The sequence below is a fragment of the Chryseolinea soli genome, assembly GCF_003589925.1.
Taxonomy (GTDB): domain Bacteria; phylum Bacteroidota; class Bacteroidia; order Cytophagales; family Cyclobacteriaceae; genus Chryseolinea; species Chryseolinea soli.
Genome location: NZ_CP032382.1, coordinates 2,129,944 through 2,187,614 on the forward strand (window position 1 = coordinate 2,129,944; position 57,671 = coordinate 2,187,614).

Annotated in this window: 53 protein-coding genes (2 of these 53 only partly in view); 28 read left to right on the forward strand and 25 right to left on the reverse strand. The window is 51.6% G+C overall.

The genetic code is table 11. The features are described 5' to 3' along the window. Positions 1-857, forward strand: partial view of a hypothetical protein gene (locus D4L85_RS09245; RefSeq protein ID WP_119754056.1) — the 3' portion only. 16 nt of this gene lie to the left of the window's left edge; only the last 857 of its 873 coding nucleotides appear in the window; the start codon falls outside the window, past its left edge; it ends in the stop codon at positions 855-857. Between the two features lie 28 nt (positions 858-885). Here D4L85_RS09245 and D4L85_RS09250 read toward each other — a convergent pair whose 3' ends face one another. The 3 genes from D4L85_RS09250 to D4L85_RS09260 form a co-directional block, all read right to left on the reverse strand. Continuing rightward, positions 886-2,223 carry an MATE family efflux transporter gene (locus D4L85_RS09250; protein WP_119754057.1) on the reverse strand — a complete coding sequence of 446 codons (1,338 nt, stop codon included), beginning with the start codon at positions 2,221-2,223 and terminating at the stop codon, positions 886-888. Positions 2,224-2,321: 98 nt separating this feature from the next. Continuing rightward, a complete protein-coding gene (locus tag D4L85_RS09255; RefSeq protein WP_119754058.1) occupies positions 2,322-2,732 on the reverse strand; it encodes a DUF6691 family protein in 411 nt (136 codons plus the stop codon). Beyond that, on the reverse strand, positions 2,729-3,289 hold the full coding sequence (locus D4L85_RS09260) for a YeeE/YedE family protein (protein WP_119754059.1): 561 nt from the start codon (positions 3,287-3,289) through the stop codon (positions 2,729-2,731). The genes D4L85_RS09255 and D4L85_RS09260 overlap by 4 nt, the downstream gene beginning before the upstream one ends. Positions 3,290-3,417: 128 nt before the next feature. Here D4L85_RS09260 and proC point away from each other — a divergent pair, with 128 nt between their 5' ends. From proC to D4L85_RS09285, 5 genes are all read left to right on the forward strand, one after another. Continuing rightward, complete coding sequence (gene proC, locus D4L85_RS09265; protein ID WP_119758715.1) at positions 3,418-4,215, forward strand: pyrroline-5-carboxylate reductase; 798 nt, start codon at positions 3,418-3,420, stop codon at positions 4,213-4,215. Positions 4,216-4,280: 65 nt separating this feature from the next. Further along, the gene (locus D4L85_RS09270) at positions 4,281-5,594 is read left to right on the forward strand and encodes a sensor histidine kinase (RefSeq protein WP_119754060.1); all 1,314 of its coding nucleotides are present in this window, start codon (positions 4,281-4,283) and stop codon (positions 5,592-5,594) included. Further along, complete coding sequence (locus D4L85_RS09275; RefSeq protein WP_119754061.1) at positions 5,591-5,959, forward strand: response regulator; 369 nt, start codon at positions 5,591-5,593, stop codon at positions 5,957-5,959. Before D4L85_RS09270 ends, D4L85_RS09275 begins: the two co-directional genes overlap by 4 nt. 147 nt (positions 5,960-6,106) lie before the next feature. After that, entirely contained in the window at positions 6,107-7,375 is a 1,269-nt protein-coding gene (locus tag D4L85_RS09280) for a replication-associated recombination protein A (RefSeq protein WP_119754062.1), read from the forward strand. Between the two features lie 16 nt (positions 7,376-7,391). Continuing rightward, entirely contained in the window at positions 7,392-9,476 is a 2,085-nt protein-coding gene (locus tag D4L85_RS09285) for a vWA domain-containing protein (protein ID WP_119754063.1), read from the forward strand. A 103-nt stretch (positions 9,477-9,579) separates the two neighbouring features. Here D4L85_RS09285 and D4L85_RS09290 read toward each other — a convergent pair whose 3' ends face one another. Then, positions 9,580-12,120: an ATP-dependent Clp protease ATP-binding subunit gene (locus D4L85_RS09290; RefSeq protein ID WP_119754064.1), complete on the reverse strand. Its 2,541-nt coding sequence runs from the start codon at positions 12,118-12,120 to the stop codon at positions 9,580-9,582. A gap of 105 nt (positions 12,121-12,225) precedes the next feature. Continuing rightward, on the reverse strand, positions 12,226-12,852 hold the full coding sequence (locus tag D4L85_RS09295) for a WbqC family protein (protein WP_160143627.1): 627 nt from the start codon (positions 12,850-12,852) through the stop codon (positions 12,226-12,228). Between the two features lie 300 nt (positions 12,853-13,152). Here D4L85_RS09295 and D4L85_RS09300 point away from each other — a divergent pair, with 300 nt between their 5' ends. Next, a complete protein-coding gene (locus D4L85_RS09300) occupies positions 13,153-14,400 on the forward strand; it encodes a N,N-dimethylformamidase beta subunit family domain-containing protein (RefSeq protein ID WP_160143628.1) in 1,248 nt (415 codons plus the stop codon). A gap of 3 nt (positions 14,401-14,403) precedes the next feature. Here D4L85_RS09300 and D4L85_RS09305 read toward each other — a convergent pair whose 3' ends face one another. Further along, the gene (locus D4L85_RS09305) at positions 14,404-15,033 is read right to left on the reverse strand and encodes an L-threonylcarbamoyladenylate synthase (protein WP_119758716.1); all 630 of its coding nucleotides are present in this window, start codon (positions 15,031-15,033) and stop codon (positions 14,404-14,406) included. A gap of 139 nt (positions 15,034-15,172) precedes the next feature. Here D4L85_RS09305 and mltG point away from each other — a divergent pair, with 139 nt between their 5' ends. The 3 genes from mltG to D4L85_RS09320 are packed head-to-tail and all read left to right on the forward strand — an operon-like array spanning position 15,173 to position 17,618. Next, positions 15,173-16,231, forward strand: coding sequence for an endolytic transglycosylase MltG (mltG, locus tag D4L85_RS09310; protein ID WP_119754067.1), 1,059 nt, complete (start codon positions 15,173-15,175; stop codon positions 16,229-16,231). 2 nt (positions 16,232-16,233) lie between these two features. Continuing rightward, positions 16,234-16,641 (forward strand): acyl-CoA thioesterase, encoded by a 408-nt coding sequence (locus tag D4L85_RS09315; protein ID WP_119754068.1) that lies wholly within the window; start codon positions 16,234-16,236, stop codon positions 16,639-16,641. Continuing rightward, on the forward strand, positions 16,638-17,618 hold the full coding sequence (locus D4L85_RS09320) for a YihY/virulence factor BrkB family protein (RefSeq protein WP_119754069.1): 981 nt from the start codon (positions 16,638-16,640) through the stop codon (positions 17,616-17,618). The genes D4L85_RS09315 and D4L85_RS09320 overlap by 4 nt, the downstream gene beginning before the upstream one ends. 59 nt (positions 17,619-17,677) lie before the next feature. On the opposite strand, the gene D4L85_RS09325 is transcribed toward D4L85_RS09320, so the two are convergent. Continuing rightward, positions 17,678-18,226, reverse strand: a complete 549-nt coding sequence (locus tag D4L85_RS09325; protein WP_160143629.1) for a hypothetical protein — start codon at positions 18,224-18,226, stop codon at positions 17,678-17,680. A 22-nt stretch (positions 18,227-18,248) separates the two neighbouring features. On the opposite strand from D4L85_RS09325, the gene D4L85_RS09330 reads away from it, so the two are divergent. The 3 genes from D4L85_RS09330 to D4L85_RS09340 all read left to right on the forward strand — a co-directional run bounded on the left by D4L85_RS09330 (position 18,249) and on the right by D4L85_RS09340 (position 20,384). Further along, positions 18,249-18,860: a 2OG-Fe(II) oxygenase gene (locus tag D4L85_RS09330; RefSeq protein WP_119754071.1), complete on the forward strand. Its 612-nt coding sequence runs from the start codon at positions 18,249-18,251 to the stop codon at positions 18,858-18,860. Between the two features lie 153 nt (positions 18,861-19,013). Then, positions 19,014-19,487 carry a DinB family protein gene (locus tag D4L85_RS09335; protein WP_119754072.1) on the forward strand — a complete coding sequence of 158 codons (474 nt, stop codon included), beginning with the start codon at positions 19,014-19,016 and terminating at the stop codon, positions 19,485-19,487. Positions 19,488-19,538: 51 nt separating this feature from the next. After that, complete coding sequence (locus tag D4L85_RS09340) at positions 19,539-20,384, forward strand: dienelactone hydrolase family protein (RefSeq protein ID WP_119754073.1); 846 nt, start codon at positions 19,539-19,541, stop codon at positions 20,382-20,384. Positions 20,385-20,461: 77 nt separating this feature from the next. Here D4L85_RS09340 and D4L85_RS09345 read toward each other — a convergent pair whose 3' ends face one another. Beyond that, a complete protein-coding gene (locus D4L85_RS09345) occupies positions 20,462-22,096 on the reverse strand; it encodes an AMP-binding protein (protein WP_160143630.1) in 1,635 nt (544 codons plus the stop codon). Positions 22,097-22,350: 254 nt separating this feature from the next. On the opposite strand from D4L85_RS09345, the gene D4L85_RS09350 reads away from it, so the two are divergent. Further along, positions 22,351-22,830, forward strand: coding sequence for a hypothetical protein (locus D4L85_RS09350; RefSeq protein WP_119754075.1), 480 nt, complete (start codon positions 22,351-22,353; stop codon positions 22,828-22,830). Between the two features lie 82 nt (positions 22,831-22,912). Here the strand turns inward: D4L85_RS09350 and D4L85_RS09355 are convergent, their stop codons facing one another. Further along, positions 22,913-23,677, reverse strand: coding sequence for a Uma2 family endonuclease (locus D4L85_RS09355; RefSeq protein ID WP_228450832.1), 765 nt, complete (start codon positions 23,675-23,677; stop codon positions 22,913-22,915). Between D4L85_RS09355 and polA the strand changes: the two genes are divergently transcribed. Further along, positions 23,570-26,251 (forward strand): DNA polymerase I, encoded by a 2,682-nt coding sequence (gene polA, locus D4L85_RS09360; protein WP_236849108.1) that lies wholly within the window; start codon positions 23,570-23,572, stop codon positions 26,249-26,251. The two genes, D4L85_RS09355 and polA, sit on opposite strands and share 108 nt — an antisense overlap. A gap of 13 nt (positions 26,252-26,264) precedes the next feature. On the opposite strand, the gene D4L85_RS09365 is transcribed toward polA, so the two are convergent. Beyond that, positions 26,265-26,615, reverse strand: coding sequence for a YraN family protein (locus D4L85_RS09365; protein ID WP_119754077.1), 351 nt, complete (start codon positions 26,613-26,615; stop codon positions 26,265-26,267). 140 nt (positions 26,616-26,755) lie between these two features. On the opposite strand from D4L85_RS09365, the gene D4L85_RS09370 reads away from it, so the two are divergent. The 6 genes from D4L85_RS09370 to D4L85_RS09395 all read left to right on the forward strand — a co-directional run bounded on the left by D4L85_RS09370 (position 26,756) and on the right by D4L85_RS09395 (position 33,000). Then, entirely contained in the window at positions 26,756-27,574 is an 819-nt protein-coding gene (locus D4L85_RS09370) for a metallophosphoesterase family protein (RefSeq protein ID WP_160143632.1), read from the forward strand. 1 nt (position 27,575) lies between these two features. Beyond that, positions 27,576-28,310 carry a lipoyl(octanoyl) transferase LipB gene (gene lipB, locus D4L85_RS09375; RefSeq protein ID WP_119754079.1) on the forward strand — a complete coding sequence of 245 codons (735 nt, stop codon included), beginning with the start codon at positions 27,576-27,578 and terminating at the stop codon, positions 28,308-28,310. 15 nt (positions 28,311-28,325) lie between these two features. After that, entirely contained in the window at positions 28,326-28,730 is a 405-nt protein-coding gene (locus D4L85_RS09380; protein WP_119754080.1) for a hypothetical protein, read from the forward strand. 57 nt (positions 28,731-28,787) lie between these two features. Next, positions 28,788-29,507, forward strand: a complete 720-nt coding sequence (locus tag D4L85_RS09385) for a 3'-5' exonuclease (protein ID WP_119754081.1) — start codon at positions 28,788-28,790, stop codon at positions 29,505-29,507. Positions 29,508-29,850: 343 nt separating this feature from the next. Then, positions 29,851-32,013, forward strand: coding sequence for a ribonuclease R (gene rnr, locus D4L85_RS09390; protein WP_119754082.1), 2,163 nt, complete (start codon positions 29,851-29,853; stop codon positions 32,011-32,013). Between the two features lie 9 nt (positions 32,014-32,022). Then, the gene (locus D4L85_RS09395) at positions 32,023-33,000 is read left to right on the forward strand and encodes a polyprenyl synthetase family protein (protein ID WP_119754083.1); all 978 of its coding nucleotides are present in this window, start codon (positions 32,023-32,025) and stop codon (positions 32,998-33,000) included. Between the two features lie 13 nt (positions 33,001-33,013). Here the strand turns inward: D4L85_RS09395 and uvrA are convergent, their stop codons facing one another. After that, a complete protein-coding gene (gene uvrA / locus D4L85_RS09400; protein ID WP_119754084.1) occupies positions 33,014-35,863 on the reverse strand; it encodes an excinuclease ABC subunit UvrA in 2,850 nt (949 codons plus the stop codon). 179 nt (positions 35,864-36,042) lie between these two features. Continuing rightward, a complete protein-coding gene (locus D4L85_RS09405) occupies positions 36,043-36,435 on the reverse strand; it encodes a hypothetical protein (protein ID WP_119754085.1) in 393 nt (130 codons plus the stop codon). Positions 36,436-36,612: 177 nt separating this feature from the next. Here D4L85_RS09405 and D4L85_RS09410 point away from each other — a divergent pair, with 177 nt between their 5' ends. Continuing rightward, entirely contained in the window at positions 36,613-37,263 is a 651-nt protein-coding gene (locus tag D4L85_RS09410) for an RNA polymerase sigma factor (protein ID WP_073143351.1), read from the forward strand. A 187-nt stretch (positions 37,264-37,450) separates the two neighbouring features. Here the strand turns inward: D4L85_RS09410 and D4L85_RS09415 are convergent, their stop codons facing one another. After that, entirely contained in the window at positions 37,451-38,044 is a 594-nt protein-coding gene (locus tag D4L85_RS09415) for a 3-keto-disaccharide hydrolase (protein WP_119758718.1), read from the reverse strand. 167 nt (positions 38,045-38,211) lie between these two features. Here D4L85_RS09415 and D4L85_RS09420 point away from each other — a divergent pair, with 167 nt between their 5' ends. Continuing rightward, entirely contained in the window at positions 38,212-39,384 is a 1,173-nt protein-coding gene (locus D4L85_RS09420) for a glycosyltransferase family 4 protein (protein ID WP_119754086.1), read from the forward strand. A 5-nt stretch (positions 39,385-39,389) separates the two neighbouring features. Here the strand turns inward: D4L85_RS09420 and D4L85_RS09425 are convergent, their stop codons facing one another. The 6 genes from D4L85_RS09425 to D4L85_RS09450 form a co-directional block, all read right to left on the reverse strand. Beyond that, a complete protein-coding gene (locus D4L85_RS09425; protein ID WP_119754087.1) occupies positions 39,390-40,577 on the reverse strand; it encodes a Gfo/Idh/MocA family protein in 1,188 nt (395 codons plus the stop codon). Between the two features lie 79 nt (positions 40,578-40,656). Further along, positions 40,657-41,853 carry a nucleoside permease gene (locus D4L85_RS09430; RefSeq protein ID WP_119754088.1) on the reverse strand — a complete coding sequence of 399 codons (1,197 nt, stop codon included), beginning with the start codon at positions 41,851-41,853 and terminating at the stop codon, positions 40,657-40,659. A gap of 229 nt (positions 41,854-42,082) precedes the next feature. Further along, positions 42,083-42,916 carry a 50S ribosomal protein L11 methyltransferase gene (gene prmA, locus D4L85_RS09435; RefSeq protein WP_119754089.1) on the reverse strand — a complete coding sequence of 278 codons (834 nt, stop codon included), beginning with the start codon at positions 42,914-42,916 and terminating at the stop codon, positions 42,083-42,085. 86 nt (positions 42,917-43,002) lie between these two features. Further along, positions 43,003-43,764 (reverse strand): triose-phosphate isomerase, encoded by a 762-nt coding sequence (gene tpiA / locus D4L85_RS09440; protein WP_073143364.1) that lies wholly within the window; start codon positions 43,762-43,764, stop codon positions 43,003-43,005. Positions 43,765-43,831: 67 nt separating this feature from the next. Continuing rightward, on the reverse strand, positions 43,832-44,839 hold the full coding sequence (gldB, locus tag D4L85_RS09445) for a gliding motility lipoprotein GldB (protein ID WP_119754090.1): 1,008 nt from the start codon (positions 44,837-44,839) through the stop codon (positions 43,832-43,834). 68 nt (positions 44,840-44,907) lie between these two features. Then, positions 44,908-45,441 carry a DUF6702 family protein gene (locus D4L85_RS09450; protein WP_160143633.1) on the reverse strand — a complete coding sequence of 178 codons (534 nt, stop codon included), beginning with the start codon at positions 45,439-45,441 and terminating at the stop codon, positions 44,908-44,910. A 163-nt stretch (positions 45,442-45,604) separates the two neighbouring features. Here D4L85_RS09450 and D4L85_RS09455 point away from each other — a divergent pair, with 163 nt between their 5' ends. From D4L85_RS09455 to D4L85_RS09465, 3 genes are all read left to right on the forward strand, one after another. Then, on the forward strand, positions 45,605-46,201 hold the full coding sequence (locus D4L85_RS09455; RefSeq protein ID WP_119754092.1) for a HupE/UreJ family protein: 597 nt from the start codon (positions 45,605-45,607) through the stop codon (positions 46,199-46,201). 27 nt (positions 46,202-46,228) lie between these two features. Beyond that, a complete protein-coding gene (locus D4L85_RS09460) occupies positions 46,229-48,451 on the forward strand; it encodes a M1 family metallopeptidase (protein ID WP_119754093.1) in 2,223 nt (740 codons plus the stop codon). Between the two features lie 114 nt (positions 48,452-48,565). Beyond that, on the forward strand, positions 48,566-50,794 hold the full coding sequence (locus D4L85_RS09465; protein WP_119754094.1) for a M1 family metallopeptidase: 2,229 nt from the start codon (positions 48,566-48,568) through the stop codon (positions 50,792-50,794). Positions 50,795-50,827: 33 nt separating this feature from the next. Here D4L85_RS09465 and D4L85_RS09470 read toward each other — a convergent pair whose 3' ends face one another. From D4L85_RS09470 to D4L85_RS09495, 6 genes are all read right to left on the reverse strand, one after another. Then, positions 50,828-51,220, reverse strand: a complete 393-nt coding sequence (locus tag D4L85_RS09470; protein ID WP_119754095.1) for a hypothetical protein — start codon at positions 51,218-51,220, stop codon at positions 50,828-50,830. Position 51,221: 1 nt separating this feature from the next. After that, a complete protein-coding gene (locus tag D4L85_RS09475; RefSeq protein WP_119754096.1) occupies positions 51,222-52,175 on the reverse strand; it encodes a pyridoxal-phosphate dependent enzyme in 954 nt (317 codons plus the stop codon). A gap of 84 nt (positions 52,176-52,259) precedes the next feature. Continuing rightward, positions 52,260-52,772, reverse strand: a complete 513-nt coding sequence (locus tag D4L85_RS09480; protein ID WP_228450833.1) for an endonuclease V — start codon at positions 52,770-52,772, stop codon at positions 52,260-52,262. Between the two features lie 88 nt (positions 52,773-52,860). After that, complete coding sequence (locus D4L85_RS09485) at positions 52,861-53,691, reverse strand: toxin-antitoxin system YwqK family antitoxin (RefSeq protein WP_228450834.1); 831 nt, start codon at positions 53,689-53,691, stop codon at positions 52,861-52,863. A 103-nt stretch (positions 53,692-53,794) separates the two neighbouring features. Next, entirely contained in the window at positions 53,795-55,702 is a 1,908-nt protein-coding gene (gene htpG / locus D4L85_RS09490) for a molecular chaperone HtpG (RefSeq protein ID WP_119754097.1), read from the reverse strand. A 114-nt stretch (positions 55,703-55,816) separates the two neighbouring features. Continuing rightward, complete coding sequence (locus D4L85_RS09495; RefSeq protein WP_119754098.1) at positions 55,817-56,269, reverse strand: DUF4293 domain-containing protein; 453 nt, start codon at positions 56,267-56,269, stop codon at positions 55,817-55,819. Between the two features lie 88 nt (positions 56,270-56,357). On the opposite strand from D4L85_RS09495, the gene D4L85_RS09500 reads away from it, so the two are divergent. Both D4L85_RS09500 and truA read left to right on the forward strand, forming a co-directional pair. Beyond that, a complete protein-coding gene (locus tag D4L85_RS09500; protein WP_119754099.1) occupies positions 56,358-57,560 on the forward strand; it encodes a thiolase family protein in 1,203 nt (400 codons plus the stop codon). Between the two features lie 85 nt (positions 57,561-57,645). Continuing rightward, positions 57,646-57,671: the start of a tRNA pseudouridine(38-40) synthase TruA gene (gene truA, locus D4L85_RS09505; RefSeq protein ID WP_119754100.1), read on the forward strand. Its footprint extends 730 nt past the window's final position; 26 of the gene's 756 nt are visible here — the first part of the coding sequence; it begins with the start codon at positions 57,646-57,648; the stop codon falls past the right edge of the window.

The window sequence follows — 57,671 nt, forward strand, 5'->3', positions numbered from 1 at the left end:
TTGTGTTGATGATCCTGGTGATCTCCTGCCACAGCCGCACCCCTACTCAAAATGCTACCTACGATTTTATGCCGCCCAAGCGCCTGGCCGAACTCACCCACGCCAAACTGAGTGAGCTATCGGGCCTCGTGGCCAGCCATAAACATCCCGGCTTGCTCTGGACCCACAACGACAGCGGCAACGGAGCCGAGATCTTTCTGGTCGATACAACCCTGAACCTGAAGCTCACCTGCATCCTGCCGGCCTACAACCGCGACTGGGAAGACATTGCCGTGGGCCCCGGACCAGACCCGGCAAAGTCCTATGTCTATGTGGGTGACATTGGCGACAACGATGCCATCTATCCCCTCAAATACATCTATCGTTTTGAAGAACCCGATCTGACGCCAAACAAAATCGCGAAGATCGCTTCGCTCGACACCATCACGTTCCGCCTGGCCGATGGGAAGAAAGATTCCGAAGCGCTGATGATCGACCCCAAGAGCAAGAGCCTGTACGTAGTGTCCAAACGCGAGAAACCGGTGTATGTATATGAGCTACCCTTCCCACAGTCGACAACGGATACGCTGGTTGCGCAGAAAAAAATTTCGCTGCCCATCACACAGATCGTCTCTGCGAGCATCTCCTCCAAAGGCGACGAGATCCTGATGAAGAACTACGAACACATCTACTACTGGAAAGCAAAACAAGGCGAGGCCATCGAGAAAGCGCTGGCCAGAATTCCCAATGAAGTAGATTACGATCCTGAACCTCAGGGCGAGGCCATCACCTGGGCGGCCAATGGCTCTGGATTCTATACGATCAGCGAGCGCACACTGGGTAAAAAAGTGTATTTGTATTTTTACAAACGGAAATAAATACGCCTTTCTGTGCTCGTCGAAGCGGTTAAATCTTTTTCCCTTTCCACTTCCCCGACCTCATATAGAGGAACGACATGCTGAAAAGACATGCCCAATACACCCACTCCGAAGCCCAGCCGTAGGTAATCGGCAAATTCAAATACTCTAGCACCACAAAAATGTAGATGCAATACACCACGATAGTGATAAACTCAATCGAAAGATTGATCACCGTATTCCCCGTTCCTGTCACCGCATTTAGCCATACCGTTGAAAAGCCCATCATGATCACCGCCACCGAAACCACGCGCACCACCGGCAAAGCATGCTGCACAAAAACATCGCCCTGGTTGTAGAACGACAAGAACCACTCGGGGAACAGGTTCAGCAAGAGGCTGATCACTACCGCAAAGCAAGTGCTGATCCCCATGATGCGCCGGATCAATCCCAATACTTCATCCTGCCGTCCCTGCCCGATGATGTTGCTCACCATCGTATTGGTGGTGGAAGCAAACGCCCAGGCAAAAGTGCCCGACAATCCGAAAATATTCCGCATGGTGTTGGAGATGGCCAGCGCTTCGGGACCGTGGTGTTCAATAAGGACATAAAAGAACTCCCAGCTGATGATGCTGATGGCGTATTGCAAAATAAGCGGCGAAGATTGCACCAGGATCAGTTTGATAACGCGCATGTCGAACGCGGTCTGCGCACTGAAGGCAAACGCCCGGTGAATGCCCCTGAAATGAATGACGGCATAGATCACCAGCAGCCCCGTGCCCTCGGCAATGATGGAAGCATAGGCCGCGCCATTAAAGCCCAGCCTCGGCAATCCGAAATGGCCGTAGATGAACCCATAGTCCAGGAAGATGTTAGTGACGGTCTCCGCCAACGTGCCCCACACCAGCAACCGTGTTTGATTGGTGCCCACCAGCAAGGCGTTGCGCATCACGTAGAGATAAAGCAAAGGCAACCCCCAGATGCGTTTCAGCAGAAAATCGATAGACATGGACGAAATGTCGGCGTCGTGGATCACCGCGGTGAGAATGATCGGAGCAAACAAATAGGTGATCGCGATGCCTGCCGCTGCAAAAGACAACGCCAGCCACACGCCGTGAAAGAACAAACGCCCGATCTCTTCCGGCAAGTTTTGTCCGGCGCGACGCGCAATGAGCGCTTGCAGTCCATTGTTGAGTCCGTTGCCGATCACGGCAAAGATGAGATAGAACACACCTGTGATGCCGGCCGCCGCCAATTCCTTTTCACCCAAGCCACTCAGAAAAATGTTGTTGGTGATGAAGTTGATCTGAGGCACAAAGATGGCCAGCGAGATGGGCAACGCCATCCCTAGAATTTGCCGGTATCCGGTTTGTAGCTTCAGTTCCATGAGAAAGGGTGTGGTGAAGTGAGTGGTCTACCTCTTACGACAAAAGCCGCGTGAAGGTTTAAGACTTTTTGAATTCGCTTTCGCGGATAAAGTCGCTTTTAGCTCGGGAGATACGGTTGCAACCGGGCATAGACCCAGGTGCCTGCCAACGCGGAGACGAACGTGACGATCGTCACCAGGTAGCCTGCTCCCACTTGTGCGTACAACGGTCCCGGGCACGCCCCCGTAAACGCCCATCCAAAACCAAAGATCAGTCCGCCGGGAATGATCCCGCGGTGATACGGCTTCACGGGCGCGTCGATCAGCTGGCCGTCGGCGCTGCGTAGCTCGAGCTTCCGGATGATCCACAGCGACAGCGCCCCCACGGGCACGGCTGTCATGAAGATGCCATACATGTGAAAGCTCTGAAAATGAAACATCTCCTGGATCCGGTACCACGAAATCGCTTCTCCCTTCGTAAGCGCCAGACCGAAGACAATCCCCACCAACATATATTTCAAATTCTTCATAGCGCCAGGACGTAGGGTAACACAAAATAGCTGAACAAGATGCCCCCCACGAAGAACGACACCGTTGCCAACAACGACGGCCATTGCAACGCCGCCAGCCCCATGATGCCGTGGCCCGACGTGCAACCCCGTGCGTAGCGTGTTCCAAAGCCGACCATGAAGCCGCCCACTACCATGAGCACGAAACCTTTTACGGAAACCAACGTGTGCCAGTTAAAAAGCTCAACAGGCATTAACCCATTAAGATTTTCGATCCCTTGCCGATGCAACAGGTCAACCGTGGCGGGCGACAGGTGGGTGGGTTCAGGGTTGGCAAACAGTGTTCCACCCACAAAGCCTCCGATCAGGATGCCGGCCACGAGGAAGAGATTCCAGCTGTCTTTCTTCCAGTCGTAGTGCAGGAACGGAACATTGGCCGGGTAGCATGCCGCGCAGATCTGCCGCAACGTCGACGAAACACCCAGCTTTTTGTTGCCCATGAGCAGCAGTGCGGGAACAGAGAGCCCGATGATGGGGCCGGCTACGTACCAGGGCCAGGGTTTATAAAGGAAATCCATGCGGTTTGAATTTAAATCCGGGAGAAAGTTACGATAGCAAGTTAAAGTATTTTAATTTTCATGCCCTCTCGCCGTCGCATGAGACGAAGGCGGGGATCAACAGGCAGATATGTAACGTAGAAGAGGAAATGAAAAATTCAAAGATCGCCATCATCGGAGGTGGAAATTTAGGAGCAGCCATTGCTGAGGGGCTCATCAAAAGCAAGTTTGTCGCTGCCGGGAACATTACCGTGACCCGTCGGAACGTCGAAGCGCTGCAACCCCTGAAGACGCTGGGCGTGAACGTCACCAGCGACAATGCTGCGGCCATCCGCAACAGCGACGTGATCATCGTGGCCTTGAAGCCCTACAATGTTCGCGAGGTATTGGGCGGACTGAAAGAAAATTTCAAACCGGCGAAACACATCGTCATCAGCGTGGTGACGGGTGTGCTCATCAAAGACCTGGCCGAGATCATCGACAACGGCGTGCCCTTGTTCCGGGCCATGCCCAACACGGCCATCGCCATACAAGAGTCGGTGACCTGTCTTTGCCAGCAGGGCGCGTCAGACGAACAGGTGGAGTATGTCACTGACCTGTTCAGCCAACTGGGTGTTTCCATCAGCATCGATGAAAAATTGATGGATGCGGCCACCGTGCTGGGTGCCTGCGGCATTGCCTATGCCTTGCGATTTATCCGCGCCTCCACACAGGGCGGCATCCAGATCGGGTTCGATGCGAAGACCGCCAACCTGATCGCCGCGCAAACCGTGAAGGGCGCCGCAGAACTTTTACTAAAACTTAACAGACACCCGGAAGAAGAGATCGATAAAGTGACCACACCCAAAGGCTGTACGATCGCGGGGTTGAATGAAATGGAGCACCAGGGTTTCAGCTCCTCGCTCATCAAGGGCATCGTCGTCTCCTACGACAAGATCGGGAAGTAGAGAGGATGTGCCATTCCACTCTACCCATCGAACGTGCGGGACACATCAGTGTGTTATAGACAGGCATGAACTTTCTTCGTGAATATTTTATCGGGGACTATCTCCGATCCGAGCCGGACGTGCTGAAACAGGCCAGCATCCGGCTGGTGTTCAACATTGTCTTTCTTTCCGTGCTCTGCATGGTGATCGTCTTTTTTGTCTACCTGGCAGAAGGCTTTCACTACCAGCTCATCAAAACCATTGTGCTGATCGTCCTTTTCACGTCGGCATTATTTTATATCCGTGCCGTCCGCTCCATCACGATCATTTCCCACGTGTTGGTGCTCGTCTCTTGGGCCAATGACGTCATCAATATTTACCTGTTTGATGACTTCACATTTTTCATTGCGATGATCGCCATCTGCAATATCATTTTTGCATTTCACACGCTGGGGAGTAAAGCCGGCATCTTTTATTCATTGTTACATTTCATTCCCATCTTTATCCACCAGTTCGGAAAATACAGTGGCTACCAAATGGGTTCGCGCACGCCCCAGCAGTTGGCCTTTCTGGAGGTGATGGTCACCTTGTTCATCGTTTCCCTGATCATTTGCTATATGGTGTACCACTACCACCGCGCATTCGAAGTGGCCAAGAGCAGCATCCGCCGGTCCGTGGAGGATCTGCAAAAAGCAAAGGAACTGGCCGAGGAAATGAATCGTCTGAAAACGAATTTTCTCTCCAACATGTCGCATGAGATCCGCACGCCCATCAATGGCATACTCGGCATCAGCCAGGTGATCGAAATGGAAACGGACAACGAGGAGATCCGTCACTATGTGCAGTTGCAACAGCAAAGTGGTCGCCGCCTGTTGAACACCATCACCAGCATTCTGGAGCTTTCGCGCATCGAAGCCGAGCGAAGACAGCTTGCGCTGAACGTGATCGACGTAAACAAACTGGTACGCGATTGCATGAACTCGCTGGAATCTCTGGCGAAGAACAAGGGATTGCAATTTACGTTCTATCCCTACCACGAATTATTACAATGTCTCTCCGACGAGACCATGCTGTACCAGGTGGTCAACAACGTGGTGGGCAACGCCATCAAGTTTACAAACAAAGGCAAAGTCCAGGTCTACACCGAACGCATCAAAACGAAGATCCACATCCGCGTCAGCGATACGGGCATCGGGATCTCGGAGGAATTTTTGCCGCGTGTTTTTAACTCTTTTGAACAGGAAAGCTCCGGTCGCAGCCGTCATTTTGAAGGCTCGGGGTTGGGTCTTTCCATCTCGCGCAAGTACATCGAACTGCTGGGGGGCGAGATCCTCGTGCAATCGGTAAAAGACCAGGGCAGCCAGTTCGAGATCGTTTTACCATCCTATAAAAAATCATGAGAAAAAAGGTCCTGTATGTCGAGGATGACGCCATCAATGCCCTGGTGATGAAAAAATTGCTGGGCACGCACTACGATGTGAGTCACACGCCCGACGGCGAGACCTGCCTGGCCTTGCTCGCTGCCGAGCCCTTCGATATGATCCTGATGGACATCAACCTGGGCCATGGACAAATGAACGGCGTGGAGATCCTCCATGCCATAAAAGGCAATCCCTCCACCGCTGGCATAACCGTCATCGCCGTCACCTCCTACGCCCTACCCGAAGACGAGGCGCGATTCCTGCAGGAAGGGTTTAGCGACTATTTGGCCAAGCCCGTGGATCGGAAATTGTTGCTCGATACCCTTCATCAATATTTGGGATAGGCCCTCGTTTTCTCTCTCCACTTTTCCGTAATTTCAAAACTTTAAAAAAGGCCCTTCCGGGTAAATTTTCCGGCGAAGTGTTCGTTTCCAGGAAGGCGCATACACCACGGAAACTGTTATTACGTTCAATCCAAAAAATAGCCAGCCATGCTAACGTCCACACGACCGCCCCTTGCCGAGCGCATGCGCCCCAGGAAACTGGATGAGCTGGTGGGACAGGAACATCTCACGGGCCCCACGGGAGTGATCCGCAGGGCCATCCAAACCGGGAGCATCCCTTCCATGATCCTTTGGGGACCGCCAGGGGTGGGCAAAACCACCATCGCCAACATCATTGCCAACGAGGTAAAAAAACCTTTCCATACCCTGAGCGCCATCAACTCGGGTGTGAAAGATATCCGCGAAGTCATCGAGAAAGCCAAGTTGTCGCCGCGTTCCATTTTATTTATCGATGAAATTCACCGCTTCAATAAAAGCCAGCAAGACGCTTTGCTGGGCGCCGTGGAGAAAGGAACCATAACCCTGATTGGCGCCACCACCGAGAACCCATCGTTTGAGGTGAACTCGGCATTGCTTTCGCGGTGCCAGGTCTACACGCTTCGCCCCTTGGGGGAAGACCAACTCATGGAGCTGGTGAACCAGGCCTTGCAGCGCGACGAAGAATTGAAGCATCGCAAAGTTGAGATCCGCGAACACCAGGCCCTGCTGAATATTTCGGGTGGCGATGGCCGCAAATTATTGAACCTCGTAGAATTGATCTGCGACTCCGTTCCCGGCGACGTGGTCATCACCGACGACCTGGTGATGGAGCTTGCACAAAAACATATCGCCATCTACGACAAAAGTGGCGAGCAGCACTACGATATCATTTCAGCGTTCATCAAATCCATTCGCGGCAGCGACCCCAACGCAGCCGTGTATTATTTGGCGCGCATGGTCGAAGGTGGCGAAGACGTGAAGTTCATCGCGCGGCGCATGGTGATCCTCGCTTCCGAAGACATCGGCAATGCCAATCCCACAGCCTTGGTGATGGCCACCAGCAGTTTCCAGGCGGTGAATGTGATCGGCTACCCCGAAGCGCGCATCATCCTGTCGCAATGCGCGGTATATCTGGCGAGCTCGCCCAAAAGCAACGCCAGCTATGTGGCCATCGACAAAGCACTGCAGGCCATTCAACAGACCGGCGACCTTCCGGTGCCGCTGGCCATCCGCAACGCCCCCACCAAGCTGATGAAAAATATGGATTATGGAAAAGGCTATCAATATGCCCACAGCTACGAGGGTAACTTCGTGTCGATGGAGTTTTTGCCCGACGAACTGAAGGGCACAAAATTTTATGAACCCGGTAACAATGCGCGTGAAGAAGAAATGAGAAAATTTCTGCGCACGCGGTGGAAAGAAAAATACGGCTACTAGTTTTTTAAATTCAGACATGCACCAACAACGCGTCATATTCGAATCGTCGCCCGCCTACATCCTGGTATGCGTTATCCTCGCATTGGGTTTTGCGTTCCTGCTGTATCGCACGGACCACCCGTGGAGCAAAACATGGAACCGCGTGCTCTTTGCCGGCCGGGCCGTGCTTTCTTTTTTTCTCATGTTTTTGTTGCTGGGACCGGTGGTGAAACAGATCAGCAATCTTTTTGAGAAACCCCTTTTCCTGGTGGTGTACGACAACTCGGTGTCCATTAAAGAGACGACCGACACCACCACATTGAAGCAGCTACAAGCCAACGTGAAGGAAACGGAGACGTTGTTGTTGGAAAAAGGCTATGAGACCCGGACGACCGACCTGGCGGGAAATGAAATTGAGAAACCGGCCTATACCAGCCCCGTGTCGGATTTGGGTGGAGCATTGAAGAAGATCGTGAACCGCTTTGAGGGCAGTCGCATTGGCGGCGTGATCTTAGTATCGGATGGAATCTACAATGCGGGACTTTCGCCTTTGTATGCTTCGTACAACTTCCCCGTGTACACCATCGGCGTAGGCGACACGCTGGAGCGCACGGACGTGCTCATCAAAAACATTGCCTACAACAAGATCGTCTACCAGGGAAACAAATTTCCCGTGCATGTGGAGGTGATGGTGAAGAACCTTCCACCCCAAGCCATCAAAGTGTCGCTGCTGCAAGGCGGGAAGGTGTTGGAAACGCAATCGAAAGCCTACAAATCCGAGAGCCTGCTGAGCTACGATTTCCAACCGCTGGCCAACGACCAGGGCATTCAAAAGCTGGATGTTCAGGTGGAGTTGAAGGAAGGCGAAGTGAACGCCCGCAACAACCGGTCGTCTATTTTTGTGGAGGTGGTCGAAGGCAAGAAGAAGATCCTGGTCGTCGCTCCCTCGCCGCACCCCGACATCAAGGCGTTGCGCGAGGTGATCGATAAAAATCCGAATTACGAATTTCTGCTGCATATCCCCGGCGTGGAAGAACAGCCTGCCAGCGTTTTGCGCCCCGATCAAATTGACCTGGCCATCTTTCATCAATCGCCGGATATGCGGGGCAAGACCCGGGACCTGTTCCAGCAATTCGCGGCCAGCCCCACCGCGCTGTTTCTCGTGCTGGGCATTCAGTCGGACCTGCAGCTGATCGCGAAGCAAAACATGCCCGTCAGATTCGAGGCACCACCCCGGGACTATGATGAGGTGACGCCGGCTACCAATGGGGCCTTTTCGCATTTTCTTATCTCGGCCGAAACCAACACGATCATGTCCAACTATCCCCCGGTGTCGGTGCACTTTGGTAAAGTAAGGATCCCGCCTACAGCCACCCCGTTGCTCTTTCAAAAAGTGGGAAGCGTGACCACGGAGAAGCCTTTGCTTTTGGTGGACGTGGAAAACAGCCGCAAGATCGCTGTCATGCTCGGCGAGGGCCTGTGGCGCTGGAAGCTGAACGAGTTCGACCGCAGCGAAAACTCACAAGCCTTCGATGAGGTGTTCAGCAAACTGATGCAATACCTCAGCACCTCCGACGACAAACGCAAATTCAGAAGCTACCCCATCCAACAGGAATTCTCCGACACCGAATCGGTCGTCTTCGAAAGCCAGGTCTACAACGACATCTTTGAACCCATCTACGGCAACGCCATCGACATTGACCTCATCGACGAGGCCGGCAAACGAACCAAATACACCTACACCACCAGCCCCGGCAACATCCGCTACCAGATCGGCGGCCTCAAAGAAGGTGTCTACCGCTACACCTCCAGAACCGTCCTCGAAGGAAAAGCGGAACAGGTTCGTGGTCAATTCGCCGTGGTTCAACGCCAGGCCGAATTGCAAAACCTCACCGCCGACTTCGATCTCCTGCGAAAACTGTCGGCAAGTTCGGGCGGGAAGTTCTATGCGGCATCAAAAATGGAATCGCTCAAATCCGAGCTGAGCAAGGCGGAGGCGAAGAGCATCATCCACTCGGAAGAATCGTATCACTCGCTCATCAATCTGAAATGGATCTTCTGGGTGTTGCTGATGATGGCAAGCCTGGAGTGGTTCGCCAGGAAATTCTTTGGAAGCTATTGACGAGGTGTTCCCCCATAGGTCAGGGCTAATGCCTTGGCGGGAATAAGCACAAAAAAAGGCACTCTCTCGAGTGCCTTTTTTATTGGGAAGTGTGTGTATTCGATTACTCTTTCTTCTCCTTAGACGATGCTTTCGCTTTTTTCACTTTGATGGTGAGCACGTCGCCCTTGCCATCGTAGTCGGCCAGGATGGTGCCGCCTTCTTCTACTTCGCCTTTCAGGATCTCTTCCGCTACCGGGTCTTCGAGATATTTCTGGATGGCTCTGTTCAAAGGACGAGCGCCGAATTGATGATCGTATCCTTTCTCTGCCAGGAAGTCTTTCGCTTTCTCCGTCAGCTCCACATTGTAGCCGATCTGGATGATGCGATCGAACAGCTTCTTCAGCGTGAGGTCGATGATCTTGTGGATGTTCTCGCGTTGCAGCGAGTTGAACACAATGATGTCGTCTAAGCGGTTGAGGAACTCAGGGCTGAAGGCACGCTTCAAAGCATTTTGAATGGTGGTCTTCATGTGCTCCTCGTCGCTCTCGCGCTTGGCGGCGGTGGAGAAACCAATGCCCGATCCGAAATCTTTCAGGTCACGCACCCCGATGTTGGAGGTCATGATGATGATCGTATTGCGGAAGTCCACTCGGCGACCCAAACCGTCGGTGAGGATACCATCGTCCAGCACTTGCAGCAGGATGTTGAACACATCCGGGTGAGCTTTTTCGATTTCGTCCAGCAACACTACCGAGTAGGGCTTGCGTCTTACTTTTTCAGTAAGCTGTCCGCCTTCTTCGTAGCCTACGTAGCCGGGAGGGGCACCCACGAGACGCGATACGGAGAATTTCTCCATGTACTCGCTCATGTCGATGCGAATCAATGAATCTTCTTTGTCGAACAAGTAAGTGGCCAGCACTTTGGCCAATTCAGTTTTACCCACGCCGGTAGGTCCGAGGAAGATGAAGGAACCGATGGGTTTCTTCGGATCTTTCAACCCTACGCGTGTGCGCTGAATGGCCTTGGTCAATTTCTTGATAGCTTCTTCCTGACCGATCACTTTGTTGTTCAGCTCGTCGGCCATGCTGAGGAGCTTGTTGCTTTCTTTCTGAGCGATGCGGTTAGTAGGGATGCCCGTCATCATACCGATCACATCGGCAACATTTTCTTCGTTGACGGTGTACTTTTCAGTACGGGTTTTTTCTTCCCACTTGATCTTCGCGTTGTCGAGTTGCTCGATGAGTTTCTTTTCGCGATCGCGGAGTTGAGCAGCCTCTTCGTATTTCTGGCTCTTCACTACGCGGTTCTTTTCTTTCTTCACCTCTTCGATGGCCTCTTCAAACTTCACGATGTCGTCGGGCACGTGGATGTTGTTGATGTGTACGCGGGCCCCGGCTTCGTCGAGCACGTCGATGGCTTTGTCGGGCAGGTACCGGTCGCTGATGTAGCGGTCGGACAACTTCACGCAAGCTTCGATGGCTTCCTTGGTGTAGATCACATGGTGGTGATCTTCGTATTTTTCCTTGATGTTGTCCAGGATCTGGATGGTCTCTTCCGGTGTAGTGGAATCGATCATCACCATCTGGAAACGACGGGCCAATGCGCCGTCTTTCTCAATGTACTGTCTGTATTCGTCCAGCGTGGTGGCTCCAATGCATTGGATCTCGCCCCGGGCCAATGCCGGTTTGAACATGTTGGAGGCGTCCAGCGAACCGGAAGCGCCACCGGCACCCACGATGGTGTGGAGCTCGTCGATGAACAGGATCACGTCGGGTGATTTTTCCAATTCGTTCATGACGGCCTTCATTCTTTCTTCGAACTGGCCGCGGTATTTCGTACCGGCAACCAATGATGCCAGATCCAGGGTCACCACGCGCTTACCAAACAATACGCGGGAAACTTTTTTCTGGATGATGCGCAGGGCAAGGCCTTCTGCGATGGCGGTCTTACCTACACCGGGCTCGCCGATAAGGATAGGGTTGTTTTTCTTGCGGCGGGAGAGGATCTGCGCCACGCGCTCGATCTCCTTTTCCCGGCCCACGATGGGATCGAGTTTGTTGTCTTCGGCCAGGCGAGTCAGGTCGCGGCCAAAGTTGTCGAGTACCGGCGTTCTGGATTTTTCGGTTCCTTTTTTCTCTTTGCCGGGAGCGCCTGCGCCACCTGCACCAAAGATTTTCGAGGAATCATCATCCGGATCGTCAGTATCCTGGGAGGCCATAGGGCCTTCGTTTTGATATTCTAACATTTCTTTCACGGTCTCGTAGTTTACGTCAAACTTATTGAGAATTTGGGTGCCCAGGTTGTCCTGATCACGGAGTATGGAAAGGAGGAGATGTTCGGTGCCGATGAGTTGTGCCTTGAAGATCTTGGCTTCCAGGTAGGTGATCTTTAACACTTTTTCGGAAGCCTTCGTGAGCGGAATGTTCGCGAGGTTTTTGATCTGGTGTGTAGCCGTACCTTTGGAAATTTTTTCGATCTCGTTACGCAATTCATCCAGCGGCACACCCAGCTTTTTCAGCACCCCTACGGCCACGCCTTCGCCTTCCCGTACCATGCCCAAAACCAGATGCTCCGTCCCGATGTAATCATGCCCAAGGCGCAACGCTTCTTCCCGGCTCAGTGAGATAACTTCCTTGACCCGATTGGAAAATTTAGCTTCCATAGAGAAAGTTTAATGATGGTTAATGTAAATGTAAAGTATTTTGTGTGTTCAATGCTATTGAATCCTGAAGATTTAAATTAGAAACGTCTGCCGCTTTTTATTTGTTCATTTTGCTGTTGTGGATAGTTGAACAATCGCCGCGGCTTTGGGCCCCTCACAAAAGATCAGGTCAACGAGACTCAGGTTCTCTGCAAACGTATTGCCAAATACTTGGTAATAACGTGCCGGATGGTAAAATCTGCTAAGATTCACCGCTTTCTTCGGATTTATGACCGATCGCAGGTCTGAAATAGGTTGGTCGGGTGCAGGGTCATACGACAAACTTGCCTCTACTGACACATCCCAGTTCAACCACTTGAGACACATTGACAGCAAATCGCAGTTGAGGTCATAAAGAAACTCCTGTTTTTTGAACAAAACCTTCTCCAGGTCGTGGCTATAATGTTCAAAAAACGGCGCCTTGCCATAGGCTGACCGCAAGGTGCGCCAGTGGTTGTTGAGCCACTTCTGTGAATGATCTATCCGCACCTCCGCGACGGGCACTTTGCCATGCTTGGCCGTGAGCGGCACGATGAGCGTCTCCCGCCCGTGCACCGTATTGATGTAACACCGGTTGCGGTAGGTCTGCTTTTCGTAGTGCTCGTACTTTTCCAGGATGATTTTCTTCGCGGGCCGCAAGGCTGCAAAGTAGGCGATGGACGGAAGATACTGGGCTTCGATGAGGGTGGTCAAATGCGTCAGGTCTTTGTTGCAGCCAAAGTTAATCGCCGGGGCCCATTTTCTGGGAAAAAGACATAGCCTGTGTATGAAAACTTTAAAAATTGACACCGATTTTGAAATGGGCCGCTTTCCCCGTAATCTTGATAAAGCTTGTTATTCTGTATGTTAAGTCGATGGCGCCGTTCTCGTGGTATAACCACCAGTTTATCCCTTTGTGTCCTCACCATTCTATACTCTTGTCGTGAAGATCCAGAGAAGGAAATCACTCCCCCGGTCACAAACCCTCCAACACAACCTCCGCCGACCAACGGTTTGCCCACCAACCCTTGCGCGCCCACCATTTCATTGGGCTACACCGACAAGGTCTCCTATGCTCCCGACGAGGAGGTGACGGCCTACATCCAGTCCAGCAAAGTCGTGGACCTCTGCCGCTTGGATATCTATGATGTAAAAGGCGCCAAAGCATTTTCGATCGCCTCGCCGCTCACGATCCAGGAAATGAATACGGATCATCCTTCTACGAATGGATTTGGTTTTAACCCAACGATAAAATTCCCGATCCCTGCCACGGTGAAAAGTGGTATGTACTTCATCGAGAATAAAGTTCCCTTTATTGTCAGAACACCCGAAGCCATAGACCTGCTCATTGTCTATCCTTCCAACACCGCCAACGCCTATGAGGAAAGCGGAGGCAAGAGTCTCTACTCAGCGTCCGACCGCCCGCCGATGGTTTCGTTTCTGCGGCCCATCGCGCTACAGCCCTTCTCAACGGTCTGCCTAACATGGTTTAGCGACATGAAGAATGTGAAGATCGGTTATGCGGCCGATGCTGACTTGGATAGTTACGATCGCCTCTCCCATGCAAAGATCATCGTGATCGTAGGCCACAACGAATACTGGACCCGCCAGGGACGCTTGAACTTCGATAAGTTTGTCGACAACGGGGGCCACGCGCTCGTGCTGTCGGGCAACAACATGTGGTGGCAGGTGCGTTACTCCACCGACAAGACAGGTCTCATTTGTTATAAGAATCACAACAACGATCCCGAGACCGACGAGCTGCTGAAGACGATCGAGTGGACCAACCCATCCCTGCAATATTCTATCCTCTCCAGTCTCGGCGCCGACTTCCCGCACGGCGGCTACGGCATGAAGACCGACAACGGCTGGAACGGCTACAAGATCATCGCGCCCAATTCGCCTTTGTTGCAAGGCTTAAACCTGGCCAAGGGCGATGTTATTTCTTGTCCCACGTCGGAGTATGACGGCGCACCCATCACCGGCTTCGACGCCGATGGCTATCCTGTGCTGGACAAGGCCGCTCTCAATTTCGAGAAGGCCGAGATCGTCGGATTCGATAAAGGCTTCCGGGTGAACGAGACCATTTCTACATTCATCGTGAGCCAGAAAACAAAAACCTCGGGCATCATTGTGAATACCAGCTCCACCGATTGGTGCTCGGGCAGTGGCATGGGTGGAAGCTCGGGAGACAAGATCAAAGGCATTACGCAAAACGCCATCCAAAAACTGTTGGCGGGTCAGACGGTTTTCTCGAACTAACGATCAGATGATCTTATCCACATCGCCGAGACCGCGGCGGATGATCGTGATCTCTTCATCGGTGCAATCGATAACGCTGGAGGGCACATTGCCGCCGGGGCCGCCATCGATCACAAGATCCACCTCGTTTTTAAAATCTTCGTAAATCTCTTCCGGATCGGTGGTGTATTCTTTAATGATGTCGTCGTCTTTGATGGAGGACGTGATGAGGGGGTTGCCGAGCAGCTTCACGATGTCGAGTGGGATGTTGTGGGCGGGGATCCGGATGCCCACCGTGCGCTTGTTCACATCCAGGATCTTAGGCACTTTGCTGCTCGATTCCAGGATGAAGGTGTATGGCCCGGGCAACGCTTTCTTCAGGATCTTAAAAACGGGCGTGTCGATCTTGCGGACATATTCCGAGATGTGACTGAGGTCGTTGCAGATAAAAGAGAGGTCGAGTTTTTGGGGCTTGATATCCATGATCCGGCAAAGACGTTCGATGGATTTGCGGTTCATGAGGTCGCAGCCAATGCCATAGATGGTGTCGGTGGGATAGATGATGATGCCCCCCTGCCGGAGTACGTCCACCACGTGGGCGATCTTTCGGCCTTCCGGATTTTGGGGATGTATTTTTAATAATTCTGCTGCCATGTTTTTCTGAAAGTTAAATAAATCGCGAAAATTTAAACCAGGAAGGGCTTTTTTGTGCGGATCCAAAACCCTTTTCCGGGTGTTTTTACTATCGGTTAACTAATAACCTTTCACTATTTTTGAGCCCTATTATCCTGATATGAAGCCGAGCAAGCGCCTGATATTCTTTCTACTGTTTTCCATTTTAGGGATCTCCTTCACCTTCTACGGTTTCCAGATGGTGTATACGCCGAACATCCTGGTCGATAAAGAGAACCGCTTGATTTTGGTGCCCGAAGGGGCAACGTTCAAGGACATCCAGAAAGAGTTGCACGAAGGCGATTTTGTGCAGGACCTTTTATCGTTCAGCTTCCTGGCGCGCATCATGGGATACACGCACGATGTGAAGCCCGGCCGGTATGTGCTGCTGAAGAACATGACCAACCTGGAGGCCATCCGGGCGCTGCGGTCGGGCAAACAGGAACCGGTGAGGATAACATTCAACAACGTGCGTTTGATTCCCGAGCTGGCCGAAAAAATCACAAAGAACCTCAGCATGGACAAGGGCGAGTTTGAGGCGGCCCTCATCGCGTTTGCCATGAACAACAAATACGGGTTCAACAAAGACAACGTGCTGAGCATGTTCATTCCGAACACTTACGAGGTATACTATAACATCTCGCCCGAAAGGCTGATCGAGCGCATGCACGTGGAATACGATAAATTCTGGAACGCCGAACGAAAAGAAAAAGCCAAGGCTCTGGGCTACACGCCCATCGAGGTGTCCACCCTGGCGTCGATCGTGCAGGCCGAGAGCATTAAAGACGAGGAGGCTCCCATCATTGCCAGCCTCTACCTGAACCGGCTCAGCAAAGGCATCGCCCTGCAGGCAGACCCCACGTTGGTTTTTGCCGTGGGCGATTTCACATTGAAGCGCGTGCTGAACGGCCACAAGCAGATCGACTCGCCCTACAACACCTACAAATATCCCGGCTTGCCACCCGGCCCCATCAACATGCCCGAGATCAGTTCCATCGACGCCGTGCTGGATCACGCCAACACTGACTATTACTATATGTGCGCCCGCGAGGATTTTTCCGGATTCCATAATTTTACCAACAGTTACGAGGAACACATGCGCAACGCCGCCCGCTATCAGCGCGCCCTCACCATCGAGCAGGAAAAAGGCGAGGCGCTGCGAAAACAACAACAGCACTAAGCATGTATCAATCCGAGACCAAGATTCGCGTGCGGTATGGTGAAACCGATCAGATGGGATATGTGTACTACGGATTTTATGCCATGTATTATGAAGTGGCCCGCGTGGAAAGCCTGCGCCAACTCGGACTGACCTACCGCGAAATTGAGGCGATGGGCGTCATCATGCCCGTGCTGGAAAATAAATCGAAATTTCTGGCCCCCGGTCGCTACGACGAAGAACTCAGGATCGTAACCACGCTGCGCGAAAAACCCGGCGTGCGCATCCGGTTTGAGTACGAAATTTTTAACGAGCAAAACAAGCTCATTCACCAGGGCGAAACGCTGTTGGCGTTTGTCGACAAACTGACCAACCGGCCCCGCCGGCCGCCGGCAGAGATGGAAAAAGTCTTGCAGCCGTTCTTCGCATGAAATTCAAATACAAACGTCTACTGCTTCAATGGAATCCCGGGTGGCTGCTTTTCACCTGGCTGAAAAAAGTGCGTTTCAAAAAACACGAGAACGTTTCGCTCTACAAAATCCTGAAGATCTTTCTAAAAAACCTGACCGACGACGAGATCCTGGACCGTGCCAACGGGGTGGCCTTCAACTTTATTCTCGCGATATTTCCGGCGATCATTTTCTTGTTTACGCTCATTCCCTATGTAACAGATTATTTCCCCGAGATCAACACCAACAGCATCATGGATTTTGTGGGCGAGCAAATTCCCCCCAGCATGTTTGAGGTGATCTCCTCGACGGTATTGGATATTGTGAGCAACCAACGGGGAGGCTTGTTGTCGCTGGGTTTTGTGTTTTCGTTATACCTCTCCACCAATGGCATGATGGCACTGATGCGCGCCTTCAACGCCTGTTACCGGACCATCGAAAACCGCGGCGGAATTAAAACACGGTTGATCGCCACAGGGCTCACCGTTAACATGGCCTTTGCGCTCCTTTTGGCAGTAATCTTACTGATTGTGGGCCAGTTTGTGCTGCAGTATGTTATGGCCCACTTGCCGGAATTCGATTGGCTGACGGGCTTTACGGTAACGCTCCTTCACATTTCGCGTTTCGTGGCGGTCTTCATTGCATTCTTCCTGGCCATTTCCACCATCTATTATTTTGGTCCGGCCATCCACTACAACTGGCGCTTCTTTTCCATCGGATCGTTGCTGGCCACCTTGCTCACCCTGGCCGTGTCGTATGGATTCTCCTTCTACGTCACAAACTTTAGCACCTACAACAAAGTCTATGGTTCCATCGGCGTGCTCATCGCCTTGATGGCCTGGATCCAGCTCATCACGGTAGTGCTGCTGGTCGGCTACGAAGTAAACACCAGCATCCACGACGCCATCCGCAAAGAAGCCCTCTGGAACGCCCGCAAATTTCGCCTCAAAAAGACCTGAATTTCTTTGCGCTAAACTTTGCGCCCTTTGCGGTTCAAATTGAGAACGAAGCGGCCCCTTTAAAAACTTATCCGAATCGTATCGGTGTAATCGACCGGCACTTTAATAGGAATGCCGTGGTAGTTCAATTTCAGAAACCCTTTATAATGCACTTCAAATTTCTTCCCCCCGATCATCCCCAGGATCGTATCTAACAACCCCAACTCCTTGATCGCAAGTTTCACCTCCAGCGGCACCGAAAATTCCTTCTGCGCAGGGATCTCCGTCCGCAGTTTCTGATCTACCGTCGCCGCCTTCTTCCCATTCACCCAAATGTCGACATTGATGCGCTTCAGCTTGCCGCGCACTTTGTTGGGGTTGTAGAAGATGGCATTGGCTTTTAGCATCGGGTCGGTGGAGGCATCCACCACCACATCGCGGATTTGCCGCAGCACGATCTCTTCATGCGGGCCGTTGCAGGCGGTGAGTAAAAACAAAAACCCAAGCACCAAAAAAGCATAGCCGGAAGGTATGCTTTTGCCGGGGTTCCTGGAGAATGAAAGCTTTAAAAAGGAATACATCATAAGTTTGCCGTGTGAAGTTGCCATCGTCGTGGTAAGTATAGACATTCTATTTATAAATTTGTTACACATGAACACCCACTTTGATTCGATTGCCGACGGATTGGCGGAAAATGGCTACGCCATTGCCGACGATTTCCTCAGCCCCGCAGAAGTCTCGGCCATTTTGAACCTCGACACGTTCAAGGCCGGCGTATCCGAATTCAAAAAAGCCGGCATCGGCAAAGACCAAGGCCTGCAGATCAACGAAGCCATCCGTGGGGATTATATTCAATGGCTGGATAAAAGCACCTCGCCGGAAGCTGTGCGCGTGTACCTCAATCGATTGAACGAACTCGTACAGTTCCTCAATCAAAATCTGTTCCTAAGCTTAAAAGATTATGAGGTGCACCTCACGGTTTATCCAAAAGGATCGTACTACAAACGTCACCTCGATCAATTCAAGAAAAATGACCACCGTCGTCTGTCTGTGATCTGCTACCTGAACCCCGATTGGAAACCGGAAGAAGGCGGCCAACTGCGCATGTACCTGGGCGATGCTCACCGGGACACCCTGCCCCTGGCCGGTCGCCTGGTTTGTTTTCGCAGCGACCAGATCGAACATGAAGTGTTGCCCGCCACACGCGAGCGCCTCAGCCTTACCGGTTGGATGCTGGATCAATTGGTGGATGTGAGGATCTGATGTGACGCGAGGATCAACGGCATTTGAATGGATTTTTTTTTATGGAATGATACGGTGTTTTTATTATCGGTATGCCTCGCATATTCGGGCATGAATAAAAGCGTGTAACTTGCCTGCCGTTTTATGAACCATCATTTCAATTTTCTGTAAAACATGAAGCAGTATTTCCTGAAACTCTATCAGTACAACCAGTGGGCGAACAAGCGTGTGTTAAGTGCCCTGACCCGTCAGCACGTGAACGACGAAAAAATCCTCGGCCTCTTGGGCCACATCGTGGCAGCGCAATTTCTTTGGCTGCACCGCATCAAAGGGTTGCCCCCGGCGCAGGTGAAGCTTTGGGGCGGAGAGTACACGCTGGAGCAGTTGACGACCATGGCGGAGGAAGCGGGCAGGCTTTGGTTGGAGTTTGTTGAAAGTACCGATAACTTCAATCGCGAGCTCACCTACACCAACTACACCGGCGATCCTTATATCAACAACGTGGAGATGATCATGATCCACCTGGTGAACCACAGCAGCTACCACCGCGCCCAGATCGCTATGCAGTTGCGTCAAAAAGGATTCGAGCCCATCAATACCGATTTCATTACCTACGACCGGGTGATCACCGGCCAATGGAAGGAGTGATGAACAAAATCAAGCTGGCCGCGGTTTTATGAACACCTAAACATAACCCATATGAAAAGAATTGCACTTCAACTCTTTGCGCTCCTCTTGGTGGCCACGGCCTTTGGGCAGGATGGTATCACCGTATGCCACACCTCGTCCACGGAAAAATTTGCCGTTTTTGCATCCAACAAAAAATTCAACAGCGAACACGCCACACCCCGGCCCTATGTGCACGTGAGCCAGGAGGGTGGTAAGATGATCACCTACAAAACTCCCGACGGCCAGCAAGCCAATGCCTACCTGCTCACAAACAAAACAAAAACCAACAACTGGATTTTTGTTTTCCAGGAATGGTGGGGCCTGAACGACTGGATCAAGAAAGAAGCCGATGAACTGTTCAAAGACCTCGGCAACGTGAACGTGATCGCCCTCGATATGTATGACGGCAAAGTGACGGCCGACCGCGCCGCTGCCGGCCAATACATGCAGCAATTCAAACAAGAGCGCGGCGATGCCATTGTGAAAGGCGCCATCGCCTATGTTGGCCCGCAGGCCAAGATCGGAACCATCGGCTGGTGCTTCGGTGGAGGACAGTCGCTGCTGGCCACCCTCACCGCCGGCAAGCAAGCGGCAGGCTGTGTGATCTACTATGGTATGCCCGTCGACGACGTTGAAAAACTGAAGACCCTCAACACCGATGTGCTCGGCATCTTTGCTTCGAAGGAAAAATACATCACCCCCGAAGTGGTGAGTAAATTTGAAGCCAACATGAAGGCCGCCGGAAAGAAACTGGAAGTGAAAAGCTATGATGCCGATCACGCTTTCGCCAATCCCAGCAATCCCATCTATGACAAGACCGCCACAGACGATGCCTACAAACGCACGCTGACTTTCTTCCAGTCACATTTGAGATAAGCGGATCGTAATGAAAATAAAAAAGGGAGCTGATAAATTCAGTTCCCTTTTTATTTTTATCGCAGCGCGATGCATCATCATTCCCACACCACCACGGAATTCGTTTTATACCATTCGGGATATTTTGAGAGATTCGCTTTTTCCAATTCATTCCGCTTGAGCTTTAGCGAAGGGGTGAGCATGCCGTTCTCCACCGTCCAATCGTCGCGCATCACCACGGCGGCCTCCAGGCGTTCGTAGGTTTCCAACACAGGATTGAGTTCCGAAAAAGTTTGGCGGATGCTTTCCAGGATGGCTTCCCGGGATTTTGATTTCCCCGCCGCAGAAAGATTTATTAAAGCAATCGGCTGGGGAATGCCCATGCCCACCACACAAGCCTGGTCGATGTCGGGGTTTCGCAGCAGTTGCAGCTCGATGGGTGTGGGGTTCACAAATTTTCCTTTGTCGGTCTTGAATTGATCTTTCACACGACCGGTGAGGGTCAGGAATCCTTCGTCATCGACAATGCCTTTGTCGCCGGTGCGCAGATAGCCATCGTCGGTGATGACGGATTGGGTTAGCTCCGGGTCTTTGTAATAGCCCTTCATAATGGCCGGGTGTTTTACCTGCAGCTCGCCGTTCTCACTGAAGCGAACGTTCACATCGGGCCAGGCTTTGCCTACGGTGCCATACTTCACGCTCGGAAGGTTCACATGCGAATAAGCCAGATTTTCAGTCATGCCGTAGGTGTCGCGGATGGTGACGTCGAGGCGTTGAAACCATTCCAACAACTCGGCGGCTATGGGCGCTGCACCGGAGATCACCCAATTGGCTTTTGCCAGACCCAGTTTCTTTTTTATGGCATTTTTTATCAAGGCACGCACCAGCGGAATTTTTAGCAACCGGTCCAGTTTTGGTTGGGGCATGGCTTCCAGGATCTTCTCGCGAAACTTGGCCCAGATGCGCGGCACGGCCAGGAAGATGGTGGGCTGTGCATGCGCCAGGTTTTCGCTAAAAGTTTGCAGCGATTCGGAGAAGTACACCGTAGAGCCCGAATAGATCGTCCCCATCTCAACCAGCGAACGCTCGGCCACGTGGCTCAGGGGCAGGTAGGAGAAGAATCGTTGCTTGCCGTTTTCTGCCTCGAGGTGTTTCAATCCTTCGGTAATCACATAGGCAAAGGAAGCGAACGTGGCCATCACGCCTTTTGGATTGCCCGTGGTGCCTGAAGTATACATGATCGTGGCCAGATCGTCGGACCCCAATGAGGCAAAAGTTGTCAGGGGTGCATGTTGTGTCACGAGCGATTCCCAGGTAGGGTAGGGAGTGCTGATGTAGGTAGAGATCCCAATGCATTGAACGTTATCGGGAATCCCTGACCGTTGCTCGTCCCAGGTATCGAGCTTGCCGACAAACAGAATTTTCGACTCGCTGTGTTCCAGGATCTGGCGGATCGTCGCCGCAGTAAAGGTGGCATAAAGCGGTACGGAGATATGTCCCGCCATCCAGATGGCGAGGTCGGCCATAAACCAGTGTGCGCAGTTTTTGGAGAGGATCGCAATTTTGCTTTTCGGTGGCAATCCATAGGTGCCCAGGGCCGTGGCCATGCGCCGGATCTCGTCGCCGGCTTCTTTATAGGTCCATTTTTTCCATTGACCCGCGAGCGGTTGTTGTAGAAAAGTTGCCCCAGGAGTTGTGGCCTCCCAATGACTGAATTGCTGAACAGGGTTCATGGAGTAAGGTTTCGGTTTGGTGATGGCCTTTTGTCGAGGGAAACGGGGCTCGAACAAAAAAGACGTTTTTCAAGCTAAAAACCAATTTTTTACCCGCATTTGTCAACATGCCGTCGACCCCCGGAAAACCCCGTGTAAACCTTTTGTCAACGGCTTTTGACGGCTGAAACGGCAACCTTGCCGTATCTGAACCCGGGCTCAAAATTTGCAGCCTCGGAGTAATCCGCCCTTTCACAACAAAAGTTTAACGATTCATGAAAAAAACACCCCCCTCTCCCAAAGCTTTGGCGGCTCGATTCACGTCCATCGATTCCTTGTATCCGTTCCTCGCGGGCATCCTGATTTTTATCGGGACCCTGATCCTGAGCAGCTGCAGCAAAGATGACAACGAAGACTTTAGTGCAGATGTATCGAAGCTCGCGGGCACCTATGCCGTGGCCGACACCGATGAATATGACGAAGTCGAAAACTATGAAGTGACCATCACCAAATCCAAGGATGGTGGCGCGAATGTGGAGATCAGCAATTTCGGTGATTTTATGTACGTGCCGGTAAAGGCCACCATCAAAGGAAACACATTCAACATTCCACACCAATCCTTCAAAGGCAAGACCATGACCATTGCGTTATCCGGTTCGGGTTCTGTGAACGGAAGTGTCATAAACTTCAAGTATACATTAGAAACAGACGACGACTATACGTTCGAACACGACTGCGCCGCTACTAAGAAGTAGCAAAGCATCCATTCATTTGTCATAATAGTTAGGTGGTAAGGAGCGTGGCGGGATTTTCCTGTCGCGCTTTTCTTTTGCTGGGTCAGAACACAAAAACATTTTTGAGCAGGGGCGATGTAAGCTTATTTTTTTCTGGGGGAAGCTTTACATACACGCCTTTCTGAAGTTGAAAACCAAAAGCTGTGTTCGTTTCGGGATCGATGATCCAATACTCCTTGATGGCAAATTTTTCGTAGAGAGGTTTCTTTGTAACGAGGTCCCGCTTTTTGCTAGCTAGAGAAAGTATTTCTATGATCAGGTCGGGTGAGCCGTGCACATGGCCCCTGACGATATGCTCATTTTCTTTAAGAATAAATAAAATATCGGGCTGGACGAGGCTTTTTTCTTCGTCTAAATAAACATCGAAAGGTGCCACAAAAACACTACCCGCGTCGTTCTGCTTTGCGAAGAAGAATAATTGTGAGGCCAAATGAAGGCTAATGCTCTGATGGCGGGCAACCGGTGAATCGGACAGATAGATTTTGTTATCAATAACTTCAGCCAACGTGCTTTCCGGTAGGTTTTCACAAACTTCCAGGGCGGTGAGGGGAGCGAAAACGGCGACGTTGCGCATTCTTAAAAATAACCAAAAACCTTGCGCAATCCTTTTGAGAAACGTTGGATTCTTTTCGAATGTGCGATACTTTGCAGCATGAGTAAACCCGACAAAAAACTTTTCCTTCTCGATGCCTACGCACTGATCTACCGCGCGCATTTTGCCTTTACCAAAACCCCCCGGATCAATTCCAAAGGCATAAATACCTCCGTGGCCTTCGGGTTCACCAACACGTTGATGGAAGTGCTCCAAAAACAAAAGCCCACCCACATCGGCGTCGCCTTCGACACCGTGGCCAAGACGTTTCGAGACGAGATTTTCAAAGAGTATAAAGCCACCCGCCAGGAAACTCCTGAAGACATTCGCACGGGTATCCCCATCGTGAAAGAGATCATCCGCGGCTTCAACATCCCCATCCTCGAAATGGATGGCTACGAAGCCGACGACATTATCGGCACCCTCGCCTCACAGGCCTGCAAGCAAGGCTTCGAAGTATACATGATGACGCCCGACAAAGACTTTGGGCAATTGGTGAACGATTGCGTTTTTCTTTACAAACCCGCCTACATGGGCAACGCCGTCGACGTGCTCGGCCCCAAGGAAGTATGCGAAAAATGGGATATTGAAAACGTGTCGCAGGTGATCGACATGCTCGGTTTGCAGGGAGACACATCCGATAACATCCCCGGCATTCCGGGCTTCGGACCCAAGACCGCGGCCACCCTGCTAAAGCAATACGGAAGTGTAGAAAACATTGTGGCTCACGCAGCCGATCTGAAAGGCAAGCAAAAAGATCTGGTGACACAATTTGGCGATCAGGCCATTCTTTCCAAGAAGCTCGCCACCATCATCACCGACGTTCCCGTGGCCTTCGACGAAAACGAGCTGGCCTACAAAGGTCCCGACGCCGAAAAACTGAAGCCCATCTTCAACGACCTCGAATTCAAATCCATTTCGGCCCGCGCCTTTGGCGAATACATGGCCGATGTGCCGCGTGTAGCGCCCAAGCCCGCACAGCTCTCCATGTTCGGCCAACCCGACGAACCCGTCGTGGCGGAGGTGATGACCGAACGAAAAACACTCGCCAGCCAAACCGTGCAATACACACAACTGGAGAATGAAGAGCAACTGCAGGCGTTGATGGTGAAACTAAAGGAACAACGCCACATTGCCTTAGATACCCTTAGCGACGACGCGCCCAACTTCGATTTTCAATGGCGAGCCATCGCTTTTGCCTATCGCGCAGACGAGGCCTTTTATTTTCCCATCGACACGGCCGAACAGGCAACGCGGGCCGCGAAGATCGTGGCACCCGTTTTAGGGGATGCACAAATCGGCAAGGTCGGTCATAATCTGAAGGCCATGATCCTGGCGTTAAAGAAAAATAGTGTGGAAGTAGCGGGTCCGTTGTTCGACACCATGCTGGCGCACTATCTGATAGAACCCGAAGCTTCACACGATCTGCCCATCATTTGCTCGCAGTACCTGGGCTATGATTTGATGGAAACCGGCAGCCTGAAAGACCGCCTCTGTGAACGCGCCGACCAGCTTGTTCAATTGCGTGAAAAATTGAAGGCCGAACTGGAACAACGGCGCGTCAGCCGGCTGATGAGCGACACCGAGATGCCGTTGGTGTATGTGCTGGCACAAATGGAATTTGAAGGCGTGAAAGTAAACACGGAATCGCTGGCCAAAATGTCGGAGGAACTGAAAGTGGAAAGCGACAAAGTGCAGCACGACATTTTTCAAATGGCAGGCACCGAATTCAACATCGGCTCGCCAAAACAATTGGGCGATATTCTTTTCGATAAAATGAAACTGATCGAGAAGCCGAAAAAAACAAAATCGGGTCAGTATGCCACGGGCGAAGACATTTTGTTGACGCTAGCGCCGAAACATGAAATTGCCAAGCGTATTCTCGACTACCGCGAATACGAAAAGCTCCGCTCCACCTACGTGGATGCACTGCCAAAAATGATCAGCAAAACCGACGGCCGCATCCACACCGACTATCGTCAAGCTGTCGCGGCCACTGGACGTTTGAGCTCGAATAACCCCAACCTTCAAAACATTCCCATCCGCACGGAGAAGGGACGGCAAATACGCAAAGCGTTCGGGCCTCGGAACGATGAGTTTCTCTTCATGTCGGCCGACTACTCGCAAATTGAACTGCGCATCGCGGCGTCCTTTGCCAAGGATCAAACTATGATCGACGCCTTCCGCAACAAGCGGGACATTCACACCACCACGGCCGCAAAAGTTTTTAAAGTCGAGCTCGACAAAGTGACACCCGACATGCGCCGGAAAGCAAAAGAGGTGAACTTCGGCATTCTGTATGGCAGCACGGCCTTCGGCTTGTCGCAAAACCTGGGCATTTCACGTACGGAAGCAGCGGAGATCATCCAATCGTACTTCACCGAATTTGCCGCCATTAAGCGCTACATGGACGACTCCATAAACATGGCGCGGGAAAAAGAATATGTGGAAACCATCCTGGGACGGAAACGCTATTTGCGCGACATCAACTCCCGCAACGTCACCACCCGCGGCTTTGCAGAACGCAACGCCATCAACGCACCCATACAAGGCAGCGCCGCCGACATCATCAAGATCGCGATGGTAAATATCCACCGTTGGCTGAGCAAAGAGAAACTCAAATCGAAAATGACCATGCAGGTACACGACGAATTGTGTTTCGATGTGCACAAAGACGAGGTGGAGATCGTGAAAGCAAACATCATCAACCTGATGAAGTACGCCGTGCACCTGGAAGTACCCATGGAGGTGGAAGTCGGCGTAGGGCTGAACTGGTTGGAGGCGCACTAGGGCGCGGAAAGGATCAGTTTATCGCATCTTCAAAATGAATGATCTCCGGTGGCAGACCCATGCGCACGGACACGATATCGAAACGAATGTGCCCTTGCCAATCGGTGGAGTAGATGTATTCTTCGGCTGCCTGAAAGATCAGCCGCGCTTTTTGATCATCGACAAACTCTTCCGGGTAGCCATACGATATGGACGTCCGGGTTTTCACTTCCACAAAAATGAGCCAGTTGTCGCGCTTCACAATGAGGTCGATCTCCGCGCGTCGGTGCCGGTAGTTCCGGGCAACGATCTCAAACCCTTTGGATCTTAAAAAGTCCGCGGCAAGCTGCTCGCCACGGGCGCCAGTGTCTAAATGATCTCTCACAACGGTAAATTTTTTTTGACAGGATTAATTTACGGATGTCTCCGAAAAAAAATACCCGGCAATGAAATAATATTAACATTTATTTCCGGCTCTCGCCAAGGCGAATAAACTGTACCTTAGCGTTGTAAATGTTCCTGATCATGGCAACCCGCAGAGAATTTATCCGCCACATCTCTTCCGCATCCCTCGTGATGCTGGGAGGCAGCGTGTTAAAACTCACACCCGCCGATGCGGCCTGGCTAAAAAAGGATGTCGTGCTCCGCTTCGCTGTGGCTTCCGATGGACACTACGGCGAGAAGAACACCGACTATGTTTCGTTTTTCGAGACCATGACCGGCCAGGTCACAAAATTTCACCAGCAAAATCCCCTGGACTTTTGCGTGATCAACGGCGACATCATTCACGATGAAAAAGATTTTCTCGTCCCCGCCAAAGCCCAACTGGATAAGCTTCCGGTAAAATATTATGTCACCAAGGGCAATCACGACAAGGTGAGCGACGACTACTGGAATGAGTTCTGGGGCATGCCCGTAAATCACGACGTAGCGATCAAGGAAAACGTGCTGTTGCTGGCCACCACGTCCAACGAAAAAGGAGAATACCTCAGTCCCAACCTGGATTGGATGAAAGCCAAACTGGAAGAGCATCAACAAAAGAAAAATGTCTTTGTCTTCGTGCACATCCCCCAGGCCAAATGGGCAAAGTTTTCGTTGGAAACGCCTGCCTTTTTGGAAATGATGAAAGAACACAAGAACATCCGCGGTGTGTTCCACGGCCACGAACACGAGGAGGATGGGGTGAAAATGATCGGCACCGTGCCCTACATGTTCGACTCACATTTTGGCGGAAGCTGGGGAACTGCCTACAAGGGTTTTCGTGTTGTGGAACTAATGCGCGACGGTTCGTACCTCACGTACATCATGAACCCGACTAAAAAGATCAATCAAGCGTCATTCTGAGGTGAACTTTCATATCAACAAAAAAACCAGCGTCATCGATCTTGGCCTCATCGACTACAAGGAAGCTTGGGATTACCAGGCGTCGTTGTTCGATAAGATCCTGGCCGTGAAGGCCCTGAACCGCTCGCTGCCGGAGCAGGAACACCAGACGACCGAGAATTTTCTTCTTTTCTGCCAACATCCCCACGTCTACACCCTGGGCAAGAGTGGCAAGGAGAATAATTTCCTCCTCAAGCAAGAAGACCTGACCGCCATCGATGCCACCTACTACCACATCAACCGGGGTGGCGACATCACTTATCACGGTCCGGGCCAGATTGTGGGCTATCCCGTGATCGACCTGGAGAATTTCTTTACCGACATTCACCAGTACATGCGTTTCCTGGAGGAGGCTGTCATCCTGACATTAAAGGACTATGGAATCGACGCCGGACGCATCAAAGGCCTGACCGGCGTGTGGGTTGATTTTGAAAAGGGTAACCAGGCCCGCAAGATTTGCGCGCTGGGGGTGAAGATGAGCCGCTGGGTGGCCATGCACGGGTTCGCATTGAATGTTAATCCCGACCTTTCGTACTTTAGCCACATCATTCCGTGCGGCATCACCGACAAAGCCGTGACCTCCCTGCAACAGGAATTGGGCAGATCCGTAGACGTCTTAGAGGTGCAGCAAAAACTTCAGGGACACCTCGCGCAGTTATTTGAGATGGAAATGGTGGCGAACGGAGTCAGGAGTTAGAATTTTGAGAGATTTATGATCAAGGATATTGTTATACCGGAAGTAAAGCATGTGACACTGGCCGTGGGCCGAAAGAAAAACGAATTAGGAGGGTTTGATTGGAGAGTTTACCTGATCAACAACAATCACGAGCCCATAGAGAATACGTTGGTGGCCAGCAAGGGCTATGGTGAAAAGGATGGGGAAGAACAAAAGACGTCCATCTTGCGTCATTTTCTGGATACGATCGCTCCGAATAGCGCGACACTGATAGAGCCTATCGACCCGGCGATCTTTCACCTGAACAACGAGTACTGGGTGAGCTACTACATTGGCTCGCAGATCTTCGACAAGCGTTTTGTGTTTGTGCCGGACTCCATCCGCGAGGAGAACATCTCGTTTATCCGGGAAATTGAGATGGATGGGGTATTGCACTCGTGAAAAATTTTTTGCCTCGCGTGGTAATGTTTACATTTATCCAGCAACTCCCGATGTGAGATGATCCAAGAACTACGCGACCTCATGTTTCTCGATATCGAGACCGTCGCCCAAACGGCAGACTACAACGCCCTGGATGAGCGCCTGAAAACGCAATGGGCGCGCAAGGCCGGTTTTTTTAAACGCGACAGCGACCACACCGACGAAACCATCTTCCACGACCGCGCCGGCATTTATGCAGAATTTGGCAAGATCGTGTGCATTGCCGTGGGAAAGTTCTATGACACCGAGAATGGCGACCTGGGTCTGAAAACAAAGGCCTATGCTGGCGACGACGAGCGCGAACTGCTGATGGAGTTCAAAACCATGGTGGAGAAACTCGATCCGTTCGCTTTAAAATTCTGCGCGCACAACGGCAAAGAGTTCGACTACCCCTACCTCTGCCGCCGCATGCTGGTGAACGGCATCCCTCTGCCGCCGGTGCTGAACCTGATGGGCAAAAAGACCTGGGAAGTGCCCCACCTCGACACGATGGAGATGTGGAAGTTTGGCGACTTCAAGCACTACACCTCGCTGGATCTGCTGGCCACCATCTTCAACGTGCCCTCCAGCAAAGGCGATATGGACGGCAGCCAGGTGAACAAGGTCTATCACGTCGATAAAGACCTGAACAAGATCAAAGACTATTGTCTGCGCGATGTGGTGGTATTGGCAGAATTATACCTCAAAATGAAGACGATCTCCTTAAACCAGCCCCTGGTGCACAAAAGCACCGAATAAAAGTCCTGAACGCCGCTCGGAAACGGAACGGCGGAGCGTTTCGGGAGACCTAAAAATAAATTTCGTATCTTCGTTCCGTAAAACAGTGATGAATAACTGCAGCCGGCATGTTATGCTTGAAGAAATAAGTTTGGAGACCGGACATCGCGCCATGTCCAACGCTACCACACGGCAATCCACTCCGGGGAAACGGCAACACCCCCGAACTTTTCAAACCATACTTTTTCAGGTGTAGATGATGCCCCTGCACCGTTATCAATCCGAGTTATTATAAATTAAAGTTAAAACAATTTGTCACCGGGAAGCATTTCCCAAAGGGTGACGTACGTCAAAAAATCAAGTAATGAGTAAATCGAAAAAAAAATCAAAAGATAAAAAAAGCGGAAATAAGCGGGGAGTTTTAGAAGCGGCCCTCCTCGCCGTGGTAGACAACAACATGGGCAAGCCCTATTCGTTCAAACACCTCCTCAAAAAATTAAGCCTCAAGAAGAAAGATGATATCAAGGCCCTCGGCCAAATCCTGGACGACCTCGTAGAAAATGGCCGTCTCCAGGAAGACAATGGGGCCTTCATCAGCAACCGGAAACAGGAAACGCTCACGGGTGTTCTGGATCACGTGAGCTCACGCTTTGGCTATGTAAAGCTCGGGGAAGACCAGACCGACGTCTACATCAAAGAAAGAGACCTCGGCTCCGCGGTGGATGGTGATACGGTTACGATTGTAATATATCCTACCCGTCATGGTGAGCACCCCGAGGGCAAAGTGACCTCCGTGGTAAAGCGCAACCGGACAAAGTTCGTAGGGAAAGTGGAACTGTCGAAAAGTTTTGCCTTCGTGGTGCCGGACTACAGAAAGATGCACACAGATTTCTTTGTGTATCCTGAAAATATCAACGGAGCAAAAAGCGGTGACAAAGTGATCATCGAAGTCACCTCGTGGGCGGAAAATGACCGCAAGCCCGAAGCAAAGATCGTGGAAGTGTTGGGTAAAGCCGGCGAAAATGAAGCGGAGATCCACTCCATCATGGCCGAGTTCGACCTGCCTTTCAAATTTTCGGAAAAGGTGGAGAGCGAATCCAAAAAGATCGACGAAGACATCACCAAAGCAGAGATCAAAAAACGGTGGGACTTCCGCGAGATCACAACCTTCACCATCGACCCCGAAGATGCCAAGGACTTTGACGATGCCCTCTCCTTCCGCAAGCTCGACAACGGGCTCTACGAGATCGGGGTTCACATCGCCGATGTAACGCACTATGTAACGCCCAACTCCATTCTGGATCAGGAGGCGTACGATCGTGCCACTTCAGTTTACCTGGTGGATCGGACCATTCCCATGCTGCCCGAGCGCCTGTCGAATGAATTGTGCTCGCTCCGTCCCCACGAAGACAAGCTCACCTTTGCCGCCGTTTTTGAAATGGACGACAAAGGCCATATTAAAAAAGAATGGTTCGGTCGCACCATCATCCACTCCGACAAGCGCTTCAGCTATGAAGGCGCCCAGGAAGTATTGGAAAAAGGAAAAGGCGAACTGTCGGAAGAGCTGACCATCCTGAACACGCTGGCCAAAAAGCTGCGCAAAGATCGCTTCAGCAAAGGCGCCGTGAACTTTGAGACCACCGAAGTAAAATTCAAGCTCGACGAAAATGGCAAGCCCCTCGAAGTAATTCCCAAAGTGCGCAAAGATGCGCACAAGCTCATCGAAGAGTTCATGTTGCTGGCCAACAAACAAGTGGCCACCTATGTGTACAACATGAAGAAAGGGAAAGAGAAGAACACCTTTGTATACCGGATCCACGATTTCCCCGACCCGGAAAAAGTGAAGGATTTTTCGGTGTTTGCCCGCCAGTTCGGTCACAAGATGAACGTGGACGAGACCAACATCTCCAGCTCGTTGAACAAACTGATGACGGAGATCGAAGGCAAGCCAGAGCAAAATGTTTTGGAACAACTCGCCATCCGCACCATGGCCAAGGCCAAGTACTCCACCGATGCAAAAGGCCACTTCGGGTTGGCGTTCAGTCACTACTCACACTTCACATCGCCCATCCGCCGTTATCCCGACATGATGGTGCACCGCCTGTTGCAACACTATCTCGACGAGGGCAAGACCGTGAACAAAACCGAGTACGAAGCCAAGAGCGTACATTCCTCCGAAAGAGAAAAACGCGCCGCCGATGCCGAACGTGCATCGATCAAATACAAACAAGTAGAGTTCATGTCGACTGCCGAAAAGAGACCCTACGAAGGATTGATCTCCGGCGTTACCGAATGGGGCATTTATGTAGAGATCGTGGAAACAAAATGCGAAGGCATGATCCGCATGGCCGACATGACCGATGACTTCTACGAATTCGATGAAAAGAACTATCGCATCACCGGGCGTAAAACACGCAAGAGCTATACGCTGGGCGACCGCATCCAGGTGATGGTGAAGCGAACCGACATCGACAAACGTTTGATCGACCTGATCTTTGCTCCAAAAGTAAAATCCACCGAAGAATAATTCTCCGCCATGCCGTCCTCTATCACCCGCTATCAGCAGTGGATTGAACAAGAAATCAAAAAACAGCAGTATGGCAAAGAGCCTGCGTCCCTCTACGAGCCCATCCGTTACCTGATGGGCTTGGGAGGTAAACGCTTGCGGCCCATGCTGACGTTGCTGGCCTACAGCCTGTATAAACCCGATGTAAAAAATGTGGTGCGCTACGCCGTGGCCGTGGAAGCCTTCCATAATTTCACATTGATGCACGACGACATCATGGACAAGGCGCCCTTGCGCAGAGGCAAGGCAACGGTACACAAAAAATGGAATGTAAATACGGCCATCCTCTCCGGCGATGTCATGCTGGTAAAGGTTTACGAGATGTTTTTATCAGTAGAGAACGACAAATTGAAGCGCATTCTCAAAGCTTTTAACACTTGTGCCGCCGAGGTGTGCGAAGGCCAGCAATGGGACATGGAGTTTGAAACCAAACCTACCGTAACGGAAGACCAATACCTGAACATGATCCGTTTGAAAACGGCTGTGCTGTTGGGCTTCAGTCTTGAATTAGGTGCAATCTTGGCCGGTGCCGATGAAAAGGAGTGCCGTGCCCTGCGTCAATTCGGAACCAATATTGGTATTGGCTTCCAATTGAAAGATGACTTGCTGGATGCCTATGCCGATCCAAAAAAATTCGGCAAACAAGTAGGCGGTGATATCATGAGCAACAAAAAAACATTTTTGCTCATCAAGGCCCTGGAAAATGCACGGGGCAAACACAAAGCTGAGCTCCAACAATGGCTGCTGGCAAAGAAATTCAAGAAAGATGAAAAGATTGCGGCTGTAAAATCCATCTATGACGCGTTGGACATTCGCGTACTCACCGAACGAAAAGTCAACCAGTATTTCAAGAAAGGATTCACCCAATTGAAAACCCTGCAAGGTTCGGCGGAAGCGCTGCAAAGGCTAAATGCTTTCACCGAAGCCCTCATCGGTCGGCAATCCTAAACAGAATCAATTTTTATTTTAATTTCTTCTTCAGGAATTCTGCCGTATAGCCTTTCCCTTTCTTCACCATTTCCTCGGGCGTTCCTTCAAACATCAGCGTGCCTCCTTTTTTCTCGCCCCCTTCCGGACCCAGGTCGATGATCCAATCGGCGCACTTGATCACCTCGAGATTGTGCTCGATGATGATCACGGAGTGTCCTTCATCCACCAATGCGTTTATGGCTTTCAGCAATTTAAAAATATCGTGAAAGTGCAAACCCGTGGTGGGCTCGTCGAAGATGAAAAGGATGTGGCCTTCCGTTGAGTTTTTGCCCAGGAACGACGCCAGCTTCACCCGTTGTGCTTCGCCACCGCTTAGCGAGTTTGACGATTGCCCCAGCTTCACATAGCCCAAGCCTACTTCGAACAGCGGAAGGATCTTTTCGTGGATCGGTTTTTTGTCTTTGAAAAATTCAAGCCCCTCTTCCACAGTCAGGTCCAGGATGTCGGAAATGTTCTTGCCGTTCACTTCCACTTCCAGCACTTCCTGTTTGAAGCGTTTGCCATGACAGCTTTCGCACTTCAAATAGATGTCGGCCATGAATTGCATTTCGATCTTGATCTCGCCTTCGCCCTGGCAGGTCTCGCAGCGCCCGCCCTCCACGTTGAACGAGAAGTGCGAAGGCTTGTAGCCGCGCTGTTTGGCCAAGGGTTGGTCGGCATAGAGCGTGCGAATGGCATCATATGCTTTTACATAGCTGATCGGGTTGGAGCGCGACGATTTGCCGATGGGATTCTGATCCACAAACTCTACTTGCGTGATGCGCGAAAAATCACCCTCCAGTTTATCGTATTTCCCGGGCGTTTCCGAAACGGAGCCCGACAACCGGCCCAGCGCAGGGTATAGAATTTTTTTAATGAGCGTCGATTTGCCGGAACCACTCACGCCGGTAACCACCGTAAGAATCCCCAACGGAAACTTCACGTTAAGATTTTTAAGATTGTTCTCGCGGGCGCCGATGATCGTAACAGAATCCTTCCACTTGCGCCGCGTCTTGGGGATCACAATGGTCTCGCGGCCGCTGAGATAGTCCGTCGTATGTGAGCGAACTTTTCCGTCGATCTCATCCACCGTACCTTGGAACACCAACTCGCCGCCGTGACTTCCTGCATCGGGGCCAATGTCGATGATCTGGTCGGAAGCCCGCATAATTTCCTCTTCGTGCTCCACGACGATCACGGTATTTCCTAGATCGCGCAGCGAGATCAGCACGCTCACCATGCGGTCGGTGTCTTTCGGATGCAATCCAATGCTGGGTTCATCCAACACATACATAGAACCCACCAGGGCGCTTCCCAACGAGGTGGCCAGCTTAATGCGCTGATATTCCCCACCCGACAGGGTAGAGGTCAGACGGTTCAAGGTCAGGTATCCCAAGCCCACCCGATCCATGTACTCCAGTCGGGAGGTGATCTCGGTCAGAATGCGGTCGGAGATTTTCTTGTCGAAATCCGGCAACTGGATCTTTTTAAAGAATGCCAGCATGTCCTCGATCGGCATCAGTACGAGGTCGGTGATGGAGACGCCGGCGATCTTCACATACTGAGCATCCTTTCTCAACCGGGTGCCGCGGCAATCGGGGCAGTTGGTGCGCCCGCGATAACGGGACAGCAACACGCGGTATTGGATCTTATGCGTTTTGGACTCCAGGTATTTGAAGAAATCGTGGATACCTTCGAAATAGGTGTTGCCATTCCACAGCACATCCTGTTGCGCTTTTGTGAGCTCGTTGTAGGGGCGGTGGATGGGGAAATCGAATTTGATGCCGTTTTTCACCAGTGGCTTTTGCCATTCGCCCATGGTTTCGCTGCGCCACGGCGCGATAGCACCCTCATAGACCGACAGCGATTTGTCCGGGATGACCAGGTCCTCGTCGATGCCGAGAATTTTTCCAAAACCTTCGCAGGTTTGGCAGGCGCCGAACGGATTGTTGAAGCTGAAGAAATTTATGGACGGTTCGGTGAACCGCATGCCGTCCAGCTCAAAGCGGTCGGAGAATTTTACTTTGTCGTGCCCTTCGGCATACACCAGGCAGTCGCCCTCGCCTTCAAAGAACGCCGTTTGGACGGAGTCGGAAAGACGGAATGTGGTGTCGTCGTCGCCGGGGTTGACCACGGCGCGGTCGATGAGGATCTCGACGGAGACATCGGGTTGGGCGGCGGCTTTTTTCTTTTTGCCCCCTTCGGCGGGCGGGGCCACGATCTCTTCAATAAACTTGACTTCGCCGTCGATCAGCACGCGCGCGAAACCTTTACTCAATAACAGATTCAGCTCGTCCACTAGCTTGCGGCCCTTTTTTATGTGGAGTGGGCAGGCCACCATCACGCGGGTGCCGGCGGGAAGACGGTTCACATAATCGACCACAGACGTCACCGTATCGCGCTTCACCTCCTTGCCGCTGATGGGCGAGTAGGTCTTGCCGATGCGGGCGAAGAGCAATTTCAGGTAGTCATAGATCTCAGTGGTGGTGCCCACGGTGGACCGGGGGTTGCGTGTGTTCACCTTTTGCTCGATGGCAATGGCCGGCGATACGCCCTTGATGTAGTCGACCTCCGGTTTTTCCATCCGGCCCAGAAACTGACGGGCGTAGGCGCTGAGGCTTTCCACGTACATGCGCTGCCCCTCGGCAAAAAGCGTATCGAACGCGAGGCTCGATTTTCCGGAACCCGACAGTCCGGTGATGACCACCAGCTTGTTGCGGGGAATGGCGACGCTAAGATTTTTCAGGTTGTTGACACGCGCCCGTTTGATGATGATGTAGTTGCGGGGATCGAGGTCTTCCAGATAAGAATCGTTCGCTTTAACAGAAAGGGTTTTTGACACAGAATCTTCGGTTATAATTCAAAAGCTAATCCTCGCAATCTCGTACAAGAGACGTGGGGATGAAATAAGTTTGACGAAATAATTGCGGCAAGGTTGCCGATTCATCATTTCCCGTAAAAAGAAAAAACACCATCGGGCGAGACGGTGTTCATTTTTATGCCATTATCTTTTTTTTCAGATCAATTGTCGAAGTCAGGATCGTAGCTGGCTTCGCGACCGCCGCGGCCGCCACCATCTTCGTCATAATCGCTGTCGCTATCAGCACTGTCGCCGGCGTTGCTATCGAAATCTTCGCCTCCGGAATCGAATCCGTCCTCATTTTTGTCGAATTCGCCCTCGGCTTTGGATTCGACATCGTATTCGCCGTCACTATTTTTGGTGGCCGGGACTTTTACCAGGTAAGTCGCATCTTCTGTTTCCAGGGGGAAAACGAAAATCGGTTCCCGCTTCGCATTGGTGATGCGCTGAATACTGCCCTCATACCCGTTTGGGTATTGATCGCGGAGCAGTTCTTGGAGATCCTCGGAGAGATTTTCCAGGCTTTTGATTACTTTTTTCTTGCTGATGGCCATACTATTTAAAGACGCAGTATTTGCGAGCAAATAGCTAAAGAAATTGTGTGAGAGGCAAGAATTTTTTGAAAATTTTTTGCGCTAATCCAAAATCTTTCTATCTTTTCAAACCTATTTGTTCCACTAACCCAAAACAATATCGAAAGAGATCTCTACGTTACCTTAAAGTGAGAAAGAATGATTGACAGCAGATTAAGCGACTCCCAACTCGTGTCGCTGTATCAAAACGGTAACGAAGAAGCTTTCGAAATGCTCCTGCACCGGCATAAATCGAGAATCTATACTGCGATATACCTGATCGTCAAAGATCGGTACACCGCCGAAGATTTACTCCAGGAAACCTTTGTAAAGGCGATCAACACCATTCGTGGTGGGCGCTACAACGAAGAAGGTAAATTTTTACCCTGGATCAGCCGGATTGCTCATAACCTAGCGATCGACAACTTTCGAAAAGAAAAACGTTACCCCGAGGTAGTGTTGGAAGACGGCAGCAGACTCTTCAACTCCATGGAATTTGCCGAGGAGTCGATGGAGGACAAGCAGATTTTTAAAGATACCCGGACCAAGCTCAGGGATTATATAAAGGAGTTACCGACCGAGCAGAAACAGGTGCTGATCATGCGGCACTATCTGCAGATGAGCTTCCAGGAGATCGCGGAACGCACAGGGGTGAGTATCAACACAGCGCTGGGACGTATGCGCTATGCACTCATCAACCTGCGGAAAAAGATGGTGAAACACAGAGCCAATGATAAAAACTTTTACTCAAACGGACTTGATCAGGTATTTATACCACGAGACTACGGAGAAGGAGACGAGGGAGATTGATAAGGCCCTCATTTGCGACAGTGACCTGCAAGCTCTTTACAACGAGCTGTACGTCATGAAAAAAAATATGGACGCTGCCCAACTGGAACCTTCCTCCAGCACGGTGCTCAACATTTTGAGCTACGCCCGCAGCGTTCCGCAACACAAACAATGAAGGGCATAAGGCCCTTCATCGTCGTTGCTCCGCCTACAAGGCCTTGATCTCCACCTTGCGCCAGCGCACCTTTACACCGCCCCCGTCGTGTATCTGCAGGGCTATTTTGCCTGTACCCGCGCCAATTTTCTCATCTTTTAAGGTAATCATCTGAACACCATTCAAAAACGTGTTCACCTCGTCGCCCACCACGCGCACGACCATCGTGTTCCACTCGCCTTCCTTTAATACCTTTTCCTTATCGGCCGCAGGCTGGATCAACCAACCCCTTCCATACGATTCGTAGATGCCACCCGTGTGATGGTTGAGGGGCGCCACCTCGGCTTGCCAGCCGCTGATCGTGGTTCCTTCAATGCCGCAGTGAAAGAACACGCCGCTGTTGCCATTGGACTCTTGCTTGAATTCTATCGTTAATTCGAAGTTTTTGAACTCGCGTTCAGAAACTAAATAGCCATAAGCCTTGTCCGGACCGCTTTCGCAGATCATCTCGCCCTTCTCCACATACCATTTTTCGGTGCCAGCCACTTTCCAGCCGGTGAGGTCTTTTCCATTAAAAAGCTTGATTTGTGCGTGTGCGCCCACAAGCGAGCCCGCCAGTAGTAAAAGGGTTATCAGTGTCTTGTTCATATAGGGTTTCGTTTGCCCTGAAACTACAAAATCAAGACTCATAATAAAATGCTTTTGGTACGGCTAAAATGCTTTTGGTACGACCGGAACGGCAGCGGTCGGCTTACGGATGGACAAAAAGATCTGACCGGTGACCGCGGGCCCCGAACTATTGTTTTCTTTGCACCGTGAAAATCCTGATCCTTCACCAGCACTTCAACACGCCTCAAACCGGTGGCGCCCTGCGCTCCTACTACCTGGCCAAAGCCCTGGTAGACGCTGGTCTGACGCCCGTGGTGATCACCGCCCACAACGAAGGGAAATACGAGCAAGTGAATGTGGAAGGCATCGAGGTTCACTACCTGCCCATTGTGTACCATAACCATTTTGGATTTTGGCGCCGCAGCCTGGCGTTTCTCCGCTATGTGAGCGGTGTCGTGTGGGCCACCCGCAAGCTGGGGCCGGTGAAAACTTGTTATGCCATTTCAGTCCCCCTCACGGTAGGGCTGGCGGCGCGCATGCTAAAAACGGTCTATGGCATCCCCTACATTTTTGAAGTGGGCGATCTGTGGCCGGAGGCGCCCATACAAATGGGATTTGTGAAGAACTATTTTTTTAAGCAGCTGCTCTATGGACTGGAGACCTCCACCTATCGCAAGGCCCACGCGGTGGTGGCGCTTTCGCCGATGATCCAAGCCGAAATTGAGAAAAAAGTGCCCGGAAAAACCGTGCACCTTATTCCCAACATGTCGGACACGGATTTCTATTTTCCAGAGGAGAAACAACCTTCGCTCGAGACAAAATTCGGAATAGAAAACAAGTTTGTCGTGTCGTATATCGGTGCCGTGGGGCTGGCCAATGGGCTTGATTTTTTTATTGAATGCGCCCGGGCCTCCCAAAAAGCATCCCTGCCAGTGCATTTTTTATTGTGTGGCGAAGGCGCCTTGCTGGAGAACCTGAAAGCGATCGTAAAACGGCTGGCACTGACCAACTTCAGCATCATTCCCTTTCAAGATCGCGACGGCGTGAAAGAAGTTATGAATGTGACCGATGCTGCTTTTGTATGTTACAAGCCGATCCCCATTCTGGAAACCGGATCACCCAATAAATATTTCGATGGACTGGCCGCCGGCAAGCTCATCCTGGTGAATTTTGGGGGCTGGATCCGGTCGGAGATTGAACAACATCACTGCGGGGTGCACGTCGATAGCCGTCAGCCGCAGGATTTTGTAAGGGTCATCACGCCGTACCTGGAAGATCGGGCAGTGCTAAAAAAAAGCCAGCAAGCTGGGCGCTTGCTGGCAGAATCAAAATATTCGCGAAACATTCTTGGCCGGAAATTCGCCGCGCTGTTTCAGTGATGTGACTACTGGGTTATCTGACTGAGCTTTCCAGTCGTCTTATTCTTCAGGATAATTTTCTTGGCGCCATAGTGCGTCATCTCTTCTTTCACCAGGTAATGTTCGGCATCGTATTCCTGCAGGTGGCTGTCTTTGGAAACGCCGGTGCGGCCGCGCCAGATGTCGAGCTTCACGGGTTCCCATAGTTTTGTTTTGGCCGATTTGTAGCAGGCATCGAGGACAGCGTTCACCACGTAGCCGTCGTAGAAGGTCTCCTTGGGTTGTATTCCTTTTTCGAGGGAGGCGAACATGTCCATGAACATGTGGTTGTAGCCCAGCTCGTTCACTTCGTCGCCCACGGGGAACAACCAGCCTGAATTGCTTTCGGCTTTTTCGGCCAGGTAGTCGCCGCTCTTGCCGGTGGTGAACATTTCGAAGCCCGTGCGCAGAAAGCTATTGATCCAGATCGTGCCTTCGGTGCCCATCACTTCGTCGCGCAGGTCGAGGCCGCCACGGAAGGTCCAGCTCACTTCAAACTGGCTGATGGCGCCGTTCTCGTATTTGATCAAAGCGATCGAGTGATCTTCGGCGTCGATGGGCTTCACTTGGGTGTCGGCCCAGCACATCACTTCTACCGGGAGGATGTCTTTTCCGATGTAGCTGCGGGTGATCTCCACGCAATGGCATCCCAGGTCAAGGATACATCCGCCGCCGGCTTGCTCGATGTCCCAGAACCAGTCGCTGTGCGGGCCGGGGTGTGTCTCGCGCGACTTGGCCCAAAGAATGCGGCCGAGGGCGCCGTTCTTTACGCTTTCGTGAGCCTTGAGGAACTTGGGCGTGTACACGAGGTCCTCCAGGTAGCCGTTGAAGATGCCCGCCTTTTCCACGGCGAGCAGCATGCGCTTGGCTTCTTCGGCGTTGCGCGCGAGTGGTTTGGTGGTGACCACGGCCTTCTTGTGTTTGCAGCAAAGCAACACGGCTTCTTCGTGCATGTTGTTTGGCAGGGCGATACAAACCACATCCACATCGGTGCGGTCGATGGCGGCTTCGAGGTTGTCGGTGGCAAACCCCACGTTATAGTCCGTCGCAAATTTCGTAGCACTTTCTTCTTTGCGGGAATAGATGCTGACGATCTTGTCCTTGTTTCGATAGCCCTGGATGGACTCGGCATAAAACCGGCCGATGAAGCCCGACCCTAGCATGGCAATGTTCATAGTCTATGCGTTTTGTTGGTGTAGTTTGATATTGTTTTTTTATTTCCGATTTCATTGTTTGAAGTTGAAATCAGGATGTTCAGGCTTTGCTTATCTCCTTTTTCTCGTTGAAGAAGAAAATGAAATAGAACAATACGGCAACGGCGACATAGGCCGGAACAAGCCAGATGTTTGTCCATTGATGCACGCCATCTTTTGTGTAGTAATCTGCTGTGAAACCCGAGAACCAGGTTCCAATGAACATCCCCAGGCCATAGGTAGCAAAGGTGAACAAGCCTTGTGCAGCGTTCTTGATTTTCTCTCCGGCTTTCTTTTCCGTATACATGTAGCCGGTCACAAAGAAGAAATCGTAGCAGACCCCGTGAAGCACAATGCCGGCGTACAGCATCCATGCGCCGGTTTCGATATTGCCGTACGCGAAGCATACATAACGCAAGATCCAGGCGGCCATTCCCAGCAACAACATCTTTTTAACACCAATGCGGTTGAAAAGGAAGGGAATTGCCAGGATGAATACGGCCTCCGAAATTTGTCCGAGGATCATCTTGCTGGCGGCTTTCTCCATGCCGGCTTCGTTCAGGAAAAGGTTGGCAAATCCATAGTAGAACGAAAGCGGAATACACACCAGCACCGCTGCGATGAAAAAGATGAGGTAGGGTTTGTCTTTGAACAACACAAACGCTTCCGTGCCCAATGCACTCGATGCACTCGTATCAGGCGTCCTGCCCTTGGGCGGCGTGTTGGGCAATATAAAGCTGATGAACCCGAGTGCAACGGAGGCAATGGACGCCATCACAAAAGTGAACTGCGTTTTCTCGATAGACAATGCACCGATCATCAGGCCCGCGATGATCCAGCCGAGTGTACCGAACACACGGATCCAGGGGAATTGTTTCCCGGGATCGGTCATTTGCGAGAAGGCAATGCTGTTCGATAGCGCGATGGTAGGCATGTAGAGCAGCGAATAGAACAGGATCACCCAATAGAAGGCGGTGTTCCCTGTGATCTGTGTGGCCAGATATAAAAGGGCTCCTCCCACCAAGTGGAGTATTCCCATGATGCGCTGTGCAGCAAAATAACGGTCGGCTACCATGCCCACGAAGAAGGGAGAGATGATGGTCGCAATGGCCAGTGCACTGTAGGCCGCACCGATCTGCACGCCGCTGGAATGCAAAAATTCAGACATGTATGTGCCCATCGTAACGTACCAGGATCCCCAAATAAAATATTCGAGGAGCATCATGACCGAGAGCTTTGTGAAGATGACAGGTTTCATGGGTTTTGATAAAAGGTTGGAAATGTACGAACGGGTGCAGCCGCCACGCATTAGGTTGAAGGGGCTGTCCGTGAAGATACAGGGTGAAGCAGACAGACAAAAACCTCTTGTAAAATTTTTTCAATTGCGAAGCCCTGGCCAGCGCTCACGGACACGCTAAAAAAATGATGAAGCGAAATAAAAGGAGAAACGTGAAAATAACGCGGAGTGAATGCCCGGCGTGTTGGGGTCAGGATAGTTTCTTCAAGAGCAACGCTGCCCACTGCTCACGCTCGTCGCGACGCACCTCGGCGAGGTTGTAGCGACCGGCTTCAACGAGAAGATCGTCGATGTCGTTTGTGTAAAAACCGCTGAGCAGCAACAGGCTTTCCGGGGCCATGTACTGTTGATACAGCCGGATCTCGTCGAGCAATACGTTCTTGTTGATGTTGGCCAAAATGATGTCGAATGTTCCTTTGAAGGAGAGGTCGCTCAGCTTGCCTTGTTGTTGGTGGATGTTGGTACACCCGTTTACGTCAATGTTCTCCTGGCCGTTGCTCACACTCCACTCGTCGATGTCGAATGCCTCCACTTCCCGGGCACCAAGCTTTGAGGCCATCACCGAGAGGATGGCTGTGCCACAGCCGGCATCCATCACCCGCTTGTCGTTGTGGTCGATGTCCATTTGGCTCTTGATCATCAAATAGGTAGTTTGATGATGGCCCGTGCCAAACGACATCTTGGGAGTGATGATGAGTTCGTAGGGATATTTTTTGTCGATCTTGTGAAAATCGGCGCGGATCAGACAACGGTCGTCCACGATGATGGGCTCGTAATTTTTCTCCCACTCTTCGTTCCAGTTTTGTTTCTGGATGCGGTCCTGAAAAAAGACCACGGGCGTTTGCAAGGTATACTTGTCTTTGATGGCTTGCAGATATTCCTTGTCGTACTTCTCCATCTCCACATAAGCCTCAAAACCTTTCTCCGTCTCCATGAAGGTGTCGAAGCCGGCTTCGGCAATTTCGGCCATGATCAGCTCGGAGAAGTCGGGGTCGCAGATTACCTGGAGGCGTGAGTAGTACATGAGAAGATGATTCGTGTGAAGGAATACAGGACCGGGCAAAAAAATAAAATGCCGGCGACATTTAGCGTCACCGGCACCTCTGCGATTTACATCGCCTTGATGATCTCGGCAAACTCTCTGGATTTCAAAGACGCACCGCCTACCAGGCCGCCGTCAACATCCGGTTGAGAGAAAAGTTCTTTGGCGTTGGCTGCGTTCACGCTGCCGCCATATTGGATGGTGATCTCATTGGCCACCGCCTCGCCGTATTTGGAGGCCAGGTGCTTGCGGATCACGGCGTGCATGTCTTGCGCTTGCTGTGAAGTCGCTGTTTTGCCAGTGCCGATGGCCCACACGGGTTCATAGGCGACGATGACTTTTTGAAGGGATGCTGCATCCAGGTGGAACAGGCTTTCTTCGATTTGTTTTTTTACCAGGGCCTCGTGTCCGTTGCTTTCACGCACTTCGAGCGGCTCGCCGCAGCAGAAGATGGGAGACAGGCCGTGCTTCAACGCGATGTCTACTTTCTTGGCCAACAGTTTTCCGTCTTCGCCAAAATATTGACGGCGTTCGCTGTGACCCAGGATCACATAGCCGATGCCCAACGATTTCAACATGGCGGCCGATACTTCGCCGGTGTATGCGCCCGACTCGTGCTCGCTGCAATTTTGAGCGGCCACGGCAATACGGGTATCTTGTCCGATAAGATTTTTGATGGGAAGCAAGTAAGGGAACGGCGTGCAGAGAATGACCTTCACGTTGCCCTTCACTTCATCGGCCACCATGCCTTTGATCTCCGAGGCCAGGATGTTGGCTTCGTCCAGGGTTTTGTTCATCTTCCAGTTGCCGGCTACAATTTTTTGACGCATACAATTTTTGATTGGTTATAGAATTGGGTTTCAAAGATAGTTCAGCTTTTTGCTTCTCGCACAAGGCTTAGCGCTTTTTCGGTTTGTAGTAGGACTCCCGGAACAATTGCTGTGCGTCGGGCGCGTTCATCACCTGCGGCAAAGTGGCGTCGGGATGCTTCTCGGCATATTTGTTCACGATCTGCCAGCCCACCCATTGGCCAATGCGGCCGGGACACTTTTCACCCACCTGTATGGTCACGGGACGCTCGCCCAGGTAGTCCTGCTTCACTTTGTGGCTGGTGGCATACAACACCTGGCTGTCGATGAAACGAGCCCAGATCAGATCTTCGTTCTTTCGCGTGCCTTTCATTTCTTCCGGTGTATACCAGATGAAAACGCTATCGGGCACGCAGGGCAACATGTGCTTGGCGAAATAGAAGGACTTTCCGAAGACCACCATGTCGGCCAACACCGTCTTGTCGTTTGGTTGATTTTTGTTGAAACGTCCTTCGATGCCATAGATCAGCATGGCGCAAGGAACGATGTCGTTGGGATCATATTTCCGCAGCAGGTATTCGTACATCTTGGGCCGGTATTTGGCGCCGCGGCCGAGATAAAAATCAAGGCCCACAATGATGAGCGAATCCGTGACGAGCATATCCGTCTCCAGGCCGGAGACGACGGTTTGAATTTTAGGCGGCGTGAAATTGGGATAATAATATTTCACGTTGCTGAAAGCTTCATCAAACTGCTGTTTCAAGCCCGACAAGTCGCCGAAAACCCGCTTGGTCTCCATCACCAACGTGTCCATGTGCGGGCTGGTGAGCTTTGCAAAAAGTTGGTTGATAAAGGCTGAATCGGATGGATATTCCGTACGGCGGAAAATATAATCACGCACCAGCGGGTGATGGGTCAGGAGGTCCACAAGCTCTTCTTTCGTCTTGAGGTTCACCAGCGAATCCTGCAGCTGATGAATTTCTACCGACACAGGCTTTTCAATGGAGGGCGGCGCTACCACGCACTCGTCCTGCTCGCCACTACACCCGGCCAGGATCAAGGCCATGAACAAAACGATTACCAATACCTTCTGCATACGCAATGATAATTTCCGCGAAGATGGGATTTTTTATGCTATCCCGGGCCCTTTTCGAGCGCGGGATTTTACTTTACATCGAAAGTGAGCTTGTCGGTGGGAACGTTTTTGGTGAGGCGCAGGCTCCGCACCGTTCCCCGCACGGTCACATGCACCAGGTTCGACTGATCTTCGAACGCTTCCGTGATGATATTGTTGTGGATTTGGATGGTCTTCAATTTTTTTACACCCGGCACTTCGAGGTAAAAGATAAAGGCATCGCCCTCCAACTCATGGCCCAGGTATTTCGATTGCACGGCCTTGTTATCCACGACGATCTTGAAACGGGGCGCCAGGTATTCTTTCATGATGGCATCCAGGGCTGGCGTCGATTGCTTGGTGATGTCGAATTCGGGTTGTTTCAGGCTTTCGCGCAAAGTGATCTCCAGGTCGTCGGCAAAAACGCGCATCATGATCTCCAGCCGTTTGTCCTTTTCATCCATTTCAATTTCCGTAACGGAAACGTGCATGGGGTGGACCAGGAATGAAAAAGCCAGGCTTTGCAGCGTGGAAATAAAGCAAAGGGAAGAGAACATTCGTTTGTGAAAAATGAATTCCTGCAAAGATTGTTCTTTCTGATAAAATACTAAAAGGAATTTTACGCCCGGTCCCGCAATAAACGGCACCGCTTAACCATCAAACCCGCCCGGCCACCAAAAGGGGGGTGTCATAAGTAAAAAATAACTAGTATACTTGCTCCCTTTTTCAAAGCGTGCTCAGCGTTTTATGACGGAATTTCAACTCTATTTCGGACTGGGGAAGGATCACATCCTGGACTATGCCAACGGATATGATCACATCCTGTTCATCGTGGCCCTCTGCGCCCTCTACATCTCGCGCGACTGGAAACAGATCCTGGTGCTGGTCACGGCGTTCACCATCGGACATTCCATCACGCTGGCCCTATCGACACTACGGATCGTGAACGTGAAACCTGACCTCATCGAATTTTTGATCCCGCTCACCATCTTCGTCACCGCCGTTTCCAATTTGTTCAAAAACGAGAACAACATTTCGGGTGGGCCCATGCAAATGAATTACTTCTACGCGGCTTTTTTTGGATTGATCCACGGACTGGGATTTTCCAACTATCTGCGGAGCATTTTGGGAAAAAGCGAGAACATCTTCACACCCCTTTTGGCGTTCAACCTGGGTCTTGAATTCGGACAGATCATCATCGTGGTGCTGTTTATGTCGGTATGTTTCATTTTAGTGGATTTATTCAACCTGAACAGAAGGGACTGGAAGATGGTTATATCGTCTGCTGTGGCCGGCATGGCCCTGCTGCTGATGAAGGACCATATGTTCTGGCTCGATAAGTAGAACTCATTAACCTAACTATAATCTTTTATGAAGCAATTTCTGATGTATGCGCTGATCCTGCTGGTCAACGTTGCCGTTGCGCAACAGACACCGCAGTGGCAGGGCAAGTTCGAGCAGTTGGATCAAACCCTGCCCACGCCAAACGAATACCGCACAGGCTCCGGCGCGCCTGGCGTGAAATACTGGCAACAAAAAGCCGACTACGCGATCAACATAGAGCTGAATGACAACAACCAAAGCATCAGCGGCAGCGAAACCATCACCTACACCAACAACTCGCCCGATGTATTGAAATATTTATGGCTTCAGTTGGATCAAAACATCATCGCTCCTGAAAATACGTTGCGCACCACCAGCACAGGAAATGTGGTGGATTCGGCCGCAGCCAAAACCTATGCTGCCCAGGTCTCCGATTTCAAAGGAGGCTACAACGTAAAAGCCGTGAAAGAAGTAAACGGCAAAGCGCTTCCCTATTTTATCAACAACACCATGATGCGTGTGGATCTTCCGCAACCGCTGCGCTCGGGTGAGAAATATTCGTTCAACGTAGAGTGGTCGTTCAACATCGTTGACCGCAGTGTGTTTGGACAACGCAGTGGTATGGAGTTTTTTCCGGAAGATGGAAACTATGTGTACACCATCGCCCAGTTCTTTCCCCGCATGTGCGTGTACGACGACTATGAAGGCTGGCAAAACAAACAGTTCCTTGGCCGCGGAGAATTCACGCTGCCTTTCGGCGACTACAAAGTGCGCATCACAGTGCCTGCCGACCACATCATCGGCGCGACCGGTGTTTTGAAAAACCCCACTGAAGTATTGACCAAATCGGAGATCGAGCGTTTCGAAAAAGCAAAGGTCACTTTTGACAAGCCGGTCATCATCGTCACACAACCGGAAGCCACTCAAAAAGAAAAAACGAAATCCACGCAAAAGAAGACCTGGGAGTTCCAAGCCGAAAATGTGCGCGACTTCGCGTTTGCCAGCTCCCGTAAATTTATCTGGGATGCACAAGCCGTGAAGATCGGCAGCAAAACGCCGCTGGCCCAATCGTTCTATTCCAAGGAAGGCAACCCGCTGTGGGAACAAGAATCCACGAAGGCTGTGAAGAATACGCTGGAAGTATATTCCCGCTACACGCTCGACTATCCGTATCCGGTAGCCACCTCCGTTCACTCGGCCAGCATTGGCATGGAGTATCCGATGATCTGTTTCAACTACGGCCGCCCGGCCAAAGATGGCACGATCACTGCAAAATTAAAGCAAGGCATGATCGGCGTGGTGGTTCACGAAGTGGGCCACAATTTCTTCCCCATGATCGTGAACAACGACGAGCGTCAGACCACCTGGATGGACGAAGGCGTGAACAGCTTTGTGCAGTTGCTCACGGAATTGGAACGCTATCCCGAACTGAACTACACCCGCGGCAAACCGGCCGATCTGGTGCCCTACATGAAAGGCGACAAAAGCCAAATGCGCCCGCTCATGACCAACTCCGAGCAAGTGATCCAGTTCGGTCCTGAGCAATATGCCAAGGCAGCAACAGGCCTGTTCATGCTCCGTCAAACCGTGATGGGGCCCGAGCTTTTTGACAAAGCATTTAAAGAATACGCACAGCGCTGGGCCTTCAAGCATCCCAAACCTGCAGATTTCTTCCGCACCATGGAAGACGCCTCCGCCGTCGACCTCGACTGGTTCTGGAAAGGCTGGTTCTACAGCACCGACAACGTGGATCAATCCATCGACCAGGTGAAATGGTACAAAATGCGCACCTCCCAACCCAACCTGGAGAAAAAAGAAGTGACGGCCAAGAAAGGCGACCTCGCGCAAGGCGACGGCAAGAAATACGACTCGTTCAACAACGGACCCGAACCCTTTAGCCTCATCGAAACCGACCCCCGCCTCAATGGCGAATTTGCGAGCCGGGTCGACGATAAAGCCATCATGCAAAAGCTGGAGGACAAGAATATCTATGAAGTGACGTTGTCTAATAAGGGTGGCCTGGTGATGCCCGTCATCATCGAGTGGACCTATAAAGATGGCACCAAGGAAATCGAGAAGATTCCCGCCGAGATCTGGAGAATAAACGAACAAAAGATCACCAAGGTGTTCGTGAAACAAAAAGAGGTGGTGAACATCGTGCTGGACCCTAACTTTGAACTGTCGGACATCAACGTGCAGGACAACGTTTTCCCGAAGCGCGAGGCGGAATCGAAATTTGACGATTTCAAAAAGAAAGAGAAGTCGAAATAAAAAACATAGCGTGTTCGCCGGGCGTGGCGTTCACAAATGAAGTACAGCGTGCCGGAACTTTCCGGCGCGCTTTGAATTTTAATAGAACGGAGAGTACCAAAAGAAAGGAATGTGATGAAGCGAATATTGGCATGCATACTTACCCTTGGCATGGTGTCGCAGGTGTCGGCACAAGCACAGCAGGGATGGAAAGGAAAATTTGAACAACTGGGGGAAATGCTCCCCACGCCCAACAGCTACCGCACGGCTTCGGGTGCTCCCGGTCAAAATTATTGGCAGCAGCGCGCCGACTACACGATACAGGTAGAACTGGACGACCGTACACAAAAGCTGACAGGATCCGAAACCATCACCTACTATAACAATTCACCCGACGCGCTGAATTTTCTCTGGCTGCAACTGGATCAGAATATTTTCGCGCCAAAGAACATGACCTCCGAGACGCACACCGGCGTTGTGAAAGATTCGATCCCCGCAAGCTTTTTCACAAAGGCCTCGGGAGTGGTGGTATCGGACTACGTGGGCGGATACACCATCCAATATGTGAAAGATGCCTCCGGGAAAGAGCTTCCACACACCATCAACAACACGATGATGCGCGTGGACCTGCCCTCACCGTTGAAGACGGGCGAAAAATTTACGTTCGCCGTGGCTTGGACCTACAACGAATACAATCACCAGGTATTTGACGGTCGCGGTGGATACGAATATTTTCCCGACGACGACAACTACGTCTACACCTGCGCGCAATGGTTCCCCCGCATGTGCGTGTACGACGATTACCAAGGCTGGCAAAACAAGCAATTCCTGGGACAAGGCGAGTTTGCCCTTGTGTTTGGAAATTATAAAGTAAAGATCACCGTGCCTTCCGATCATATCGTGGGGGCTACCGGGGTGCTTCAAAATCCGAAAGACGTATTGACCAAAGAACAGGTCGAACGTTTTGACCGCGCCAAGAAAACATTCGACAAACCTGTTTTCATCGTGACACAGGAGGAGGCCACGCAAAAAGAAAAAACCAAATCAACAAAGAAAAGCACGTGGGAATTTCACGCCGAGAACGTGCGTGACTTTGCCTTTGCGAGTTCGCGCAAATTCATCTGGGATGCCCAGGCGGTGAAAGTTGGAAACAACACCCCGCTGGCGCAATCGCTTTATCCGAAAGAAGGCAATCCGCTGTGGGAAAAAGAATCCACGCAAGCCATTCGCAACGCCCTGGAGCTTTATTCTTCGCGCACGTTTGACTATCCGTATCCGGTAGCCTACTCCGTACACACGGCGCAGCAAGGCATGGAGTACCCGATGATCTGTTTCAATGGCGAGCGCCCGAACAAAAAAGGCGAATACTCAAAACAAACCCTGACCGACCTGGTGTCGGTGGTGGTGCACGAGGTGGGACATAATTTCTTCCCCATGATCGTGAACTCCGACGAAAGACAATGGTCTTGGATGGACGAAGGCTTGAATACGTTTCTCGAAAAAGAAACGATCCGCGTCCGCTATCCGGACCTGTTTGCCACGCATGGCACCCCCAAAGGCATCGTGCCCTTCATGCGCGGCGACAAAAGCCAGATGCGCCCCATCATGACCACCTCCGACAACATCCGCCGGTCCGAGTTTGGCCCCAATGCCTACACCAAACCTTCGGCTGCGCTGACGATCTTGCGCGAGACGGTGATGGGACCTGAGCTCTTCGACAAGGCCTTCAAAGAATACGCGCAGCGCTGGGCCTTCAAGCATCCTAAACCGGCCGACTTTTTCCGGACGTTGGAAGATGCCTCCGCCGTTGACCTCGACTGGTTCTGGCGCGGATGGTTTTATTCGACCGACAATGTAGACGTCGACCTGGCCGAAGTGAAGTGGTATACCCTGAACACCGAGAAAGCCGATCCCGAAAGAAAAGAAGTAAAGGCGAAGAAAGGCGACCTGGCCACCAAAGACGGCAAACCTGCCGACTTCAGCCAAGGCCCGGAGCCGCTCACGCTGACCAACACGGCCGAGAAACTCAATGGCGAATTCAGAAGCCATCCCGACGACAATGCCGTCCGCCAAAAACTGCAAGGCAAAAACATTTACCAGCTCCGCTTTAAAAATATCGGCGGCCTGGTCACACCGTTGGTGATCGAGTGGACGTACAAAGATGGTTCCAAAGAGATCGAACGGATCCCCGCCGAGATCTGGCGCACGAATGAAAATGAAGTCACCAAAGTGTTCATCAAAGACAAAGAGGTGGTCAACATCGTGGTGGATCCCAACGCCGAGTTGGCCGATGTGGAAACCAGCAACAACACCTTCCCCAAAAGAGAAACGGCATCGCGCTTCGACCGCTTTATGGCGAAATAGCGAAAGACTTTTTGTTTACAGGAGTAAAAGCCATCACCGCGAGGGGGTGGTTTTTTTTTGAGGTTTATCGGATTCGTCCAGATTGAATTTGTGCAGAAAACGATGGACGATGGGTGACAGGAAAACGGCTGCAATGGTCAGAAACGCCACGCCGCTGAAGAGGGCATAAAACGATGCCCACAATTTCGCCAGATCATTTTTTAATGGATCGACCGGCCCCATGCCGGTGAGGATCATCGAGGCATTGACCAATGAATCGATCCAGTTCAAATCGTTGCAGAAGTGATACCCCACCATGCCGATGCCAAGCGACACAGAGATGAGCAGGGCCGTGAACAAACCGTAGTGTGCCTGGCGCATAAAGAACTCCCGCAACGGCAACAACGGATGGTGGCGATGTTCAAAAGGCGTGTAGCGAAGTTTCATTTTATTCGGTCATTAACTTCAAGGCGCGACCCAGGTCCACGTTTCCACCGGAGAGGATGATGCCTACCCGCTTGCCCTTGAATTTTTCTTTCGACTTCAACACGGCCGCCAGGGGCACGGCGCACGAGGGCTCCACCACGATCTTCATTCGTTCCCAAATGAGTCGCATGGCAGAAACAATTTCAGCATCGGTAACCGTGATCACTTCCTTCACCAACTCGCGGATGATGGGGAATGTTTTATCGCCCAGCGAAGTGAGCAAGCCATCGGCGATGGAGTCGGATTGGGAGGGTTCGATCTTTCCGCTTTGCATCGAGCGGAAGGCATCGTCGGCACCCGCCGGTTCTGCAGCGAAGACCTGCGTGCCCGGCGAAAAATATTTTGTGGCCAGTGCAGTGCCGCTCAGCAATCCACCGCCGCCGACGGGGGCAATGATCACGTCGAGATCTTTTGCTTCTTCAAACAATTCCTTTGCCGCAGTAGCCTGGCCGGCAATCACGTCGTAGTTGTTGAAAGGATGTATTTCGGTGGCGCCGGTCTTCCGGATCACATCGGCCAGGGTCGACTCGCGCGCAGCCAACGTGGGCTCGCATTCAAAGATCTCGCCGTCGAATCCCCGCACGCCGCGTTTCTTTACCTCGGGAGCGGTGCGCGGCATCACGATGTACGACTTCACACCCATGATCTTCGCCGCCCGTGCAATCGCCTGAGCGTGGTTGCCCGACGAATGCGTGGCCACACCTTTGGCACGAGCCGATTCTGAAAGCGACAACACGGCGTTCATCGCCCCGCGCGCTTTAAAGGCGCCAATTTTTTGAAAGTTTTCGCACTTGAAATAAAGCGGGCACCCCGCCTGTTCGTCAATACCCGCAGAGGTCATCACGGGTGTGCGGTGAATGTAGGGCGTAATGCGCGTATGCGCTTGTTGAATGGTTTGCTGATTAGGGATCGACATAAAGAACGGTTCGGATAGCAAAGTATGTAAAAATGATGTTTTCCTAAAGGAAGATTTTCTGAAGCCGGGATCGCTGCGACCGCATCAGTCCTTGCGCGTTTCCTGATCCAGCATTTTCAGAAGCGTCGGCATCCGGTAAGGGCCATGCATGCGGCGAACATTTTCGGACGCAACTTCCACACGCGTGCCAACGGCACTGACGAACAGGGGGTTCTTGCTTTGACGTGTAACGGTTACCACATGACGCGAGTTGCCGTGAAAAGAAGTTTTGGCCACACCCACCACCGCTATTTTTTGGCCGAGCGCTTCGTGCAGATGCGCGCCCAACCCAGGTTTGCCGTCGTCGTCAAGATAAACATAGCCGTCGACAATGAGGGTGTCGATCGTAGTCGTATCGAACAAGGCCAGCAACGCGAGAATGCAGGGTAGCTCACGTTTATAAAAACTTCCCGGCTCGTAAGGCGACACGGCGTTAACGGTTACTGACTTGATATCGAGCGGGACATCATCAGCCCAATCCTGAAACAACAAGCCGACCGCTTTGGCGTGGTCGTCGCGATAGTGAACATCGATGGCGAGCTTCAGACCGGAAAACATGGCCGGTAATTTATTCGTCTCAACCATGGAAACAAAAAAGCTGCCTGAAAAAGCAGCTCTTTTGTGAAGTGAATATTTTTTGAAGGTATTATTTGGCCATCTTATTGTTCCGGTAGATCTCTTTGCCCTTGTCGTTCCACTCGGCCTTCACATAGGGCTGCATCGACTCATCGAACGGTTCTTTGGGATAGGCGATGATCTTTTTGCGCTTGCCATTGGAGTAGAACTCCGTCCAGTCGCCCACCTTTTCGTCCCATTGATATTCGCCCTGCACGGCCAGTTGACCGTTTTCGTGGAAGAAATAGTAGAAGCCTTCCTTTTCACCGAATTCGATCGGTGTCATTTCTTTCATGCGTTTGCGTTCCGTCGGGTCATAGTAGCTCACCAGCGATTCTTTGGGCCAGCCGTGATAATATTTGTCTTTGTCCAGCAGCGTGCTGTCGCGACTGTTGTAGCGCATCCAGCGGCCATGGCGGGTGCCTTTGTAGAAAATTCCCTTCTCTACCACCGTTTCGCCCACGCGTTTTTCATAAGGGCCGTGGAGCAGCACGCCTTTGGTGGGATCGAAGGTGGAGGTTTTTCTGATCTCGCGCCGTGTATAGTCATACCAGAAGATGTCGCGCACGAACGTCTGCGGTTTTTCGGATTTTTTCAGGTAATAAAAAAGCTCGTAGGTAATGCGATCGCCCACGCCCTTGCGGGTGAAGCCTTTTTTGGTTTTGATGCCGTAGAAAACCTTCTTCTTCGGCTTTTTCTTTTTGGTGGTGTTAACGGGTTCTTCTTCCTTTTGGAAATCCAGGCTCGCGGGCGTGTCGATGGTGAAACGCTGCTCTTGCGGTTCTTGAGGCTCGTCCTGGGCCCAGCTCACGAGGGGTAGGACCGGCAGGATCAGGAACGATATTTTCCGAAGGAAATGCATAGAAAAACTTAACGTACCGGCTTTAGTTGATATTGTAAAAATAACAAACCCTCCGGGCTTTTAGAAATCCGGAGGGTTTGAATGCTGGCGCGCTCGCCGATTTTTACGAAACCATTTCCACACTGCGGCGGATAAAGTTCGTGAGGTCGGCGCCCGTGAGCATGTTTTGCGAAAGCAGGGCCAGGTCGTAGGCTTGTTTGGCCAACCTGTTTTTGTCTTCCTCGCTTCCGGCTTTCAATATTTTCTGTACGATGGGGTGATTGGCATTCACCGCCACGTTATAGTTGTCGGGCATGTTGCCCATAAACGCATAGCCACCGCCGCCACCCAGTTTGGCCATGTCTTTCATGCGGCGCATGAACTCGCTCATGGTGATCACCACGGGCAGATCCTGCGGCGAGAGCGACTCCACGGCCACGGTCATGGTCTTGCTGTTGATGGCTTTTTCAAACACGGTCTTCACGGCTTGCTGCTCGTCGGCGCTCAGCACGCTTTCCATTTTCTCGTCTTTGTCGATCAGCTTGTCGGCCGTCTCGCTGTCCACGCGCTTGATCTGTACTTTCTCCAGCTTTTGTTCCAGTGTGTTGATGAAGTGGTTGTCGAGCACGCCGTCCAGCAGCAACACGTCATAGGCTTTTGCCTTGGCGGCCTGGATGAAGCTGTCTTGCTTGCCGGGATCGGAAGCGTAGACATAGATCACGTTGCCGTCTTTGTCGGTTTGCGTGGCACTTACTTTTTCCTTGTATTCTTCAAACGTGAAATATTGACGATCCACATTTTTCAATAAGGTGAAGTCTTTGGCGCGATCATAGAACTTTTCGTCGCTGATGATGCCATACTTCACAAAGATGTTGATGTCGTCCCACTTCTTCTCGAAATCCTTGCGGTCTTTCTTATACAATTCCGAAAGCTTGTCGGCTACTTTTTTGGTGATGTGCTGGCTGATCTTCTTCACGTTGGCATCGCTTTGCAGATAGCTGCGCGATACGTTCAGCGGGATGTCGGGCGAATCTAACACGCCGTGGAGCATCATGAGGAAATCGGGCACGACGTCCTTCACTTCGTCGGTGATGAACACCTGGCGTGAGTAGAGCTGGATCTTATTTTTTTGCATCTCGAAGTCGTTCTTCACTTTGGGAAAGTAAAGCACGCCCGTGAGGCTGAATGGATAGTCCACGTTCAGGTGGATCCAGAACAACGGATCTTCCGAGAACGGATACAACTCTTTGTAAAACGCGAGATAGTCTTCATCCTTCAGTTCGCTGGGAGATTTCACCCACAACGGCGCGGGATTGTTGATGATCCGGTCTACGGTAATACTTTGATATTTAGGCTTGCCCTCTGCGTCTACGCCATCTTCTTCCTGTTCCTGCGTGGTGCCGAATTTGATCTCGACGGGAAGGAACTTGCAATATTTGTCGAGGATGCCTTTCAGTTTCCATTCGTCCAAAAATTCTTCGGAGTCTGCGTTGATGTGGAGGATCACGTCCGTTCCACGCTCGGCTTTAGTAGCGGCGGAAAGCTCGAACTCCGTGGAGCCATCGCAGATCCAACGGGCAGCTTCATTTTCTTCGGCTTTGAACGAACGGGAGATGATCTCTACCTGGTCGGCCACCATGAAGGCGGAATAAAAGCCCAGACCGAACTTGCCGATAATGTCTTTGGCGTCGGTCTTGTCCTTGAACTTCTCCACAAATTCGGCGGCGCCGGAGAAGGCAATCTGGTTGATATATTTTTTGATCTCTTCGCCCGTCATTCCGAGGCCTTTGTCGCTCACGGTGATGGTCTTTTTCTCTTTGTCAAAGCTCACCTCGATCTTGAGGTCGCCCAGTTCGCCGGTGAACTCCCCGAGGGAAGCAAGCTTCTTCAGCTTTTGGGTGGCGTCAACGGCGTTGCTGACGAGCTCCCGGAGGAAGATCTCGTGGTCGGAGTAAAGAAATTTCTTGATGATGGGGAAGATGTTCTCGGTGTGGATCGAGATCGTGCCTTTTTCTTCGGTTACGGCTGCCATATGTTCAGTTTTTTCGGTTATAGGATATTCGTGATCGATAAATAATAAAAAATCCCTGTGGTCGACAGGGATGACAAAATTTGTTCCAGCGCGCAGGCGTGACAGGTTGTCAGCCTACCGCAGCCGTTCTGAGTCGCGTACCAGCCGCTCGTCCTTCCGGATAAAGTAATTGGCGACCAGGTTGCAGATCACGGCCAGGCCTGGCAACCACATCCCCAACCCATAGCGGCCCCCTGCCTCCAGGGCTTTGATGAGGTCCGTAGCAAAATAAACCGACGAGATAATGGTGGCCGCCATGAACAGGGAGTTCAGGGCACCCAGCTTCATTTGCGTGAGCCGGTTCTTGAATTTTGTGATCTCGATAAACGCCACCGTGGCCGACGCCACCGCCAGCACGGCCGTGAGCGAATAGGGACTGTATTGATAGACACCACCTTTCAGATAATAGAACGCCGTGAGCACATGAAGTTCCCCGTTTTGTTCGATCATCCAGATCGGAAAGACCGTGCTGGAGAGCAGTGCGAGGACGGCGATAGCCAGAAATACCGTTTGAATTCTTTGCCACATAGGTGCGTTACTTTAACTTGGGGGCAAAGTAAATAAAATTCGCGGTGTAAATCGCCCGGAAAAATTTAGCGATCACGCAATTCAGAAAATGACCTCCGCCTACATCATTGACATCCTCCGTACACCCATCGGCAAGTATGCCGGGACGTTGGCGTCCGTGCGTCCCGACGACCTGGCGGCCCATGTCATCCGCAAACTGCTGGAGCGCAACCCGGCCATCGATCCCAAACAAATTGAAGATGTGATCTTCGGTGCGGCCAACCAGGCCGGTGAAGACAACCGGAACGTGGCGCGCATGGCCCTGCTGTTGGCTGGCCTGCCCGTCGAAGTGGGAGGCGTCACGGTGAATCGTCTCTGTGCGTCCGGCCTCCAGGCCATCATGGATGCCGGCCGCGCTGCGTTGGCGGGCGACGGGGAGCTCTTCATCGCCGGAGGTGTGGAAAGCATGAGCCGCGCTCCCTATGTGATGGCCAAACCGGGGGAAGCCTTTGCACGCAAACCCGAAATGTTCGACACCACGCTGGGGTGGCGTTTTTTAAACGACCAACTGGCCGCACTCTACTACCCCTATTCCATGGGTGAGACCGCCGAAAATGTGGCGGCCACCTGGAAGATCAGCCGCGAAGCACAGGATGAATTTGCCTTTCAATCCCAAAAGAAATACGCTGCCGCCCACGAGAACGGAAAGTTCAAAGATGAATTGGTCGGCGTGACCATTCAGAAATCAAAAGACGAATTTTTTCTTTTCGAAAAAGACGAACATCCGCGTCTCACCACGGCGCAAAAACTGGCAACGCTGAAACCCGCCTTCAAGGATGGCGGAACAGTGACCGCCGGAAATTCATCGGGCATAAACGACGGGGCCGCGGCTTGTCTGGTGGCAAGCGAAGCTACCGTGAAGCGTCTTCACTTGGCGCCTATGGCAAGGGTTGTTTCCATGGCTGTCGCGGGTGTGGACCCGGCCTACATGGGGGTGGGACCTGTGCCGGCCGTGCAGAAAGCATTGAAACGTGCCGGGCTTTCTATAAAAGACATTGGATTAGTGGAATTGAATGAAGCTTTTGCTTCACAGTCGTTGGCGTGTATCGGCGATCTGGAGATCGATCCGGAGAAGGTCAATGTGAATGGTGGCGCCATTGCGTTGGGGCATCCGTTGGGTTGCAGCGGGGTGCGTATTAGTGCTACGCTGCTTCATGAGATGCGGAAGCGGGCGGTTCGGTATGGAATTGCCACCATGTGCATTGGAGTGGGGCAGGGGGCGGCCGTGATTTACGAGAACATCAAAAGTTAAACCGCAATGGCGCAATGGCGCAAAGTCAGGCGCAAAGAAAGACAAGACCTTTGCGTTATCTTTGCGTCCTCTGTATTTTCTACACATGCGCTACTTCTTTGAAATCGCCTA

Coding starts and splice junctions, on each gene's coding strand:
- D4L85_RS09335 (WP_119754072.1), top strand. CDS start 19,014: ATGAAGCAGTATTTCCTGAAACTCTATCAGTACAACCAGTGGGCGAAC.
- D4L85_RS09495 (WP_119754098.1), bottom strand. CDS start 56,269: ATGTGGCAAAGAATTCAAACGGTATTTCTGGCTATCGCCGTCCTCGCA.
- D4L85_RS09500 (WP_119754099.1), top strand. CDS start 56,358: ATGACCTCCGCCTACATCATTGACATCCTCCGTACACCCATCGGCAAG.
- D4L85_RS09305 (WP_119758716.1), bottom strand. CDS start 15,033: ATGGCAGCAGAATTATTAAAAATACATCCCCAAAATCCGGAAGGCCGA.
- htpG (WP_119754097.1), bottom strand. CDS start 55,702: ATGGCAGCCGTAACCGAAGAAAAAGGCACGATCTCGATCCACACCGAG.
- D4L85_RS09255 (WP_119754058.1), bottom strand. CDS start 2,732: ATGAAGAATTTGAAATATATGTTGGTGGGGATTGTCTTCGGTCTGGCG.
- D4L85_RS09425 (WP_119754087.1), bottom strand. CDS start 40,577: ATGAACATTGCCATGCTAGGGTCGGGCTTCATCGGCCGGTTTTATGCC.
- D4L85_RS09370 (WP_160143632.1), top strand. CDS start 26,756: ATGGCAACCCGCAGAGAATTTATCCGCCACATCTCTTCCGCATCCCTC.
- proC (WP_119758715.1), top strand. CDS start 3,418: ATGAAAAATTCAAAGATCGCCATCATCGGAGGTGGAAATTTAGGAGCA.
- D4L85_RS09345 (WP_160143630.1), bottom strand. CDS start 22,096: ATGAACCCTGTTCAGCAATTCAGTCATTGGGAGGCCACAACTCCTGGG.
- D4L85_RS09455 (WP_119754092.1), top strand. CDS start 45,605: ATGACGGAATTTCAACTCTATTTCGGACTGGGGAAGGATCACATCCTG.
- rnr (WP_119754082.1), top strand. CDS start 29,851: ATGAGTAAATCGAAAAAAAAATCAAAAGATAAAAAAAGCGGAAATAAG.
- D4L85_RS09275 (WP_119754061.1), top strand. CDS start 5,591: ATGAGAAAAAAGGTCCTGTATGTCGAGGATGACGCCATCAATGCCCTG.
- D4L85_RS09385 (WP_119754081.1), top strand. CDS start 28,788: ATGATCCAAGAACTACGCGACCTCATGTTTCTCGATATCGAGACCGTC.
- D4L85_RS09415 (WP_119758718.1), bottom strand. CDS start 38,044: ATGAACAAGACACTGATAACCCTTTTACTACTGGCGGGCTCGCTTGTG.
- D4L85_RS09280 (WP_119754062.1), top strand. CDS start 6,107: ATGCTAACGTCCACACGACCGCCCCTTGCCGAGCGCATGCGCCCCAGG.
- D4L85_RS09250 (WP_119754057.1), bottom strand. CDS start 2,223: ATGGAACTGAAGCTACAAACCGGATACCGGCAAATTCTAGGGATGGCG.
- D4L85_RS09330 (WP_119754071.1), top strand. CDS start 18,249: ATGAACACCCACTTTGATTCGATTGCCGACGGATTGGCGGAAAATGGC.
- D4L85_RS09260 (WP_119754059.1), bottom strand. CDS start 3,289: ATGGATTTCCTTTATAAACCCTGGCCCTGGTACGTAGCCGGCCCCATC.
- D4L85_RS09320 (WP_119754069.1), top strand. CDS start 16,638: ATGAAATTCAAATACAAACGTCTACTGCTTCAATGGAATCCCGGGTGG.
- D4L85_RS09410 (WP_073143351.1), top strand. CDS start 36,613: ATGATTGACAGCAGATTAAGCGACTCCCAACTCGTGTCGCTGTATCAA.
- D4L85_RS09470 (WP_119754095.1), bottom strand. CDS start 51,220: ATGAAACTTCGCTACACGCCTTTTGAACATCGCCACCATCCGTTGTTG.
- mltG (WP_119754067.1), top strand. CDS start 15,173: ATGAAGCCGAGCAAGCGCCTGATATTCTTTCTACTGTTTTCCATTTTA.
- D4L85_RS09350 (WP_119754075.1), top strand. CDS start 22,351: ATGAAAAAAACACCCCCCTCTCCCAAAGCTTTGGCGGCTCGATTCACG.
- D4L85_RS09485 (WP_228450834.1), bottom strand. CDS start 53,691: ATGCATTTCCTTCGGAAAATATCGTTCCTGATCCTGCCGGTCCTACCC.
- D4L85_RS09325 (WP_160143629.1), bottom strand. CDS start 18,226: ATGTCTATACTTACCACGACGATGGCAACTTCACACGGCAAACTTATG.
- D4L85_RS09430 (WP_119754088.1), bottom strand. CDS start 41,853: ATGAAACCTGTCATCTTCACAAAGCTCTCGGTCATGATGCTCCTCGAA.
- D4L85_RS09460 (WP_119754093.1), top strand. CDS start 46,229: ATGAAGCAATTTCTGATGTATGCGCTGATCCTGCTGGTCAACGTTGCC.
- D4L85_RS09290 (WP_119754064.1), bottom strand. CDS start 12,120: ATGGAAGCTAAATTTTCCAATCGGGTCAAGGAAGTTATCTCACTGAGC.
- D4L85_RS09395 (WP_119754083.1), top strand. CDS start 32,023: ATGCCGTCCTCTATCACCCGCTATCAGCAGTGGATTGAACAAGAAATC.
- D4L85_RS09285 (WP_119754063.1), top strand. CDS start 7,392: ATGCACCAACAACGCGTCATATTCGAATCGTCGCCCGCCTACATCCTG.
- D4L85_RS09380 (WP_119754080.1), top strand. CDS start 28,326: ATGATCAAGGATATTGTTATACCGGAAGTAAAGCATGTGACACTGGCC.
- D4L85_RS09480 (WP_228450833.1), bottom strand. CDS start 52,772: ATGTTTTCCGGTCTGAAGCTCGCCATCGATGTTCACTATCGCGACGAC.
- D4L85_RS09340 (WP_119754073.1), top strand. CDS start 19,539: ATGAAAAGAATTGCACTTCAACTCTTTGCGCTCCTCTTGGTGGCCACG.
- D4L85_RS09465 (WP_119754094.1), top strand. CDS start 48,566: ATGAAGCGAATATTGGCATGCATACTTACCCTTGGCATGGTGTCGCAG.
- D4L85_RS09475 (WP_119754096.1), bottom strand. CDS start 52,175: ATGTCGATCCCTAATCAGCAAACCATTCAACAAGCGCATACGCGCATT.
- tpiA (WP_073143364.1), bottom strand. CDS start 43,764: ATGCGTCAAAAAATTGTAGCCGGCAACTGGAAGATGAACAAAACCCTG.
- prmA (WP_119754089.1), bottom strand. CDS start 42,916: ATGTACTACTCACGCCTCCAGGTAATCTGCGACCCCGACTTCTCCGAG.
- D4L85_RS09405 (WP_119754085.1), bottom strand. CDS start 36,435: ATGGCCATCAGCAAGAAAAAAGTAATCAAAAGCCTGGAAAATCTCTCC.
- gldB (WP_119754090.1), bottom strand. CDS start 44,839: ATGCAGAAGGTATTGGTAATCGTTTTGTTCATGGCCTTGATCCTGGCC.
- D4L85_RS09315 (WP_119754068.1), top strand. CDS start 16,234: ATGTATCAATCCGAGACCAAGATTCGCGTGCGGTATGGTGAAACCGAT.
- D4L85_RS09270 (WP_119754060.1), top strand. CDS start 4,281: ATGAACTTTCTTCGTGAATATTTTATCGGGGACTATCTCCGATCCGAG.